This is a genomic window from Mariniphaga sp., from assembly GCF_041687215.1.
Lineage (GTDB): Bacteria > Bacteroidota > Bacteroidia > Bacteroidales > Prolixibacteraceae > Mariniphaga.
This window is the reverse complement of the sequence record NZ_JAWLCI010000028.1, coordinates 1-57,671: the sequence shown is the minus strand read 5'-3', so window position 1 is coordinate 57,671 and position 57,671 is coordinate 1. Positions and strand designations below refer to the sequence as shown.

The following is a 57,671-nucleotide window of genomic DNA, read 5'->3' as shown; positions in this document are numbered from 1 at the left end:
AAGCCCTTTGCTCCACCCCCATTACAGAGGCTTCATCACTACTACGGCTTCATCCGCCACCTCAACAGTCATTGGTAATCGTCTTGCAGGTATTTCCTGCTTGGGTTTTCCCTTTTGCATACTGTTAAGGTTTCCTGCGTTCCGCATTAAAGCCTGAATAGGGTTCATGCCCCCTTTATGACGGTTGCCGTGCAGACAGTAATTAGGTTGTCTCTGCACTCATCCCTGACACCTCGATATTTATCAGGTTTTGACAACGACTTGGCATTTCGTCACTTCATCGGAAGGTTCGCTTTCGCTCATCTCCCCTATTCACACCTGACTGTTTGTACAGCCTTTTCTTCTATCGCTTCATGCGTCTTTGTTTCCTCAAACACATCATAGAAGTGGTTTGGTTGGTACTCCTAAAAATCCCAACCGGAAGGCCTGCTTCCATCTTTATTGCAGTTGCGTTGCTTGCGCAACTCGCAGCACACATCGAGTAGCCCGCCCCACCAGCAAACGCTGGCAGGGGGAGGCTCTCACACCATCCCGATTGCTCGGGGCGGTTCGTTAAGTCGTCAGGAATACCCAGGGGACAATTTTCCGTCCCATTTAACGGGATTAATTTGATTGCAGAGTTCCAGCAAAGGAATATACCCAACTTTGTAGTTCATGTGTAATGTAACACCGGCAGGGTTTTGTCCGGTAGCTGCAGATATACGCTCGTAAGGATTTTTCGTAAAGCAATTTCTGGGGAAGCAGGCTTTTTGTAAATATTTCATACACCCTCTGGTTTTTAGAGCCAAAAGTTTGTATATTTTCAACATAAAATCTAACGCATGAAACCCGAAGATTTAGGATACAATCCCACGCTGGAAAAATTCAGAGAAGAACAGAATCTCAAAGATTTTGAGACAGGAAGAGTTATCGCAGAACACAAAGAAAGGTACATTGTAAAAACCTCAACAGGAGAGTACGAAGCCGAAATTACCGGTAACATACGTTTTACAGCCCAAAGTCGCGAAGATTTTCCTGCAGTTGGCGACTGGGTGGCACTTAATGTTTATGACTCTGAATTTGCCATTATCCACAAACTGTTTCCGCGATATTCGGTGATTAAAAGACAGGGTGCCGGACATACAGGAGAAGTGCAAATTATTGCAACAAATGTTGATGTGGCTTTCTTGGTTCAGGCTGTTGACCGCGATTTCAATCTCAACCGGCTGGAACGCTACCTCACTATATGTCATGCATCGAAAGTAAGCCCGGTAATTCTACTCACAAAAACCGATCTTGCCAACAAACATCGTGTTGCAGAAATACTGGAAAGTATAGAACAGCGGATAAAAAATATTCCGGTAATTGCTGTAAGCAGCGAAACCCAGGATGGGTACAAGGAGTTAAAACAAGTTATAGAAAAAGGAAAAACCTATTGTCTCCTTGGTTCTTCTGGAGTTGGCAAATCAACACTATTGAACAATCTCTCTGGAAAATTTTTAATGAGAACAGATTCAATTAGCCAAAGTACAAATAAAGGAAGACACGTTACAAGTCACAGGGAATTAATTGTTCTTGAAAGTGGTGGTATTCTTGTTGATAATCCGGGAATGAGAGAAGTAGGAATAGCAGATAATTCAAGCGGATTAGAAACAACCTTTGACAAAATTATCCGTCATTCTCAAAATTGTAAATTTAAAGATTGCACCCATAAAAATGAGGTAGGTTGTTCGGTTATTAATGCAGTTGAAAACGGAGAAATTGACAAAAAATCCTATGAAAACTATCTTAAATTGGAGCGAGAAAAAGCACATTATGAATCAACAATTGAAGAGAGACGGAAAAAAGAAAAAGAGTTTGGAAAAGTGTTTAAAAACTACAAAAAAGATATGAAGAAAAACAAGTTCTAAACCCGAAATGGAACACAACAAAATTGAGAAAGACAGATGCACAAACAACACCGAACCGGTATTAAAGGCTCAATGCAAAAAGGTTTTGAGGGTAATTTATGCATTCTACCCTACACCAAGTTTTGAAATGGTGGATAATGTTGCAGCCTGCAAACCGCTTCCGGCCATATTGCCAAACGACAACTACAACCCTAAAAGAGCCGCTGCCGGCCACGTGAAGTTTTAACACGCTTTTGCCGGATAGTGCTAATTTCAAGAATGATAAACTTAAAATACGGGAAATCCACTCTTAAACAATAATGCACAGAGTTGTACTGAAAAGTCCCTGAAAATAAAATGGTTCCGGCTTTTTCTAACAGTTTTTTTTGTAACTTGTGTTATCATTAAATCTGTTTAAAATGGAAAAGGCAAAAAAAACTCCATTACCCCACGATTCAACTTACGAGTGGCAAAACAAACTTTTGCCATGGTTTATTATTGTTCCCACAGTTTTAATTTCAGTATTTATCATTCTTGCAACCCGTCAGGTTACCCAAATAAACAAAAGGATGCAAACCACACAGGATACAACCTTTGTGAACAGTTTAATGGACCGGGGAGATGTTAAACTTTCGGGCGATTTGGAATATTACAAATGGCTTGTTCTTGTTAAAATGGAGCAGGAAAGCTTTTACCGGCGGTACAACCAGGCCGAACTGCTGCTTATGTCGAGGATTTTTACCAAGTATCTTGGTTTTTTTACCGGAATGATTCTGGCTATTGTAGGTTCGGTTTTTATTATTGGCCGTATAAAGGAAGACACAACCGACTTTGAAGGAAGCATCTCAGAAAAAGCCCGGTTTAAACTTATAACTTCCTCTCCCGGAATAATTTTCGGGATAATGGGAACTGCCCTGATGATGACCACGATACTGCATCATCGCGACATTGAGGTGAGAGACAAGGCTTTGTATCTGAAATCTGCCTATGAAATTGTACTTCCGCAGAATTATCCTGCCCAGAAAAAGGACTCCATTCAAATTGATCCTGACGCTTTCCAACAGTTATTTGATGACAATTAAAAACTACAGAGATGGAAGGGCCAATTAATTCACTTAAAAAGAATGTCATAAAGAGTGCACATATCCAGAACCGCTTAAACAGGCTAAAAAATTTTATCTGTGCAAAAGAACTGATTACTATTGTATATCTCCTGCTGTTGGCTATTTGTCAGTCTGTTAACAGCCAGACCCTGCAGGATTATGAGCATTTGAAAAACCTTTATAACCAGAAAAAATTTAGTGAATTATATGAAAAAGCCGTTTCCCTAAGAAAAAAGCAATACGGAAAAAACTGGAAAACAGACTATTTTATTTCAAAGGCTCTATGTGCGGCAAGCGACAATAACCTGGCTATGCGAGCATTCGATTATACATTAACGGTGTATAAAAGAGATTTGAATAACAACCAGTTTGAATTTCTGCTAAGCGAGCGGGACAAATGTTCCGAAACGCAGTCAGTTGGAAGTATTCCTGCACATTATGCCGGTCTGCATATCAGTATTATTGATAATGAAACATCAGGTGTAAGCGGAAAAATGGGATATATTGTAAACTGCAATACCGATCCCAACACCTTTTCGGTCGATTCGTCATTCGATTATCAAAGCCTGAACCAGCGAATTTTCAGTGTGGATGAAATACAAACTGCTGCAAATTATTACCGCAATTTATTGGGAACCGGATATTCCTGTATTCCACGAGGACGTTACCTGTTTATTGTACCGGCAGCAACCGGAGCAAACGATGAAACCTTCAACCGCATTGCCGGTTACCTGGAAAATGCGTACAACTTTTACGCAGAATTTTTCGAACTGCGAAAACCCGAAAATATTATTGCGGTTTACCTGATGAATACCAGGGAAAATCTCCGGAAAATGGCAAAAAAAACACATGGTTTAACCATTCCCGACAGCAACATCGGATATTCGTGTCTGGCCGACCTCAGCCTCCTCGGTACTTCAACCACCGAAAGTATTGGAACCATTGTTCATGAGCTGTTTCATCTGATGATTCGGGCCGACGTGGGCGATATTCCAACTTGGCTTGATGAAGCTGTTGCCTGCTTATATGAAACCTCGCGCTGGACCGGAGGCCTGTTGAAGGGTGAAATCAGCCAGTGGAGAACCGAAATACTGCTTAATCTTGTTGTTCCGCGATTGGATGGCCTTTTTGCGACTAACTTTAACGAGTTTACCTCACACGAGCATGTGCGCAATTATGATCAATTTGCTTTTCACGAAGGCAACAACAATTGCGAAATAGCCCTGAATTACGCCCTGGTGAAACACTTTGCCATATTTTTGCAGGAAACCGGAAAACTAAAACCAACCATAAATGGCTTCAAAGAGCGCAAAAATGTATTGGTGGACACCTTGTACCACGACGAAACAGATGTTGAAGTTTTGGAAAGGGTGTTTAACAAACCCTTTGACGAAATCCAGGCTGAATTTGACTCCTGGTTAAGTTATATGTACCCCCTGAATCCTGATCGGTCTGTTCACTATATTCTGTCACATGTCCGTTACATTGATTATTGCGGGGATGAAGCACTAAGGCAAACAAAGGCAAATTTACTGCAAAAATTAGGTGCTGCAAGTGGTCAGCTAACCGATGAACAAATAAAGGAGATAAACCGGTTTATTATGGAAGCCAGGTATTATTGCACAAAATAATGAATCAATTAAATCAGCATTATTCCTGTAACTTTATCGATCCAGTTTTTAACCCGAATAATTCATGGATAGTTCAGGTTAAAGTAATAATTTCCTGTTTTCGTAAATTTTTGTGATGGCATTTACAATGTCGTCCATGTCATTTTTTGTTCCAAGCAAAATGCTCTGGTAAAACGTAACGGCTTCGCGGGCAAGCTGGTCGTTGCCCGGGAGTTGGTTTTCTTCGCGCCATTGGTTCAATCGTTTTTCTGAAAAAAGTCGCTTATAACCTTTGGAATTCAGCGCATCTTCAATCAGACCGTCATTATTTTGTTGCCCGTAACCGGTTGAACAGGGAATGCCTTCAGCCCGAAGCGCTTCCAAAAATTTTGCCCTTGGCACCTGGTCAAATTCTTCTGAAACAAACCTGAACGGGTACATGTGATAAGCCGACCGGTTGTTTCCTTCCACCAATTTAGCCGGATAAATTCCCGGAATTTCCCTCAGTTTTTTATCGAGGTAGGTGGCATTTTCCAGACGAATATCAGCATCTTTTTGAATGCGTTTCATTTGCGAAAGTAAGGTCAATGCTTGTATTTGCTGCATGCGACGGTTGCTGCCCCGAACAGGGTAATCAGAAGTACGCTTCACTCTGCCAAATGGCCTCCCACAGTTATGAAAAGAATAACAGCGATCCATCAATTCATCGTCGTTTCCCAATACAGCACCGCCCTCGCCGGCAGGTAAATTTTTTGAATTCTGAAAACTGAAACAGCCCAAGTCGCCCAGCGTTCCCAGCTTTTTACCTTTGTATTCGCCCAACCAGGCCTGACAGGCATCTTCCACCACTTTCAGATTTTGCTTTTTAGCTACAGCGTTTACTTTGTCCATATCAACCGGCAGCCCGTAAATATGAACCGGAAGAATCGCAGTGGTCCGATCGGTAATTCGTTCTTCCATTTTTGCCGAATTGATTAAAAAAGTTTCCGGGTTGGTATCCACAAAAACCGGCAGGGCTTTGTTCATAAAAATTACATTGTAGGTGGCAATAAATGTGTAGGGCGAAACCAGCACCTCATCGCCGGCATCAACTCCTAAAACATGCAATGCCACAAGAAGTGCAGTTGTTCCACTGGCGGTTGCCAGGCAGCGTTTGGCTCCCATCAGGCGGGCATATTCCTCTTCAAATTCAGAAACATGCTCTCCCCCGCCCCGCCACCAGCGGCCACTGCGGAGCATATCAAGCACCCCGTCTTCAGCCGATTTGTCCCAAACCGGCCATGGTGGCCAGGGTGCTGTTCTCACCTTTTCGCCACCCAGCAAAGCAAGTTTTGAAGCTTTTGCAAAACTAAACGGAGTTAACGGATGAATGGCCATGGTTCCCAGAACTCCTGCAGAAGCTGTTGATATGGCCTGCCGACGAGAAATATGACGTTGTGCCATGATATTCGTTTTTTGGTTTAGAATATGAAATTCCAACTATTCCGCCAAATTACTGAATCTCGTATAAAAAAAGCTTGTTTTTTCTAAAAAATAATTGAAAAGAAAAAACACCCTAAATAAAATCTGTTCAAATTCAAATTTGATTGAAAATGATTTATTTTTGCCCCTTGAAATCAGATGTTAGGTACATTTATCCATATAAGTTTTGACACCATACCAAAGGTAAGTATTATTGAATTTTTGGCGGTGATTGTGGCTTTGGGCACTGTTTCCATTTTATGGAGGTATAAAAAATCGAAGGAAGTGATGTACCTCATTTATATTGAAATTTTTGCTGCAATCTGGGCATTGGCTTGTGGTTTGGAATTTTTAGCGGATGATTTGGAAACAAAAAAATTCTGGTCGCAACTTTCTTACCTTGGATTTTCATTTCTACCGTTATTCTATTTTTTATTTACCACTGCCTTCAGTCAAAAATACCATATTATTACACCCCGGAATCTGGCGTTACTTTCAGTTATTCCTTTTGTAACTGTTCCACTTGCACTTACCAACGAATATCATAATCTGGTTTGGAAAAATGTATATTTAAATTCAGAATCTAACATGACTATTATTGAACATGGAATCTGGTTCTGGATTTTCTGGTCCTATTCCATAACATTAATTTTTGCCGGATTATACAACCTGTTTCGCTCAATTTATGAATTTACAGCCTATTACCGTTCACAGGTAAGTACTTTACTTATTGCCACGCTTATTCCGCTTGTTGGAAATTTGATGTACATAACAGGCTTGAACCCAATCCCAGGATTTGACTGGACACCCGTCCTTTTCGTTTTCACCGGACTTGTAATAACATTTGGAATTGTTAAGTATCGCATGTTCGATTTAGTCCCTTTTGCCCGAAACAAACTGATTGATACCATGAGCGATGGGGTGATTGTGATCAATTCCGAAGGATTTATTGAAGACTATAATCCTGCTGTTGCCCGTATTTTCAAATTTCAATCAAAATCCATGGTCAGAAAACGTTTTGCTGCGGTGTTTGCCCCTTACGCAAAACTGATTGAGGCCAGCAATGAAAAGAAAGCAAATCTGATTGAAATTGAAACCATTGAAAATGATTTAAAAAATTATTACCAGATCAGAATTACTCCGGTTTATGATCGGAATCAGAAGTTTTCGGGTCAATTGTTGCAAATAAATGAAATAACTTCGCTGAAAGAAACAGAGCAGAAACTAAAGGACGAAATTGAAGAACGTGGCCGGTTAATTGACGACCTTGATTCATTTGCCCACACCGTTGCACACGACTTGCGAAACTCGCTGGGTTCGGTGTATTCATCGAGTGAAATTATTGAAGCCAGTATTGCTGAAGGAAATACTGAAACTATTCACGAATTTGCAGAAATGATTAAAACTGCCTCGCAGAAAGCGATGCAAATCACTCATGAACTTTTAATTCTGGCCACGGTCAGTCATCATGAAATTGAACGAAAACCGCTGGACATGAAGCAGATTTTTAACGGGGCAAAAAAGCAGATTAAAGATTTAATCTTAAATAAGAATGCTCAAATTTCTGTTCCTGAAAAATGGCCTGTTGCAACTGGTTATGCTTCCTGGGTAGAAGAAATTTGGGTGAATTACCTTACCAATGCCATCAAATACGGAGGTTCGCCTCCAAAACTGGAGATTAGGGCTGAAAATAGCGCGAGCGATTCTGTTCGCTTCTGGATTAAGGATAACGGCAACGGAATTGCGCCCGAAAACCAATCTAAACTTTTTCGGAAATACGTCCGTTTAGTTCCCGAAAAAGCGGATGGATACGGTCTTGGGCTTTCTATTGTTAAACGCATAGTAGAAAAGCTCGGAGGTTCGGTTGGAGTTGAAAGTTCTGGTATAAAAGGCGAAGGAGCGCTGTTTTGGTTCGAATTACCCAGGAACTGAACACCTTTTCTAATTATTCACCGAAGTCATATTTCACATGCTCAGGTAAAGGTTCAACTGCCAGTTTCATCCAGGTTCCATTTATTTTTACAACCACCAGGTTGTTGTCCTTATCGTAAAAAATGGTTCCATCCTCGCCTTCTTTTAGCGCTTTAAAATTGACATGCTTTGCGCTTTCTTCAAAATTCTGTTCATCGTCACCTTTTGGTTTTTCCCTTCTCAGATTATCCTCTCCAATCCGGCCAAGTGTCAGCGCGTTAGATAATTTCAGCGAACCATAAAAAATGGCTTTATCCCGACTAAACAAAAATGAATGTTGCCTCACATCGGAACCGATTCGGAACCAGTTGTATGCGTCCGCTGAATGATTGTAAACTGTTCCGTAATAATACAATTCTGCAACGGCCTTTTCCTCCTCTACATGTTTATTAACCAGCATGGTAATCCGCGATTTATCATCTGAGGCATACCCCTCAAAAACATGATATCCCCGACGTTTGAGGTTTTTTTCGTTCGCATTGCCGCGAACCTGAATCATATAAGGCGTGCTCAAAATCCCGTTCACTGTTGTGTACATGGGAGTAATCTGCGGGTCGAACCCAAAATTGTACCCACGGTCATTCCATTTCTCCCATTTTGCATCAACATCAGAAAAAATCTCAGTTCTCCATTTTCCTGAATTTTCGGAACCAGCCAGTAACCGGTAATAATCGTTTCTAACAGAATTCTTTACACGCTGTGCAATAGAAGAAACAGCAATCAATCCTATCAAAAGGGTAATAATTAGCTTTTTCATTGTTTTGTAATTTAATTTCGGTTGAATATTTTTAGATGAAATGACTCAGCAATACGTTAAAACCTTGTGTTCACAATATTTGTAAATTTTGAACCAAATGTATAAGTAATGGCCACAGAAGTAGAGAAATTATAATCGGTGGCCAGTTCGCGTTGCCTGAGCAAAATTTCTTCCAGGGTTGCTTCTCCTTTAGGTAATGAAAGCTGATCGCGAACCACATCGTACTGAGCCTGAAAATTTAATGAAAAACCTTCGAAGAGCCTGACTGATGTTTGTCCAAAAAATTCGATACTACGACGTTTTATATCATGCAAGTATTGGGAACCTTCCAAACCCATTTCAATGCTGCCCCAGGGTTGCTGTATATTTACAACTCCTTCAAATTCATGATTAAACAAATTTTCCTGGTTTTTACCGAAAATGGTTTCTTTGTAATAATCATAATAACCGTAACCTATTTGATAGGTAAAAGTGATCGACTTCCTTGTAGCAACTTCATAGGGGAAAATGGAATATTCAATTCCAGGACTCAAAATGAACTCATGTCTGATATTTCGTCCGTTGTATGTAAGATACGTACCAAACAGGCCGGCTGACCAGTGCTGGCTAATACTTTTTATCGCATAAGAATCCAGTCCGTGGCGGTGCTGACTGCTGATAACCGGTTCGTCGCGCTCAGCGGTTTCTATTTTTACCCGGTCATAGTTGAAATATGGCCTGATTCGCAGTTTCCAGTCCTCGGTAACCCGGTCGGCAAAAACGCCCCACCGGGAATCAAATTCGCTTTGATTCGTTTCCAGTTCCAGTTCCACACTTCCAACATAAATCTGAAAAACCCAGTAATCCCAGGGATCATTATTTTCCTGAAAGTTGTAATGTTCTCCATTGCCATCGTATTCAATTTTAAAACTGGTAGCCATGGGTGTTTGCAAAACAAAAGAGGTAAGTCCCAATTTCAAATATTCAGTCAACCTGATGCGTCTTTCTTCAGATGTAGCGTTATGATCAATATGATACTTTAACGTGTATCCTGTACCTTCAAAATTCTGGCGTCCAATAAATGAAAACTGGTATTCATAGCCTCCGCCCGAAGTTCTTTCATCCGTAACAAAAACATGAATATCAGCCAGTTCAGGGTCGCGAACATAATTTACAAAAGTTAATTCTGTTCTTATGTAATCGAAATCGCACCTCCTGCAATCGAGGTAAACGTAAGGAGCACCAACAGGAAGCGGTAAAGAATCATTCACGGTAGCCTGCCCGGAAAGATCATAAAAAGAACCAGTTAAGAAAAAAACTACAAAAATGAATTTGAGGTATTTTTTCCATTCCTTAATTTGACTGCTTTTTATGACTGATTTTTGGTTCATTTCCGTGTTTTTTCGTAAAAAAGCAAAAGTAACATACCTTGTTTGAAATACAATATTTATGAAATTGCCAAACGGAATTCTTCACATTTTCTTTATTGTTTCATATTGAAACAGATCGGTGTTCCAAACATTTCAGTGGAAAGAATGTTTTAATACAAATGAACAAAATCTGATTGATATGAAACGTCGTCATTTTCTGAAAGCAGGAGCAGCAGCAGCCGGAACACTTTTGTTTGAGGCATTTCCGTACCATGCATTTGCAGGAACAACTAAAAAGTATGCGTCAGACAGAGTAATGCTGGGGAATACCGGCATTGAAGTTTCGCGGCTGGCGATGGGCACCGGAACCAGTGGCTATGGCGGCAGTTCAAACCAGTCGAGAAAACTGGGATTGAAAGGACTTTCGAACCTGCTTCGCACCGGTTATGACAACGGTGTTTTCTTTTGGGAATCGGCTGACCAATATGGAACACATCCCCATTTTAAAGAAGCTTTAAATGGTGTTGACCGTGATAAAGTGGTGCTTTTAACCAAAACCCATGCCCGCACGGCAGATGAAATGAAAGCCGACCTCGACCGTTACAGGAAAGAAATGGGCACCGACCACATTGAAATTGTTCTGTTGCACGCACTTACCGACCCCGACTGGAACAAAAACCGCCGGGGCGCCATGGATTACCTGGAACGGGCACGCGAAGATGGAATAATTAAAGCGCACGGCGTTTCGTGCCATTCGTTGGGAGCTTTGCAAACCGCCGCCAACGAACCGTGGGTGCAGGTTGATTTAGCCCGCATGAATCCTGCCGGTGTGCGCATGGATGCCGAAGTGCCGGTGGTTTTAAAGGTGTTGCAGGACATGAAAGCCAAAGGCAAAGGAATTATTGGGATGAAAATTCTGGGTGCCGGCCATTTCCGTAACAAAGTGGACGAAGCATTGCAGTACGCTTTGGCCCAGGATTATATGGACTGTTTCACCATCGGTTCTGAAAACATCGACGAATTTAAGGATTTAACCAAACGTATCCCCGCTGCCAGTGTCCGAGGGTAATTTTTCATGTTATCCTTGTATTTTATCCGAAAAAAGGGAAAGGTATCCTTGTATTTTGTCAGATTTTTACACGATACAACCTTTCATTTTGTCCGAAGATTGTTATAAAACTCAGATTTTTAGCCCCCAACCTCAACTTTAATTCCGTATGCTCTAAAAACCTGAACAGCGTGTTCGATTTCCTTTTCAGATAACTCTTCCATTCCGTAAGAATCGTAAGCAACTCCCATTTTTTTGTACTTCCCGCGGCCAATGGGATGATACGGCAACAAATTCACAAATGGCTTATTTCCATTTAATCCTGAAATAAAATGTGCGGTTTCTTTTAGGTTGCGCTCATCGGCATTTACATTTTTAATCAGCGGAACACGAATGTTTACCGGATATTTTTTGTCCACCAGAACTTTCAGATTTTCCAGGATGAGTTTGTTTTCAACACCCGTCCATTTTTTGTGCTGAACAGGATCCGTTAGTTTGAGATCGTAAAGAAACAAATCGGTAAACTCTGCAACTCGCAACAACGTTTCTTTCTTGGCAAAACCAGAAGTATCAACTGCCGTATGAATACCGGCCTGTTTACATAAAACCAGCAATTCCATCAAATATTCAGAAAACATGAGCGGTTCGCCCCCCGAAATGGTGACACCCCCACCCGACTGTTCAAAATGCGCTCGTTCCTTTTCAATGATTTTCAGCAATTCATCGGTACTGTAAAACCTGCCCGACATTTCAATGGCTTTGGTTGGGCAGGCGTCTGCACATTTTCCGCACAGATTGCAAAGGTCCCAATCGGTAACAATTCCTTCAAGAGTCAGCGTCAACGCATCATTAGGACAAATTTCAATACAATCACGGGCACCGATACAGCGGCTGGCCGTATAAAATTTTTGCTGCGCCGGCGACTGGCTTTCCGGGTTGTGGCACCACCGGCACGAAAGCGGGCAACCCTTAAAAAAGATGGTTATCCGAATCCCCGGACCGTCGTTAATGGCGTAGCGTTTTATGTCGAAAATGAGTGGTTGATTCATCTACAAGTATTTAGAATTGAGTACAAAGTAGTGAGACTTTTATTTCATTTCGAATCTGAGGTTCGCTTTTCTTTTTCCCTGCAACTTTATATTCATTCTTGTACTCATTTCTTTGTACTCACTACTCTGTACTAATTGTCTAATTTAAAATCCTTCATTCTCCGTTCGTGCAATTATTTCCTCCTGCAAATCTTCGTTCATGTGGTTGAAATAATCGCTGTACCCAGCCATGCGCACCATCAAATCGCGGTATTCTTCCGGATTTTGCTGTGCAGCCCGCAAGGTAGCTGTATCCACAATATTAAACTGAACATGGTGACCACCCAGCGTAAAATAGCTGCGAATGAGGTGCCCCAGTTTTTCTACGTCTTTTTCCCGTTTCAGCAAAGCCGGTACAAAACGAAGGTTCAACAATGTCCCGCCCGATTTGGTCTGGTCGAATTTGGCCAGCGAACGCACCACAGCAGTTGGTCCATGCGTATCGGCTCCATGCGACGGCGAAGTTCCGTCGGAAATGGGTTTTCCGGCCAGCCGCCCGTTTGGCGATGCACCCAAAACCTTCCCAAAATAAACATGGCACGTGGTGGAAAGCATGTTTACATGGTACGTTTCCCCTTTGATGTTCGGTTTTCCGTCGATGGCGGCCAGCAAATCATTGTAAACACGAAGTGCAATTTCATCGGCGTACTCGTCATCGTTCCCGAAAAACGGTGTTCGGTTCAGCACAAATTGTCGCAACCGCTCGTTGCCTTCGAAATTATTATTCAATGCTCCCAGCAGAGTTTCCATTTCAAAATTCTGTTCTTCAAAAATGTGCTTTTTTAAAACAGACAGACTATCGGTTACGGTGCCCAGGCCGGTGCACTGAATGTAGCTGGTATTGTATCGCGGTCCGCCGTTGTAATAATCTTTTCCTTTTGAAATGCAGTCGTCGATTACCACCGAAAGAAAAGGCGCAGGAGCGTATCTGGCAAACATCCGGTCGATGTAATTGCTCACCCTGATTTTCTGATCAACCACAAAATTCAGTTGTTTTAGAAACGCGTCGTAGAGTTCTTGGAAATTCTTAAAATCAGTAGGATTGCCGGTTTCAATGCCGGCTTTTTTCCCGGTGAGCGGGTCAATGCCGTTGTTCAGGGTAATTTCCAGAATTTTGGGCACATTTAGATAACCGGTCAGCAAAAAAGCTTCTTTCCCAAAAGCGCCTACTTCAATGCAGCCGGAACACCCGCCTTCCCGGGCATCCTGTAACGATTTTCCCTGCCGGAGCAACTCTTTCACATACACATCCGGATTAAAAACTGAGGGGAAACCATGCCCGCGGCGAATTACCTTAACGGCCTCATTCAAAAACCTGTTGGGCGTTTTGGCGCTGATGTGAACCGAATTACCGGGCTGCAAAATATGCAGTTCTTCAGCCACTTCAAGTAAAATAAAGGAAACTTCATTCACCGCATTGGAACCATCGGATTTAATGCCGCCAAGGTTGATGTTGGTAAAATCGTTGTACGTGCCGCTTTCGCGGGCCGTAATGCCCACTTTGGGAGGCGCCGGATGATTGTTTACTTTTATCCAAAAGCAGCTAATCAGTTCCTTTGCTTGGTCGCGGGTGAGTTTTCCTTCCGCCACATCGTTTTCGAAAAACGGCTGAAGGTGCTGGTCGAAATGGCCTGGATTCATGGCATCCCAGCCGTTCAACTCGGTAATGGTTCCCAGATGCACAAACCAGTACATCTGAATAGCTTCCCAAAAGTTTCGGGGCGCATGGGCAGGAACATGGCGACAGACCTCTGCAATCTTTTTTAATTCTGCCACACGCTGCGGATTGTTTTCTGTAACAGCCATTTGTTCAGCCAGTTCCGCATGGCGTTCGGCAAAAACAATGGCAGCATCGCACGAAATAGCCATGGCCTGCAATTCTTCCAGTTTATCAGTAGCTTCCGGGTCGTTCAAAAAATCGAGTTTATCGATTTGTTCCTGTATCTCCCGCTTAAAATCGAGCATCCCTTTCCGGTAAATTTTCCCGTCGAGCGCAGTATGCCCTGGCGCCCGTTGTTCCATAAACTCGGTAAAAAGTCCGGCTTCGTATGCCGATTTCCATTCCTGCGGCACATGGCTAAAAATCCGTTCGCGCATGGTGCGGCCTTTCCAGTAGGGAATCACTTCGCGTTCATACGTGTCGATATCTTCCTGAGCAATAAAATAACTCTGCTGCTCCCGGGTGTTCAGCACATGAAAATCTTCCACGCTGTGACAAGTCAATTCAGGAAAAGTTGGAACTGATTTGGGAAACGGACCACGTTCACCCACAATCAGTTCATCGTTGCCAATATAAATGGTTTTTTGTTTGCACAGCTCCATAAAATTGAGCGCACGCATCATGGGCACGGAATATTTTCCTTCGTTTTCCCTGAAAAATTTGGTGGTAATCAAAGCCCGCTCAATGGAAAGCGATTCTTTTGTTTCAACGCTCAACCGTCGCAAAAGGCGGATTCGGTCATTCATGCCGGGATATGAAGAACTTTCATCAGCCGAAATGGCGGATTCGGATTCTTTTTCGATTATTTGGTTTTTTGTGCGCATCGCAAAAAGCTAAAAGTCAGTAATAAAATGAATACGGGAATAAGTTTGGTTTGAGGGGGGATTTTCAGGCATAAAAGATACGACATTCAAACAGGCACCTGTAAGAAACCAGAAGGTTCGAATGATAAGATTTTGCCTTCATTTTGAATTGAATTTGGGATAAAATTATAAAATTGAGCTGATTTATTTCAAATCATCCGGAAAAATAATTTCGTCAACCAACTGCCCGTCGCGCAAGCGCATCCAGGTTTTAAACTGCCGTTTGCCTTTTTCCAGCACCACAATTCGTGAGCCGTGCTGCAAATCGCCGTAGGTGGTTTTTCCACCCGACCAGCGGCCGTATGCCAAACCAATTCCGTGATGGTTCACAATGTAGTCGTTCACATGATCGTGCCCAACGAAAGTTCCCATCACATCTCCCTCAAAAAGCATTGCGGTAAACATGCCGGTGTTTATGTCAGGCGAACACTCATCTTCATTTCGTTGTCCTTTTTTCTTCGCCTCGCTGTCGAAGGCTGTTTTGTATTCCGGCAGCGGAATATGAAAATAAGCCAGTGCAGGAAGTTTTTCGCCACTTTTTTGTGCATTTTTCCGGCTTTGTTTCCGGTACCAGTTCACCTGGTCGTGCGAAAACCAACCATACCCTTTCACACTGTCGAGGGTGCTGTAAGCGTTTGAATCGAGAAACCAAAGCAGTGCACTTTTCTCTTTATTTTCTGCATTCACTTTCACCAGGTAGTCGCCAAAATCAGATTTTGCATCCGGTTTTTTCCCAACATATCCTGGGAATGTTTTCAGCAATTCCCGAATTTGCTGCCGCGATAAATCGTGCTCGTCGTCGTGGTTTCCCAGCGTAAGGGCAAACGGAACACCGGCTTCAACAACCGGCGCCAAAACAGCTTTCCATCCGTCGGCTGACGGACGTCCGGTAACGATATCGCCAGTAAAAACAGCCAAATCGGGTTTTTCTGTTTCCAGGATGTATTTTATCAACTCCAGCGATGGCTCAGACTCAGCCACACCCGGTTTGTAATGAATATCGGTAAACTGGGCAATTTTGAACGTGCCGTCTGCATTAAAATGCAGTTTGTTTTTTGGCTGTGCGCCGGCAGAAAAAATTAAAGACACGAAGAAAACAAAAGTTAAATAGTTTTTGATTGGATTCATTTTGCTGAATTTAAAAGCTCCGAAGATAAAAGAAGAATTTAAAAATTTCTGCAATCCTCCAAATTATATTGAACAGGAAAGCTAATCAAAACAAAAACAGCCATGATTTTCTTTCGAATGAATTATGGCTGTTTCTGGAAGACCGGCAGGAATCTGCTACTTTTGATATACCCTCACATAGTCAATTTGAAAATGATGTGGAAATTTGGAATCATCTATTCCTTTTTTGCCGCCCAGACCGCCACCTATGGCCAGGTTAAGTATCAGATGAAACTGCTGGTCGAACGGCCAGGCCTCAAAACCTTCGCCGTTGTTGGTAAATGTGAAATAATGTTCTCCGTCCACATAACTCTTAATTTCATTTTCATTCCATTCTGTAGTGTAAACATGGAATTTGGTAGTAGCTGTTGGCAAACCAATTTTTTTACCCACCTGTGTGCCAATGGTATGGTTGAAAGCGCCCGTGTGAACAGTTGAAAAAACGGTATCGGGATTAAAACCCACATGTTCCATAATGTCAATTTCGCCGCTTTTTGGCCAGCCGCCGTAATTATTTTCAGTTGGCAACATCCAGATAGCGGGCCATGTGCCACGACCTGAAGGCACTTTTGCACGAACTTCTACTTTACAATATTTCCAATCGCCCTTTCCTTTGGTTGTTAAACGGGCCGAGCTGTATTCTTTGCCAAAAGTGGGCTCTTTAATGGCTGTGATGGTAAGAATTCCATCGCGAATGTACACATTGTCAGGGTCGGCAACCGGATACCATTGTTTTTCATTGTTTCCCCAGCCGTATTCATTTCCGCGGGTGTCGTAGTTCCACTTTGTGGTATCAGGCAAACCGTCGGTATCAAACTCGTCGGACCAAACCAATTGCCAATTATCTTTTTCGGAATTATTATCCGATGAATTCGCATTCCGCTTATTTGTGCAATTAAAAAAACAGATTGTTGAAAATAATATAATCGATAAATATTTCACTTTTATACAATTAGTTTTATAATTTAAACTCGCTATTTAAGAAAGGAATGAGTACAAACCCATTCCTTTCTCGTAAAATTAAAATCAAAATAAATATTTGCTTACTGCAAATACCACGGAACCTGATTGATTCCATCGTAACCACCAAACTGCTCGTCGATGGCTTTTTGGTAGTTTTCCGGATTTTTTGTCAATTCGTCGGTTGGGTACATCCAGCGTTTTGGATATACTGTCGGGTCATCCGGATTCAGGCTGGTTGAAGGATTTAACGGATACTCAGGATAGCCGGTACGAAGAAACTGCGAATAGTTTCCGCCGTTACCCTGGAAGAAATCTATCAACCAACGTTGCAGCCAAATTTGCTTCAATCGTTCTTCTTTAGTGCCGTTTGTGGCGTAAGCTGCCGCCCCGGTAAAATAGTTATTGATATAATCCTGGTCAATTTCCATTCCATGCACCCAACCTGAAGTGTGATTCAGGTTCATGTAATATTCCAGCATGGCTTTTACTCCATTTTCATAATATTCCTGTGCATTTCCTGAAACCCATCCTTCTTCAATGGCTTCAGCAATAATAAAACACTGTTCAGAATAAGTGAAGTAAAGCATCGGATCCCCATCCCTGAATTCAACATAACGTCTGTTCAGCAGCGAATAACTGCCACTTGCATTGTTAAGTGCGAGCTGTTCAGCCGAAATTTCGGTGGGAGCTCCTACATACGCTTCAAAATCAGATTCTTCCAGGCCTTCGTCAGTTTTAACCTGAGCCGGTTCAGCAAAATAGAAAAGCCTACGGTCATTTAATTCTTTGAGTGAATTTACAACCAGTTCTGAAACACCGGTATATTTCCTGCGTTCTTCGCCGTTCCACATGGGGTAGGTTGCATTCGGATTATCCGTATATACCAATTTAAAGTTGTCTTCATTGCTTTCCAACAGGTTTCCTGAATTCACAATGGCTGCAAAATGAGCTTTTTGTTCCTCTGTAACTTTTTTACTCATGGTTTGAATAACTTTCAACTGCATGGCATTGCTCAATTTTCGCCATTTTGAAACGCTGCCACCATACATAATATCACCGTCGAAATTAACACCCTGTGCAAAATAAGATTCTGCCTGTTGTAAATCGCTGAGAATTCCGGCAAATACATCAGCCTGTTTGTCGTACTTTGGCTGCGTAATGCCTTCAGTTGCTTTTCCTGCTTCGGAATATGGAATATCTCCCATATCCAGCGTGTTATTAAAACCAAACCTTGCCTTTAAAAACAGCTCCAAACCTTTGTAAGACGATTCGAACTGGGATCCTTCCGCGTATTCAGACATGAACTTAAGGTCAGTTAATCTTGTAAAAGCACCAAAACTACCATAAGGGTAATAGGAATAGTAATACTGACCAGGATTTGGATTGGTTTCAAGCATGGCAATGTGCTTGTTAAACAGGTTTCCTGAAGTAAAATCAGATGGATTTGGATTCCAAAAACGATAGGTATCTTTTAATGTTTGCGTTGCCAGCATAGCAGGCGTTACCCTGTTCGTTTTATTCGGATCGGTATTTATCTCCTCAAAATTGTCGCAGGATACTGCTATCGCAAAAGTGATTATTGCTGTAATTATATATTTCAGATTTTTCATCGTTATATTTTTTAAAATGTAACTTTAATATTACCACCAAGATATCTCACTGAAGGGTCGGCAAAATCTTCATTGCCACCATCCGGGTCAGAATATTTCCAGTCTTTTGACCAGAATAACACGTTTTGCCCAACAAAGCTAAGGGAAGCGCCTTTAATAAATCCGCCGCCCAAATTGCTCAGGAAGTTATTCGGAACAGAATAAGTTAAAGAGAGTTCGCGTAATTTCAGAAATGTTCTGGCATACACATCATTGGGATTGGCGCTGCCACCCCAGGCACTTGTACTGTGTAAATCCTGTGCAGCTTGTTTATAAGTTGTAGAAATATCATTTGGTGCATATTCGCGGGTATCGCTGGTAATGTTTCCATTTGTATCGTAAGTAACTGAACCGGAAACAACCTTAACTCCTTGACCGGTATAATTCAGACTGCCGGGATTCGATACATCCTGGAACCTTTCTTCAGTTACCGATTCCGGATGCACTCCAGCCTGCCACATGTAACTCTCTGTCCGGGTACTCAATAAACCACCCACTACGCCATCGAGCGAAGCAAACAAACTGAAATTTTTATAACGAAACGTGTTGGAAACACCCCAAATCCAGTCAGGATCCCTAAAACCATAAAGAGAATCGTAACCGCTGCGCATAATCCTACCACTTGAATTGTAAATGTGTTGACCGGCATATTCACCTTCAGGAACACGCAGGTAATCTCTTAAAACAAACGCATCAGTGCGTTGTCCTACTTCAATCCATGGTTTACCAAAGTTTGATGTATAAAGTGAATCCAGTTGAGTATATACCTGTTTGTAGGTTGACCAGTTAAGGTTTACATCCCATTGAAAATCATTGGTTTTAACAGGTGTGCCAGTAAGTGCCACTTCCCAACCACGGTTTGCACGCTCCTCCTCTGTGTTCAGGTAAATTCCGGTATAACCTGAGGCCGAAGTAAGTGGTCCTCTTTTCAGGATGTCGAAAATTTGTTTGGAATAGTAAGTTACATCAACAGTCAGCCGTCTTTTAAACATAATGCTTTGCAACCCAATTTCGGTGGTTGTATATGCATTCGGGCTATACGAGTTTAAATAAAGTGTTTCGGTTGCCGAAGCTCCGTTCTGGTCATTCCAGGTTCCGGGACTTACAGTAAAAACACTGTTAATAGCAAAAGGATCAGGAGCTGTTTTCGCCTGGGTCCATGATCCACGAAACTTTAACAGGTCTAACCAACCAGCGGTGGATTCAGGTAAAAGTTCAGATGCAACAAAGCTACCTGAAATGGATGGATAGAAATAAGACCGGTCTGATTTTGGCACTTCAGGATTAGCCAGCATGGAAACCCAATCATTTCGTCCGGTAAAGTCCACAAAAAACATCTTATTCCACGAAATTGCCATACGCCCGTAGAGAGAATTTACCTGCCGCGAAACAGTACCTTCGGCCACAGAAGCAGGATTTACCGATGCATTTAGCGAAAAATAACCCGGGATAGAAATACCTCCAACGGTTTGCGCATTAATGTTATCATTCCTGTCGTAAAATATGGTTCCACCGGCAAGGTATTCCAAATCGAAGTTATCCAAAAACGTTTTGTCTCCGGTAAATAATACATCACTGTTAATACTAAACCCCTGGGTTTTACCGGTCAGGTAGGCTCCTGTGAGCGTACCGTTCCATGTGTAAGGATTTCCGGGAATACCGGTGTTGCCGGAAGATGTGTATGATCCACGGGAAATTCTCAATTGCCCGCGATCGATAAAAAAGTCGAGTCCGGAACGTACAGTAGCTGTAAGCCAGTCTGCAATTTCATACCCCATATTAATGTCGGCATTAAAAATATCACGCGATGTTTCGTTGGTTCTTTCCCAGCGGTCGAAATAGGGATTGTTTTGATTTTTTCCACTGTATCTTTCGTTTTCAAGGTCATAGCCAAAATGGTTGTTTTGCAACTCACCGGGTTTCAACCAGTAATTGTCTTTATAATCGAGTACGTTAAAATCGGCTGATGACCATATAAGCAATGTGTACATGGGATCGTAAGAAGTATATCCGTTGGAACCCATATTTGGAGATTCTCTTTTGGTGTAAGACATATTCGAGGTTAGAGAAAATTTATCCAAATTAATATCTCCTCCTATTGTGTATGAATATTTGTCCAGCATAGAGTTTGGATACTGCCCTTTATTTTGGGTCCAGTTTAACGACGTTCTCAGTGAAACCTGATTTCCGTTAAAAGCAACACTGGCATTGTTGTTTGTTATGTAACCCGGTTCCAGAAAGTTTTTGAAGTTATCTTGACCAACAGGCAGGTATTCAAAATCCCTGAATTCTTTTGCAATGGGGTCCCATTGTCTTTTAATCGATCCGTCCATAAAAGTTCCCCACGATTGGTCGGAATTAATGTCATACAAATATGCAGTACCGCGTCCATAAACGTTCTGTTTTTCAGGAATAGCCAAAAAACCAGAGTTGAACATGGTATTTGTGGTAAGATCTACCGTTACACCGGTTTCGTTTGTACTTCCGTTTTTGGTTGTTATTAAAATTGCCCCTCTTTCTCCGCGAAAACCATAAAGTGCAGATGCTGTTGCTCCTTTTAAAACAGTCATTGATTCGATGTCCTCCGCAGCAATGTCGTTCAGTTTTTTGTTGGAGTAGGCCACGTTGTCAATCACAATTAACGGATTGGTTTCACCTCGAATGGTAAATGTTGGTTCAACGTTAAAATCGGTTGAATTTTGAACCAAAACCCCGGCCACTTTCCCGGTTAATGAGGTACCAACATCAACGCCGGACACTTTTCTCAGGCTTTCGCCTCCTACTGTCTGAACAGAATAACCCAGCGCCTTTTGTTCCCTTTTAATACCCAAAGCGGTTACAACCACCTCATCAATTCCAATCGTTTCTTCAAGCAGGGTAACATTAACCGTGCTGCTTTCCACCAGAATTTCCTGCGTTTGCATTCCCACAAACGAAAATACGAGCGTAGCATTTTCCGGAACACTGGATACCGAATAGTTCCCCTCTGCATTGGTAACTGTTCCCTGTGTTGTACCTTTTATTACAACGGTTACTCCCGGGAGCGGCAGTCCTGAAGAATCAGTTACTTTTCCCGAAACAGAATTTTGTTGTTGCAAAATGTCTTCCCGACCAGAATTTCCCGTATCGTTAAATTGGTTGGATAATACAATCTGCCTGTCGAAAACGTAATAGCGGATATCTTTCCCTGCAAGAAGAACATCGAGAATTTCGGTGATATTCTTTTCGGCCAGATCAACTTCCACTTTCTGTTCAACATCAATCAGGTCTTTGTTGTAAAGGAAAAAGAATTCCGATTTTTTTTCAATTTCCTTTAAGACCTTCCCGAGCTCAGTATCACTGTATTTCAGGGTTAACTTTGTTGACTGGGAATATGAATCCAGGGCAAAAACCTGTGCCATTCCCAACAAAACCAGAAAAACGGTTAATCGTGCCATCCTTAAAATTTTTAACATGGTGTGACTTCGAATTCCGCAACCACACCAAAACATTAAATTTCTAAACTTTTTCATACATTTACAATCTTTTGTAGAGTTAATAAATAGATTTATTGATCGCTCTGCAAGTTTTGCAGGGAGGTGGTGCGAACATCTTCCTGCTTTGCATTTTTATTGTTTCAGCTTTATTCTCACTCTCTTCTTTTTATAAATTCCATCCGAATCTTCCTGCCTTTTTTCAAAAGTATAGTTCATTGGGGTTGAAACTGAAAGCAACTTTAACACTTCTTCGAGCGGTTCATCCTCAAAAGTGGCTTTAAACCGGTAACTTTTCAGCAATTCATCCTCAATAATTATTTCCACATTATACCATCTTTCCATTCTTTTTACGGCAAGCTCCAGGGGTTCATGGTCAAGCAGAAGCAATCCGTCTTTCCAGGCTGTGAGGCTTTCGGTATCTACATTACTTACATTAAATTTATTTTCGGCAGGATACACCAACAATCTTTCACCGGGTGAAAGCGTTTTGTCAAAAATCTGATTGTTTCCGGTAACATTCACTTTTCCATCTACGAGTGCTACCTGCGAAAAAGAATCATCTTTATAAGCAGTTACATTGAATGTTGTGCCCAACACGTTCACATCGAAATCAGAAGTTTTCACATTGAAAAAAATATCCGAAGCTTTTACTTCAAAATAAGCCTCGCCGGATAGCTGCACCTGGCGTTTTTTTGTAAACTGCGGATTGTATCTCAACAACGAACCGCTGTTTAGCCAGCCGGACGAGCCGTCGGGTAAAGAAAACTGAATGCGCGAACTGTGCGGGGCCTGAATTTCTACCCAGGCTAAATCAGCATCTGACGCGGTTTTTTCATAAAAAAAATACCAGGCTGAAAAAACCAAAACCGGAATTAAAAAAATTGCTGCTGCCTGACGATAAATCCGCCACAGATTTATTTTTTTCGATTCCTTTTTTTCTTCGAGCAAAATATGGTATTCTATCTGCCTGTAAATATGATTCAATGATTTGCCGTCGGGTGAAACTGATTCACTAAGATTATTCCAGTGCACTTTCAAAAAAGACTTTGCTTCGTTAAAACTGTGTATGTTTTCAAACCAGGTTTTAACCATCTGGTAATCGTTCCAGGAGTATTTTCCTTCGGAAAACTTTTCAAGGGTTTTGTATGTGGTGTTCTTCTCCATTTTTTTCAGTTTGAAAAAGAGAAGCGTAAAAAACACTCCCCTTTTCTCTGCTAAACCAATATTAAACTATGCGAAAAAACGAATTGTTTTTTTTATGCTTGTTATATCCTGAAAATTGGAAAATCCCTAGTGGAAAAAAAGAAATTTTTTAAAATACAGGTGAATTCAAATAGGTTCTTAATTGAAAATGAGAATCATAATATTAATAGCTAAAGCTTTTCTCCTCTGTCTCTTTGTTCTGTTCACCGGGCTAAAGCGCCGGTGTAAAAAGCTCTCATTTTTTGCGCCATGCTTTAGTTTGGCGAACAAAATATTGATTTTATTTCAACGGCTTTAGCGTTTAATTCTTTTTTGTAATAAACAAATAAAAAAATACCATTCCACCCAGCCGAAGTTTTTCAAACTCTTCCTTCAGGAACTTCATGGCTTCGGTAATATGATACTCCACCGTTTTAGTTGTAATCCCAAATTCTTCGGCCAGTTCTTTTTGTGATTTTCCATCCAGCTTTTTCCCGATAAAAATTTCTTTTCGTTTTTCCGGCATCCGGTTGATCAATGTATCCAGATGACGCAAATAATCTTCAAAATCATCCTGCTCATCCAACTTTGCGGAATTTTCAGAAAAAGAAGCAATAATATCGTGTTTTAGCTGATTGGCTGCTGCCAGCTTATTAAAATATTTTCGAACCGAATTCAGAGCAATGGTGAACACGTATGATTGAAAGGATTTGCCAGTATCGATATCTTTTCTTTTATCCCAGATTTTGATAAAAACCTCCTGCACAACATCTTCTGCCCCTTCATTCGATTTTAAATAACTTAATGAAAACCTGTACAATGGTTTACTGTACTGCTCGAAAAGCTTCCTGAAACTTTCGTGGTCGCTCTTTTTCAGGCCGTTCAGAAGCCGGGTCTCAGTATTTAATTTTTTTCCAAACAAAAGATTAGTTTTTATCTGACTTTTTGCAAAGTAAATAAAAATAAACGCAATCGGTTGAAATTTTAACTTTTCCAGATGGAGGAAAACAACAAACAATTTTGTCTGGAAATTCAGATGTTCAATCTAAAAAATAAGTGTCATTTCATAAGACTCAAACATTTACCTTCAAGACTATAATCATTTTTCATGCTAAACAATAATTTGAATAAGAGTAATTATTTTTGTGGTTTAAATAGTATTAGAAATTTTAATACAAAGCTTACAGATAATGAACGAACAGGCCATCCATATTACTATCGACAATTTCCATAAACTCTGTCGATACATCGCAGATAATAACCCGGTGCTGACGAAAACGAAAACCCAACTGGGGAAAAAGGATCTTTTTGAAATCAATGGCTTGCTGCATTTCCGCAAGGAAGTTGCCGCGCCAAACTACCAGCAGGAATCCTATCCGGTGATTGATTTATTGTTCCAACTGTGCACCAGTGGAAAATTGTTCAGGAAAACGGCCGATGCGAAAGGCAATATCTTGCTGACCGGCACTCCGGCAAAAGCCGAATTCGACCAATTGAATAACTTTGAGCAGTATGCCTTTCTCTTTGAAACGTTTTGGTGTACCTTCAATTTTCTTGAAATCCTGCGGTTTGGCCAACAGCCCATCGAAGAAATTATAGAAGCTTTTGCACGCTCAACACCGGGAAAGCAGTTAAAAAAAGGCGCATTCTCCGGCCGGCGCGACTACGATCCCCTGTTTTCATACTCATCTTCCCTCATTCACTATTTCAATTATTTTGGTTTGTGCGATTTTATACCGATTACCGACAGCGACAAGAAAATCACCCGCTACGATGATTCAATAGCCGCTGTTATCCCAACTGAATTGGGAGTTAGTTTATCCAAAATCCTTTCGGGGCAGGAAATTGTTCGATGGAACATTCCCTGTTTAAAAGAATTGGGGTTCTATAAAGGGGATGTCCGGGATGATCCGGATTTTGTGCCACTTTATAAAATGATGGCGCCGATTTTCCCCGTGGGTACGATTAAAAATACGGTTTCGATAGCACCAGTTATTAAGAAAGGGTGTTATCTTTTTAAAGTAAGCGTTTCGCCAGGCGTATGGCGCAAAATCCAGCTTTCGCACCTGCACACGTTGTTGGATCTGCACAATGCAATCCAGGATGCTTTTGATTTTGATGACGACCATTTGTATTCGTTTTTCATGGATGCCAAAAGGTATTCGAGGAATTCCTATGAATCACCCTTCAATGAAAACGGACCTTATGTTGACGAAGTGAAAATTGATGAACTGGAACTTTACGAAGGCCAGCGGATTTTATATCTTTTCGATTATGGCGACTCCTGGGAATTCAACATAGTGCTTGAGAATATCGACAGCAGCAGTCCGGTCCCCTTGAATCCAAAAATCGTTGAAAAGAAGGGGAAGGCACCGGAACAATACAGGTATTTCTGATACTTTTTTTATGAAACTTGCTGCCGATCGATTATAATCAAGGGTGCCAAAGCCGATCCCAACGAATCGAAAATCATCCGCGACAAGGCTTACACCTATTTAAAAGCACTGGTTGATGAAATCCGTGAAGCCGGGAAATATGTATTCCGAAACAATAAAAACCGGCTGAAAGGCTATTCCAGCAGTTATTGGAAAAAACAAAACCGGAAAAAGAAAGATGATAACAGTGAAATTGCTGAATAACAGCATCCTGTTACGTTTTGGGGCGCCCTGTTAACTTGCGTGGCGCCCTGTTTGTTTTTACCATTCCCTGCATTGATTTTATGCTTCCCTGCACTGCAGGAATCCAAAAAAGTGCCGCAGGAAGGGTAAAAACGCTGCAGGGATCTGAAAAAGACCGCAGGGAGCGATAAAAGTACTACAGGGCAACAAAAAAGCTTACTGGAGAACAAAAAAATGCAGCAGTCTTTAAAATCTTTCTTTTTTGAAAATTAAACCTGATTTGAACAAGCCGGAAATGACAACAAACAAAAAACAAATCCCAAACCCGCCTGCCGGACGGGCAGGTAATTTCCAAATATCAATCAATTAAATTCCAATTTGTTTAACCTTTTGATGATTTTGCATATTTGAATTTGGAGTTTATTTGTTTTTTGATGGTTAATATTTGAATATTTCGGCATAAAAGACCTAATTATTTTGAATATATCAAACTCCTCCTGCCGAAATTTCCCTTGCAAAGCAGGCAGCACCCACTGCTCCGGCCAGGTCGCCGAAACCGGCCTTTACAATTTCTGTTTTGTTGCCGCCTGTGCGCCATTCATACAAACTCATAAATTCTTCAAGCGGCTCAAACAATTCCTTGCCGGCTTCTGTAATGCCTCCTCCAAGGATGATCATTTCAGGTGAAAGTATATTGGTTAAGGCAGCCAGTCCAATGGCTAATTTCTTTACAGATTTCAGCCAAACCTCCGTAGCAAACAGGTCACCATTCCGGTATGCTTCCAGTAGCTGTTGAGTATCCGAATATTTTCCCAAAGACCGTTTTTTGATGGTACAGTTCCCAATGGCATCTTCCAAACTGCCGGGTATTCCAATAATATCAGGTTCGCCTTCGCTGTCGATAACCATGTGTCCGATGTGGCCCGCTTTATTGAATGCGCCCTGGTAAGGTTTTCCATCAATGAGAATGGCGCCGCCAACACCAGTTCCCAAAGTCAGCATGACGACGTTTTTTTTGTTTTTTGCAGCGCCAAAACGTGATTCAGCCATCATAGCCGAAATGGCATCGTTCAATACAAAAGTTTTACTCTTCAAAAAGTCGGTCCAAATAAAGTTTTCCAGGCCCTGCAACCGGCCGGGCATAAAAGCGATGGCTGAATTGTTGGTATTGGGCAACCCGGGTGCAGAAATTCCAATAACGGAATCTGTAATCCCGTTTTTCACCCGTAATTCCAATACGGCCTCAGCAACACCCATTTTCCAATTCGTATCAAGTTCGTCGTTTGTGGGATGGTAATAGCTGTTTAATATTTTTCCTGTTTCATCAATGGCCGCTGCTTTAATCCTTGAACCACCCAGGTCTATTCCAATTGCATTTTTATTCATCTGTTTATAATTGTTTATTTTTTATGGTAACAGATGGAACTCGCATGAATTTTAATCATACTCGTTTGTGTTAAAAATTATCATGCTCGTTTCATCTTTACGTTGTATTGAATTCTTTTATTGCATCCACCATCGCCACAACATTTTCAACCGGAACATTGGCCTGAATGTTATGAACCGTGTTAAATACAAACCCTCCGTCCTTTGCAAAAATATCGCATAACCGGAGCACTTCTTCCCTTATTTTTTCAGGTGAAGAATAAGGTAAGGTTTTTTGGGTATCGATTCCACCGCCCCAAAAAACGAGGTCTTTTCCGTATGTTTTTTTCAGATGATCAGGGTCCATTCCTTTGGCATTCACCTGCACCGGATTAATAATATCGAAACCTGCCTCAATAAACCGAGACAGAAATGGTTCAACGGCGCCGCAGGAATGTTTGAAAGTTTTCCAGTTTGTGTTGGCATGAACCCAATCGTTAATTTTCCGGTAATAAGGCAACCACAAATCATCGAATTGTTCCGGCGAACAAAAAGTGGAATCCTGTGTACCGAAGTCAGTTCCGCATATATAAACAGCATCAATATTATCGCCAATGACTTTGAATAAACGCCTGAAATTTTCAAGTGCAATTTCGGTCTGCCGGTCAAAAATTGCTTTTATATATTCGGGCCTGATTAAAATACTCATGTACCATTCAGTAATATCGCGAATTCCTTTCGGATTCTTCAGTTTAATTCCGGGAACATGTGCAATGTCGCCCAGAGCAGTGCCTCCAAGTCCGGCAATAACCGCCTTGCCGGTGGCTCTCGCTTTTTGTGTGGTTTTTTCCCAGTATTCCAAATCGCTTTCCGAAACCAAACCATATTCTTCCAGATTATCGTTTGGGTCCAGATTTTCCTCAGTTATGGGTTGCTGACGTATTATGGCATCAAAAAAATAACCTGTTGCCGGCATTCGTCCCGATGGCTGCGCAGAAATATCGCCCCCAGGATATATAAGAAAATCCCCCTTTTCATCTTTGGTTGTATTAAAATCCTCTGGTACCAGCACAATCTGACCCCAGGGAGTTTTGAATTCTTTAAATGGTTCGTGGTTAAAAAAGCCGAAGGAATTTTTTTGGCCTTTTGCCCCCACCACATCAACCTCCAAAACTTCTGCCAGCTCCTGGTCAACCTCGCCCAGCATCTGCAATGGGTCAGTTACACGAACCGGTTTATAATCCAGTCCGTAAAATTTCCGGAGTTTTTCAATGGACAGAACATGAATTCCGGTTACTGGTGTAGAACCAAAATCAACCACCATTCTGTCTGGCTGTTTATGATTTACTGTTAAATCGAACCGTTCTTTCGATGTCATTCTGTTTTAATTTGATTATCAATTCTGCTATTCTTTTCATGCAGGCATTGCAGGCAAATCCCAACTCGTCCGGTAAGTATGTTTTATGTATTCGCCGGCAGCTTCATGGGCGTTAAATTTTGCATACTGAGTGTTGAAATGAGGGTGGCCGTCAATTACCTGGAATTCATCAGAAGTTACAATACGCAATTCATCGGTTGTTGTAATGTTGCTCACCTGCATTTTTTCAGCATCCCACTCCAGCGTTTTATTCAGACTTTGTAACCGGATGGCCAGCACCCCGAGTAAAACCATTTCGTTGAACGGACCAGAATACCCAAAATGTGAAGTCCCTTCAACCCGGTTTTCCGGCGATTCTTTGCAGGCACGAATCCAGTCCTGCTCATGTGGCCCGTCAACATACCCCACTGCGCCGGGAATTCTCCGCAAATACGGAGTTACTTTGGGAACCCGACCCGAAAGAAGCCGTGCGTTAAACCCGCCGCAACCGGTAATCATTTTATCTTTTGTGCCAACGAAAATACAGCCGCCCAAACCATCTTCCATCAGATTTACACCTTCGGGCACCAGGTCGGCGCGCACAGGCAACAAACCTCCGTCGTACCAATATACTTTTACCTCTGGCATATTAACCTTTGGCATCTTTTCTCTCTCCGGAAATGAAAATTCTACGGTTTCTGCCTGTGGTGCAGATTCGGTATTCATCTGCGTTGAACTTCCCCTGACTTTATCGGGGTAACCCAATTTTAACGCCTGGTAAACCGGATCGAGCACGTGGCAGGCCATGTCGCCAAAGGCTCCGGTTCCGAAATCCCACCAGCCCCGCCAGTTCCATGGAGTGTAAATTTCATGGTAGGGACGTTCCGGTGCCGGACCGATAAACAAGTCCCAGTTCAGTGTATCGGGCGAAGTCATTTTTTCGGCAGGACGTTCCAGACCCTGCGGCCAAATCGGGCGGTCGGTCCAGGCATGAACTTCTGTTATCTCTCCAATTTCTCCGTTCCAAATCCATTCACACACCTGCCGCACTCCGTCACCGGAATTTCCCTGATTACCCATTTGTGTGGCTACTTTGTGTTTTGCAGCCAGTCTGGTTAGTAATCTGGATTCATATACCGAATGGGTAAGCGGTTTCTGGCAGTAAACGTGTTTGCCCATGGCCAGTGCATGAGCGGCAATAGTTGCATGGGTATGGTCGGCAGTGGCAACCATCACGGCATCAATGGAATTTCCCATTTCATCAAACATTTTCCGCCAGTCCCAAAACCGTTTTGCGTTGGGAAATTCCTTAAAACATTTTTCGGAGTATTTCCAGTCCACATCGCAAAGGGCCACAATATTTTCAGTATTCATGGCCACCAGGTTCGGATGGCCTTTCCCGCCAATTCCAACGCCAGCAATGTTCAGTTTGTCACTTGGGGCACGATGGCCCAATCCGCTAACAACGTGGCTGGGAACTATTGAAATTCCTGCTGCTGCAACAGAACTTTTTCGGATAAATTCGCGTCTTGATTTGTTCATTTTATATGGTTTTTGAAATTTTAGTCATTGGTTTCACAAGTTATGCTTGTACAAATTAAAAGAAATAAAAGCTGTAAAACAATTACCAGTGTTCACTTTCTTTCAACAACTCTTCAATACAAAAAACCAAACAGCCAGAGCAATATATGGTTAATATACTTTTTTGTAACCGGATACAAAAAATAATAAAATAATTTGTAATCCATTACAAAATACCAATTCCCGGTTATTCATCTTAATTAGGGCACATCGTTTTTGTTTCGTAATTTAGCCTCACTATTTTTTCAATAAAAAATGACGTGTAAAATTACAGCCAACGATATTGTTGTGAAATCCTGGAACCAGTTGGTTGAGGAGGTTTACCACGATGCATGGAAACAACAACTTGGCCGGTATCGCAGCGATTATGCTTTTCGCGGCTTGTCGGATTGCAGCTACCAGTTGAAAAACAGCTTTTTAAGAAATTGCGGGAACCACCCCGAACTGGAATACCATCTTTTACGAAATTTCCGGAAATATGCACGAACCAGCGAACCCCAGCTTACCAACACCCAGTTGCGATCTTTGGTTTTGGCACAACACCACGGACTTACAACACGGCTGCTCGACTGGACCTACTCCCCTTTTGTGGCCATGCACTTTGCTACGGCAAACACAGAAAAATTCGACATTGACGGGGTGATATGGAAAGTGGATTTTGTAAAAGTAAATCAACTGATTCCAAAACCGCTGAATGCGCTGCTCAGCCTCGAAAAATGTAATGCTTTTACTGTAGAGATGCTGGAATCGGAATTCCTGACACTTCAAAAGTTCGATGAAAAAATCGGCCCCGGTCATGTTCTTTTTTTTGAACCGCCGTCGCTCGATGAAAGAATTGTCAACCAGTTTGCCTTTTTTTCCATTACAACCAATGCTACGGCAATCCTCGACGACTGGCTGTTAGAGCATCCAAATCTTTACAGAAGAATCATAATACCGGCTGAGTTGAAATGGGAAGTCCGCGACAAACTCGACCAGGCCAACATCACCGAACGTGTTTTATTCCCTGGGCTCGATGGACTGGCAAGCTGGCTGAAACGCCATTATCAGCCAAAATTTATCGAAGAATAATTTTTAAAATGAAGAACGATCTTATTGGACGGGCTATTGCCGATTATTTTGAACATGGTGAAACGCCCGATATTGAAATTCAAACCAATTATACAGAAGGAGAACTTCTGTCACCCGCATATTTTTTCAGAACAGTGAATGAAATGCCCGAGATTGAAAAAACAGCGCTGAACCTTTGCCGGGGAAAAGTGCTGGATGTTGGTGCAGCCGCAGGTTGCCATGCAATTGTTTTACAGGAAAAAGGCCTGGATGTAACAGCGCTGGAAAAATCGGAACTGGCTGCCAGTGTAATGAAAAAACGAGGGGTAGAAAATGTTATTTGTTCAAACGTTTTTCATTTTCACGAAAAAGGGTTCCAAACCATTCTCCTTTTAATGAACGGCACCGGAATTGGAGGTACCCTCAAAGGATTGAAAAAATTATTGCTCCACCTGAAAAACCTGCTCACCCCAAACGGACAGATTATTATTGACTCGTCTGATATCAGCTACCTGTTTGAAGAAGAAGACGGTTCGGTTTGGGTTGATTTAACCAGGGAGGGCTATTTTGGCGAAATGAATTACGAACTGAAGTATAAAAATGAATTCATGAAGTTTAACTGGCTGTTTACCGATTTTGAAACGCTTACTCAAATTTGTAAAAAAATAGGTTTGAATAGCAAAAAAATAATGGAAGGGAAAAACTTCGATTACCTGGCACAACTAACGATTTCTGAAAAATAGTTTTCCTCTAAATTTTTAGTTGCTTTAAAAACAAAATTTTCAAATAAAAATTAAAAAGTAGTTTTCCCGGTTTTCGAATAAAAATTTAAACCGTTCACCGAAAAAACCAGGGTGTTTACAGATAATTTTTCTCAGTTCATTCTAAAATTCATAAATTGCCAGTGATTTTATAATTCATTTTTCAGAAAACCAGAAAATGTAAAAGCATGAAAACAATTGTCTTTTTTTCATCTATTTTTTTTCTTTTGGGACTAAAGTTGAGTAATATTATTAATCTTCCCGCGAAGGTTGAAGCTGTGGACACAATTATTACCAACAAAATTATCCAGTCAAAACCTGCAAAAGCTCTTCCATTGTTTAAAGATTCGGAAACAGAATTACAGGAAAAGGAAGGAACAGAAAATGAGAAAACCAACAGTCAGCCCAAACCCGAAGAAGTAAACTGAATTCAATTTTGATTTACACTGAAGTTGGAATTCGTTTTAAACCAACCGCTTGTTTGGCATTTGAATAGTATTTTGGTTCCTCATGATACTTTTAACAAAATTTCCTCCCTTCAATTCCATTAATTGCTATTTTTAGAGGCAGAAATAAAAAGCAGCTTCCGGCTAAAAAGAAAAAAGTAATTTTCAAACTTTACGCCCGGCTTTGTTGTTTGTCTTTAAAATAGATGGTTATGGAAGAGAAAAAAATAAATATGCACCGCCGGAATTTTGTCCGTGCACTATCTTTGGGAACAGCTCATTTGTTATTTTCCAATTCGCTTTATGCCGGGCAATCCAGGTATGCAAGTTCCAATCCCATTCAAAAAGTGAAACTGGGAAAATCAGGATTGGAAACCACGCTTCTCGGAATTGGAACCGGTGTTCATGCAGGAAACCGGACATCCTTTTTAACCCGGCAGGACAAAAACAAAAGCATCGATTTGCTCTACCACGCATACGATAAAGGTATCCGGTTTTTCGATTGTGCCGATTCGTATGGTACACATGGGTTGGTGGCAGAAGCCATAAAAAAAATGGACCGATCCGATATTGCTCTTTCATCGAAAATATGGGTACGCGGAGGCGGAATTCCTGAACCGGAACGTCCCGATGCCGATATTGTGGTCGATCGGTTTAGAAAAGAACTAAACACCGATTATATTGATTTAGTGCAGATTCATTGTATGGTGGAAGAAAACTGGACAGAAACCCAGAAAAAACAAATGGATATTCTTGAAAATCTTAAGGCAAAAGGAATTATCAGGGCACATGGGGTTTCTGTTCATTCGATCGATGCCATGGAAGATGCCGCCAACAGTCCGTGGGTTGATGTTATTCATGTAAGAATAAACCCATACGGAATTGCCATGGACAAGCCTGAGCCCGAACAAGTAGTGAAAGTCATTAATAAATTGCACAAATCAGGTAAGGGAGTTATTGGAATGAAGCTGGTTGGCAACGGCGAATTACGCGACCAAAGCGAAAAAATTGACCATGCCCTTCGATTTGTTCTGGGCCTTGAATCGGTTGATATGATGATTATTGGTTTCGAAGAAAATGCACAAATTGATAACTACCTGGCTCGCACCGAAACGGCATTAACTGAGCTTCGTGGATAAATAAAATCTTACATCCACAATTCCATCTTTGATTTATTGCGCAGTTTTTGTACTTTTCGGCTGCTAATTTAAAAGTTGCCAAAATGAAGAAAATTGCGTTATTAAACTTTCTGTTTTTGTTCTCCATTTGTGTATTTGCACAAGATCGTATAACCGGCCTAACTTTTGCAACCCGCAGCGAAGTAATTGCACAAAACGGTATGGCGTGCACCAGTCAGCCGCTGGCCACGCAGGTTGCACTCGACATTTTAAAATCGGGTGGAAATGCCATTGATGCTGCCATTGCAGCCAATGCAGCGCTTGGATTGATGGAACCGACCGGCAACGGAATTGGCGGTGATCTTTTCGCTATTGTTTGGGACGCCAAAACCCAAAAACTTTTTGGGTTGAATGCAAGCGGAAGATCACCATACGAACTCACTCTCGATTATTTCAAAGAAAACGGATATGAAAAAATTCCGTCGCACGGTGCCCTTTCGGTTTCAGTACCTGGGTGCGTTGACGGCTGGTTCGAATTGCACAGTAAATTCGGCAAACTTTCCATGGCAGATATTCTGGAGCCGGCAATTAATTATGCACGAAACGGATTTCCGGTTTCCGAACTGATTGCACATTACTGGCAAAGCAATTCAAGAATTTTGCAAAAATACCCCGGTTTCGAAGAAATTTTTATGCCGGGAGGAAAAACACCGGCAAAGGGCGAAATTTTTAAAAATCCATTTCTGGCAAACACTCTCGAAGAAATTGCAAACAAAGGCCGAGACGTTTTCTACAAAGGTGAAATGGCGCAAAAAATGGTAAATTATCTTCGCGAACAGGGCGGCTTTTTTACCCTTAAAGATTTTGAAGATCATACATCAGAATGGGTTGAACCTGTTTCAACGAATTACCGTGGTTACGATGTGTGGGAGCTTCCTCCCAACGGTCAGGGAATTGCCGCTTTGCAGATGCTGAATATTTTGGAAAATTTCGATATTGGCAGCATGGGATTTGGATCTCCGGAATACATGCACCTGTTCATTGAAGCTAAAAAGCTGGCATTTGAAGACCGTGCCAAATTCTATTCTGACCCCGACTTTAATGAACTTCCAACAGAACATCTTGTTTCAAAAAGCTACGGAAAAGAACGGGCAAAATTGATTGATCCAAACCGGGCTGGCCGGAACTATCCCGCTGGTGAACCAGATACCGACAATACCATCTATTTAACTACGGCTGACAGCGAGGGAAATATGGTTTCGCTTATTCAAAGCAATTTCAGGGGCATGGGGTCGGGAATGACGCCCGGAAAACTCGGATTTGTTTTGCAGGATCGTGGTGAATTATTTTCCCTCGAAGAAGGGCACATGAATGTATATGAACCACACAAAAGACCTTTCCATACTATAATTCCTGCTTTTATTACAAAAGAGGGAAAACCATGGATCAGTTTTGGTGTAATGGGAGGCGATATGCAGCCACAGGGGCATGTGCAGATTGTCTGTAACATAGTAGATTTTGGCATGAACCTGCAGGAAGCTGGTGATGCCCCGCGTATTGAACATTCAGGCTCAAGCCAGCCAACCGGCGAAAAAATGACCGATGGCGGTTTAGTTTCCATAGAAACAGGGTTTTCGTACCAAACCATTCGCAGCCTAATGGAAAAAGGCCATAAAATAAGCTATGCCAACGGTCCGTATGGTGGTTACCAGGCCATTATGTGGGATGAGAAGAACAACGTATTTTACGGTGCTTCGGAATCGAGAAAAGACGGGCAGGCAGCAGGTTTTTAACCAAAACCGGAACCTGCTTCTTTTGTTCCCTTATTTGTTCATTTCTCTGTCGTATAAACATTTTATATGATGATTCGTTAGGGAATCAACCTGGTCTTCAGGTAATTCGGAAATATATTTCCAGCGCTCTGTTACCGTCTTATTCCGAATGTCTGTAAATGGACAGTTACCACACGGAGAATTAAGCGGGCAGGCGTTGGCAACTCCAAATAGCCAGATTCTTTTTTCTTCTAAATTCACGCAAATATTTTAATAAAAGAAAGAATTACAAACGTATCCCTTTATGTAATTTATACAAATAACAAAGTTACTGATAGATTTGGAATAAAAACCTGATAAATCAGGTATAAAATTACCAAAAATGAGGTAATAAATGCTTATATTATAAAAACCTGAAAAAAATCAATATAAAATTACATTTCATTTCATTTTTACTATTCCTTAGGAGAAAACCTTAAAACCTGTTTCTTTTGGGGTTCAAGTGATTGAAGATAAGCATAAATAGCTTTTAAATCATAATCGTTTATTTTGGCATACATAGTCCAGGGCATTACCGTATTAAATCCTTCATGAACAACAGGCGGCGTAAAAAGTGAATCGGAGTAAACTTTAAATCTGTTAACAAACATTTCTTCGGTCCAGTTTCCAATACCAGTTTCTTTGTCGGGGGTAATATTTGACGACCTTACAATTCCTGTTGGTAAAACAAACTCAAGACCACCGCTATAGGCTTCATCCAGAAAAAGTTTCCCCTTTTCCATGGGTGTATGGCAATCGATACATGCAGCCAAGGTTATCATATATTTTCCATATTCCACCAGGTTTTCTTTTGGAGGAATTTCACCATGAACACCTTCTTTGGGCATGGTATTTAATAGTAAACTTACCGGAAACTTTGCTTTTGATTTTGGAACAGTTTTCTCGTGCGGTTTCAAAGTGCGAAGATAGGCAATAACAGAATAAATATCTTCCTCAGAAGCCTGTGCATACATGTGGTATGGCATAACCGGAAAAAGCGCCCGACCATCTTTTGTAACTCCTGTTGTAATTGCACGGTAAATTTCTCCGTCAGTCCAGTTTCCCAGGTAATAGGGAGTAAGGTTTTGCGCATAAAAATTCCCCGGCAATCCATTCTCTTCGGTAAACTCATCCAAACTTCCTCCGGAAAAAGGAAAACCGGAAATTGGTGCAGTGAGTTTGGTAAAATCGCGTTGGGTGTGGCAATCAATGCAACCCATAACACTTGTAGCTAAATATTCGCCACGTTTCAGTCTTTCTTGAGTTATTTCGACCTGAATATCAGGAGCCGGTCCTACTGAAGGTAAAACAAACCGTAAATACATAACCAACAAAATAATCACTGTTAATACTAATCCCAAAATAATCCAAAGTATCCGTTTCATTTGATATAATTTTAAAACTGTCATACAATTTATAAAAAAAAGATAAATTAGTATTTATTTCAGGTGATATTTTTTAAACTATAAACAGAAAATTCTGTAAAAAACAATTTGAATTACTTCCTGAACAATATTACTTTGTTTATTATTATAACTTTTCGTAATTTGGAATCTTAACTTTAATGACCATTCAATGAAAAATCTGTATCGGAGATTCGAAAAAAAATTTTCTGCAATAAAAATTCCGTCTCTTTTATTTGGAATTCTTTTTGCCCTCTCGTGTTCCTTTGAACAACCTCAAATAATAACCGTCAACGGCCCCATTTCAAGTGGAAAAATGGGAAAAACACTGCATCATGAACACTTACTGGTAGATTTTATTGGTGCCGACAGCACAGGTTATCATCGCTGGAACAAAGACAGTGTTGTTGCAAAAGTACTTCCTTACCTTCTGGAGATTAAAAAATCAGGATATAATACGCTTGTTGAATGCACCCCGGCTTATCTTGGCCGCGATCCGGAACTTTTAAAAATGCTTTCTGAAAAATCAGGAATCCAGCTCATTACCAATACCGGATATTACAGCGCTGTTGATGCCAAATATCTTCCGCCACATGCATTTTCTGAAACTACTGAAGAATTGGCTCAACGATGGATTGAAGAATCAGAAAGCGGGATTGAAGGATCGGGTGTACATCCGGGTTTTATAAAAATTGCAGTGGAAAGAAAATCGCTGGAGCCCATTAATAAAAAAATTGTGGAGGCCGCCTGCTTAACACACAAAGCTACCGGACTTACCATAATGTCGCACACAGGACCTGCCATAGCGGCATTCGAACAACTTGAATTACTGGAAAAAAACGGAATTCATTCTTCCGCATTTATATGGACTCACGCGCAAAATGAATCAGACTTCAAAAATCATATTGAGGCAGCCCGTAAAGGTGCCTGGGTTGCTTTCGATAATTTTTCTGAAAAACAATTGGACAGGTATATAGAAATTGCACTGAATATGAAAAAGGAAGGGTTACTTCATAAAGTCCTTTTTTCTCACGATGCCGGCTGGTACAGGCCCGGTGAACCAGGTGGAGGAGAATTCCGTGGATTTACTGACATTGAGAAAATTCTTATTCCTGCACTTGGGGATAACGGCCTTAGCCAGCAAGATATCCATCAACTTTTTGTTCTTAATCCGTCAGAAGCATTCCAGGTAAAAAAAAGACTTTTTTAAATCCTGATTTTTATATCATGCAGGAAAATTAATTCCTGCAATTTTTATGTTTTACAATATTTCTTCAAACAAGCACAACCCAATTTTCGTATATTGTAGCGGATAGAAAAAAATATAAAATCAGCTTTTAAAAAATGAGATACAGGTCAAATAACATTTTAGCACTGGTACCTCCCACAAAAGAAGGAGAAAACATCTTAAATCAGGCCTTATTTTTCAGGCAGTGGCTTGGCATGCGCCTTTTTGTTTACCATATTATTGACAAACCTGCATTGTTCAAAAAGTTAATTCGCCCCAAACAAACCCAACTTCAAAAAAATGATGCCTTAAATTCACTTAAAAATTTTGTAAAAAACATTGCCCCACCTGAAGATTTGGAGCATTTAACATACAGAATAAAAGCCGGTTCTCAACTTCCTGTTCTGCTTAAACAATCGAAAAACGGAGGTTACGAATTTTTGATGATTGACAAAAGTAAAAATGAAAAAGGAATGGACACTGATGAATTTGATAAACTCATCAGTCGTTCCAACAGCCCGGTAATGGCACTCAATAATGGTCATCAGATGAGTGAAATAAAAAAAATTGTAATTCCTGTTGATATTTCACAATCTACACAGAAAAAATTGCTGTGGGCTACCTATTTTGCAAAAAAGTTCAGTGCAAAAATTACTATTGTCTCAGCTCTGGGAATTAACATTGAAACAAAACATAGTCTGGCCTGGCGAAATGCTGAAAAGTTAAAGCATATGCTAACACAACGAGGAATTGAATGCGATGTGGAAATTTTAAAATCTACTGGTCATGAAAAACAAAACATGATTTTGGAATACATTGAAAAAGAAAAGCCGGGGATGGTAATAATCAGAACCCACCAGGACTCAAAATTATCCGGATTACAGATTGGGAAATTTGTTTCAGAAATAATCCATGGCTGTTCCATGCCGGTTTTTGCGGTAACACAATTTATGCATCCTATGCCGGTTGATTTTGAATTGTAAAAAAGTCTGTTAAAATCCTTTTTCCTTCATCAGTTTGTCCAGTTCAGTCCATTTTTTTCCTTTACTGAAAATGGCAGCTTTTTCAGGTTCAATATTTTCAACCAAAACCTGGTACATTCCCAACCGTTTTATTCTCTTTTTCAAAATGGCATGTTCTTTATTTTCTTCAGCCACCATGCCGGCATACAATACGTTAAACCAAATTTCAATTTCAAGCATATCATTTTTGTAATGCCGGCTGAGAATGGTAATCAGTTTCAGAATTTCTTCATTAATTTCTGCATTTGTGCGATTGTATATGGTTAAAAAATCAGTGTAAATTAGTGAGGCGCCATAAAATTCACTCAGCTTTTTCAATCGGGAAAAATACTGAACATCTGCAGGAGCAAAGCGTTCCCCATTGGCGCGTGTAACAAATACGCACCAGTCATCAAATTTTCCTCTGTCAAATTCAATAAATCCACCGTGGCTAAACTGGTTAATTTTTTTTGGCATGTCAGTGCTTTTGAATGACGAAATATAGTAAATTAAAATTTTCTGAAAAACGAAAAATTCCTATACCGCTATTTGATGTTTAAACTTTTATTCTGCCGGCCTAAGTATTGTTTTCTTTCTGTTAGAAAAATTCAACATTCAGGTTAACCCTATATGAAATATCCTCTAACTTATTTAGAGGCAACATAATGGGAACGGAACATTTTTCGTATCTTTGAGCTGCATTTGGCAAATCAGTTTAACAAGCTGATTTTCTGACTAAAACAAGTAGAAGTTAAACAATAAAAAACAACTTATCATGTTAATTAGCGACATTAAAGCAAGGGAAATTCTCGACTCACGCGGAAACCCGACTATTGAAGTTGAAGTACTCCTCGAAAGCGGTGCATTTGGCCGTGCTGCGGTTCCTTCCGGTGCCTCAACAGGCGAAAACGAAGCACTTGAACTGCGCGACGGCGACAAAAACCGTTACCTCGGAAAAGGCGTTCTGAAAGCCGTTGACAACGTAAATAACGTAATTGCCAAAGAATTGGTTGGCATGGATGGAACCGACCAGGTAGCCATTGACAACAAGTTACTGGAACTGGACGGCACTAAAACCAAATCGAAACTTGGTGCCAACGCCATGCTTGGTGTTTCGCTGGCATGTGCCAAAGCTGCCGCCGAATTTGCCGGTCTGCCGCTTTATCGTTATATTGGAGGGGCAAACGCAAAAACTTTACCAGTTCCCATGATGAACATCATCAACGGGGGTTCACACTCCGACGCTCCCATTGCTTTTCAGGAATTTATGATTCGCCCCATCGGTGCTACTTCGTTCCGTGAAGGCTTGCGTATGGGCGCTGAAGTTTTCCACAGCCTGAAAAAAGTACTTAAAAGCCGTAATCTGAGCACTGCCGTTGGCGACGAAGGTGGATTCGCTCCTGAGCTGGAAGGCACTGAAGATGCGCTGAACAGCATCATCGAAGCAATTAAAAATGCCGGGTACAAACCTGGCCGTGCAGAAGATGGAGGTGATGTTTCCATTGCACTTGACAGTGCTGCATCAGAATTCTATGCTGATGGTGTTTACAATTATGCCAAATTTGAAGGAGAAAAAGGAGCTAAACGTAATCGCGAAGAACAGGTAGCTTACCTGGCCGAACTGGTGGAAAAATTTCCGATTGACTCCATTGAAGACGGTATGGCAGAAGACGACTGGGATGGTTGGGTAATGCTGACTGAAAAACTGGGTGATAAAATCCAATTGGTTGGCGACGACAATTTTGTTACAAACATTGAATACCTGAAAAAAGGTATCGAAATGGGTGCCTGTAACTCAATTCTTATCAAAGTAAACCAGATTGGTACGCTTACCGAAACGCTGGATGCCATTGAAATGGCTCACCGTGCCGGTTATACTTCAGTTACTTCGCACCGCTCGGGCGAAACCGAAGATTCAACTATTGCTGACATTGCCGTTGCTACCAACAGCGGACAAATAAAAACCGGTTCACTTAGCCGTTCAGACCGTATGGCCAAATACAATCAGTTGCTTCGAATTGAAGAAGAACTGGGCGAAAGCGCCATTTATGGGTATAAAAAAGTTTACAGGAAATAATTTCAATTAAATAGACTAAAGGCCGTCTTTCGAAAGGAAGACGGCCTTTTTTGTTCCACCAGAATTAATATCAGGTTCTTCCTTGCAAACCCGCAATTTCAATATAGTTTTGCAGGTAAATGTTCAACAGAAAATTTTAAGTATTATGATTTCGTCGATTATTGAATTTTTGGTTATGCTCAATCCATTTGCACTTTTTCTTTACCTGGAACCGGTAAGAAAAGACCTCACATTTAAAAACTTTACCAGGGTAATATTAAAAGCATCGCTTATTTCATTTATTATCAGCCTGGTTTTTTTCTTTACCGGTGACCTGATTTTCAGAAAAGTTTTTCATATCGATTTTGAATCATTCCGGATTTTTGGTGGAATCATCATATTTTCATTCGCCTACTTTTTTATTGTCCGCGGACAAAAAGCACTCATCATCATTAAGGAAAACCTCGACGATTTGGCCTCTGAAATAGCATTGCCATTTATGGTGGGAGCAGGTACGATTTCACTGAGCATATTGCTTTCACAAAATCATTCGTTTTTAATTGGTTCAGTATTACTTGTAATCATTTTTGGTATGAATCTTTTGATACTTATTGTATTAACTAAATTCAGAAACTCCATTGAAACCAAAAGGCTGAAAACTGCATTCGATAAAAATATGGAAGTTTTATTGCGTTTAAATGGTTTTTTTATTGGTGCAATTGGAATTAACATGGTGCTCACGGGTATAAACAATATGTTTGTCCTTTAAAAAAGAAGCCCTGCTGATTGAAATATCGGCAGGGCTTCTTGAACCTCAATTTTTTGATTTCTATTCTTCAGAGTGATCCATTTCATCAATTACCCTGATTTTATCTTTCATCAACTCAATTTTCTCCTTGGTTTGCTCAATCTGGCGTTTTACATCCTTAATTAAGGTTTCTGCATTTTTCGATTTGGCAAAAAAGCCGATGTTATTATCCAGCAGCACAAGGTCATTCTCCAGTTGTTTTAGTTTGGTCATATATTTATCGCGTTCCAGTCGCATTTTGTTCTGGCCACGCGACGACTCGGAGAATGATGCCATTTTTGTTCTGAATTTAAGCAGATTACGCTTCGATTCGTCGAGATTTAAATCGTCGAATAATTTATTAATGGCATCCCGAAATCGTTTCTGAATTTCATCTTTCTTCCTGATTGGCACATGCCCTATTTCGGTCCACCGACGCTGGAAATCTTTTAAAATTTTCAGGTTTTTATCTACATCGCCTGTCGATTTAAAGTTTTCAACATCTTTAATCAGTTGTTCTTTTTCTTTCAGATTATCTCCCTGTTCAGAGTCGATACTTGAAAAATGTTCCGATTTTTTGTCGAAGAAATAATCGCAGGCCGCCCTGAAACGTTTCCAGAGAATATCTGAATGTTTACGGGGCACCGGCCCTATTTCCTTCCATTGTTTTTGAATGTTGATGAGATCCTGAGTTGTTTTCCGCCAGTCGTCGCTGTCTTTTAACGCTTCAGCCTGCATACACAAATCAATTTTTAGCTGAAGGTTATTTTGCTGAAGTTCTTTGTTTTTAGCGTAAAACTCGCGCTTATTATCGAAAAATTTATCGCAGCCTTCCCTGAAACGTCTGTAAATTTTATTATTATCCTTTCGCGGTGCAAAACCAATGGTTCGCCACAACCTTTGCAGATTTACCACTTCCTTCGATTTTTCACCCCATTCTTTGTGGGTGGCCAAATCCAGTTCGTTTATCTCCTCCACCTGTTCGCAGAGCGCACGTTTTGCTTCAAGGTTTTTCTTTTGCTCGCCCTTTCGGCTTTCAAAATATTCCTGATGCTTTTTATTTATTTTGGCAGTAGCTGCTTTAAAACGTTCCCAAATATCATCCTTGTTTTCCCGCGGCACAGGACCAATCTCGCGCCAGCGCTCATGCAACTTTTGCAAATTGTTAAAAGCCTTTACCGTATTGGGTTCCAGCAATAATTCCTCGGCCTGTTCACAGAGCCTGATTTTCATTTCCAGGTTCTTCTTCAAATCAAGGTCGCGCAGCTCTTTATTGATTTTGATGTAATCGTAAAAATTTTCAACATGAAAATGGTAGGTATCCCACAAATCCTTCATTTTTGCCTGCGGAACTAATCCAATCTCCCGCCAACGCTGCTGCAAATCCCTGAAATCCTGAAATGTTTTATTAATTGACTCTTCTTTATGAATTAAACCTTTTATTTCCTCAATGATATCGTATTTTACCTGAAGGTTTATCTCCTTTTCCTGTTCCAACTTTTTATTAAACTCGTGCCTGATTTGTCTGTACTGTTTCAGTAAATCTTTGATATCCTGTTCATATGGGTTTTCCTCAGCTTCAAATTCTTCTTCTTCGCCACCCTCCTCAATAAATTGTTTTTTCTGCGCTTCATTCTCCTCTTTTACCGTTTTGTAAAATGCAGCTTTAATGTTTTCAACTTCATCTCTGATATCGTGGTCGCCACTGTTTTCAAGAACATCGCGCAAAGCATTAACCAATTCAATCTGACTAAAAGTAGAATAATCTGGTTTTTCTTTTTTGACAGGTGCAGGTTCCGGCTTTTTCTTTTCTTTTTTCTCTGCTTTTTCTTTATCAGAAACCGGTGCAGCTTCTACTGTTTCTTCTTTTTTGGGCTCGTCCTCAGTGATTTCATTTCCCTGATCCTTTTCAGGTTCACTTTCTTCAGGTTTATTTTCCGGTACAGATTCCCCTTCAGTAGCAATTTCCCCATCATTTGCTGCTCTAACTGATTTAGAATCTACTTCCCTTACAGCTTCATTTTCAGCACTTTCAACTTCCTCATCTTCTGAAACTGCAGCTTCATCTTCCCCCAAAATTTCTGAAGTTTCTGGTTGCTCGTCTGATTCAACCTGCCCGGATTGCTTTTCTGATTCTGAACTTGTCTCAGTATTTTCCTCCTGCTTCCCTGTTTCTCCAGCTTTAGCAGCAATTTCTGCCTGTTTTTCTTCAGTCTCCGGATCCTCTTTTTCTGGTGGAACATAAGTTGAAGTTTCGTCGGTTGTTTCAGCCTGCTTTTCTGTTTCGTCAACAATTGCAGCAGTTTCTTCCTGTGTTTCTTCAGTTACCGGTTCCTCTTTTTCCGGTGGAACATCAGTTGAAATTTCGTTGGTTGTTTCAGCCTGCTTTTCTGTTTCGTCAACAAGTGCAGCAGTTTCTTCCTGTGTTTCTTCAGTTACCAATTCCTCTTTTTCCGGTGAAACATTTGCAGAAACTTTTTCTTCTGTATCAACACTTTCAGTCTTCTTTTCCTGCTCACTAAAAGTAGTTTCCGGTTCAACAGGCTTGTTTTCTTCTACAGATTCCACAGCCTTTTCCTTGTTCTCAATTTGCTCATTCGAAGCAGCAGTTTTGCCAGGTTTTTTCACCTTTGCATCTTTTCTGCTTTTTAACCCTTCCGGGTTTTTCAGATCTTTAGGTTCCATTTACAAAATTTTAAATACCATACATCATGGTGTGCGTAAAATAATCAGACTACGAAAATAGGTAATTACGCCTTAATACTCAAAGATTTTAAAATCAATTTAAAAGACAGGAGTTTGATATTTCAGGTCTGGTAATTCTTTTGCCAGGCGCGGGTTAAAACAGAGATTTACAACTTAATTTCGGAATTTATGTTTAAAAACATCTGTAAAAGTTTAATTTTCAACAAAATCAGTTGAATTGAAATTTTGAGAAATGTCATTTAAGTATTATTTTATCGGCAAATTTAAAATCTGATAAACCATAGATTTAAAAACTTAAAACCGCTTGTTTGATGAAGATATTTTTTTTAAGTAACCAAAACTCGTGCAGAAGCCAGATGGCTGAAGCAATATTGAGAAGCTACGACAAAAATCTGGAAATTTACTCCGCCGGAATAGACCCGGTTGACCATGTAAGTCCGGTAGCCATTCAGGTAATGGCCGAAATTGGAATCAGCCTGAATCCACAGGTTCCCCAGCATTATTCCAAATTCGATGATATAGAGTTCGATTACCTGATTACTGTTGGTGACGGAACAGTTGAACAATTAAAAGTTCCTCCAATCAAATGCAAACGCAAAATGCATCTGGGTTTTCACAATCCTTATAAAAACGCTAAAAACAAGGAAGAAATCAGGCAAAAATGCCGCGAAATCAGGGATGAAATTAAAACCGAAATGGATTATTTTTACCACCGCATTTTAAAAAAGCAGATAGAAAAATCGGTTTAACCTGCAACAATTTTTTCCACTTCATCCGCTTCAACCGGAACACGTTTTCCAATAATTTCACTTCCGGTTTCTGTTACCAGAATGTCGTCTTCGAGCCTGATGCCGCCAAATTGGCGATACTCGTTAACCTTGTCGAAATTTATAAAATCCGCGTTGGTTTTATCGCGTTGCCACTGATCGATTAGTGCCGGAATGAAATAAATTCCCGGTTCGTTGGTCACAACAAAACCTGGTTGCAACCTGCGGCCCAAACGAAGTGCGGCAATTCCAAACTGTTCAGAAGGACGAATTTCATCGTCGTAGCCCACGTAAATCTGGCCGAGGTCTTCCATGTCATGCACATCGAGGCCCATCATGTGTCCAAGTCCGTGTGGAAAAAACAATGCATGAGCACCATTTGCTACTGCTTCCTTAACATCTCCTTTCATAATACCAAGGTCTTTCAATCCCGCTGCAATTACCTCACTTGCTGCCAAATGCACCGATTTGTAGGTAACGCCCGGTTTTGTTAATTCTGTTGCTTTATTATTGGCCGCAAGTACAATTTCATAAATATCACGTTGTTTTTGGGTGAATTTTCCTCCAACCGGCACGGTGCGCGTAAAATCGGATGCATAATGAAGCAACGATTCTGCACCTGCGTCAGTTAACATCAATCGTCCTTCCTTTAAAATTTGCGAATGATCGTGGTTGTGGAGGGTTTCACCATTTTGCGAAAGTATTATCGGGAAGGAAATCATACCACCTCCTGCGGCAGCAATTCCTTCAATGGTTCCGGCAATTTGTTGTTCCCGCACACCTGGTTTGGCGAGCTTCATCGCCGCTACATGCATTTCGTAACCGGTTGCACATGCTTTTTTTATCTCCTCAATTTCTTCGGGCTCTTTAACCGAACGCAAATCAACAACTGCTTTTATCAGTTCAACAGAGGCATATTCGCCAATTCGCAATGCAGAAATACCGAGCAACTGTTCCAGCCAAATTTTGTTTTCTCCCCGGTAGGGAGGCAAAAAATGTATTTTCCTACCCTGTTTAATTGCGTTTGAAAGGAAATCATTCAGTTTTGCAAGAGGAGCCGTTTTGGCAACTCCTACTTTTGTGGCATTTTCCTGAATGGTAACCTGCGGCCCCATCCAGATAATATCATCCAAATCCACATCATTTCCGAAAATATAATCCTCGCCGTTGTCAAAATCAATCACCCCGGCAAGTCCCGGAAAATCGAGCCCGAAAAAATACAGAAACGAACTGTCTTGCCTGTAATGAAATGTGTTGGCTGGGTAGTTCATGGGCGATTCCATATTACCTAAAAAAAGTGCAATTCCGTTGGAAACTTTGTTTTTAAGTTTATTCCTGCGATGGGTATAAATCTCTTTTTCAAACATATTCTTATTTTTATTTTTTTCGATTAGTCCACGAATATATAATTTTTCGCGTGTTTATTTTTAAATTGCAGCACGAATTGTTTAGGTATTCACCATTTATAAAACCGAAATTTAATGCATAAAACAATGAAAAAGATTAGCTTAGCCATTTCTTTATTATTCTTTTTAATTTCCATTCAGGCACAACAAAATCAACAGGAAAATTTTTTAAACCTGAATAAACCCGACCGGCTGGAATGGTTTCGCGACCTGGGATTTGGCATGTTTATTCATTTTAGTTTCGACAGCCAGTTGGGAGTTGTTATCAGCCATTCCATGGCCGGAGCTTCAGAAGATTATCTGAACCGGTTTGTAAATGAGTTGCCCAAAACGTTCAATCCAAAAGAGTTTTCGCCCGATGATATTGCCACACTTGCCAAACTTGCGGGTATGAAATATATCGTTTTCACCACAAAACACCATTCCGGTTTTTGTATGTGGGATACGCAAACCACAGAGTTCAATATAATGAATACGCCTTACGGAAAAGATTTACTGGCTGAATATGTTGATGCTACAAGAAAAGCAGGGCTGGCTGTGGGATTTTACTTTTCGCCCGAAGATTTTAACTTTTTGTATGAAAACGGAATGCAGGTACGACGCCGATTTACTGAACCCATTCCAGAAAAAATTATGGGAAAATATCTGGAGTTGGTTGAACTGCAATGCATGGAACTAATGGCACAGTATGGTGATATTGACATCATATTTTTTGATGGTGGAGAAGGTCCGTTACAGGAAAAATGCAAAGAGGTGGTTTGGGAACTTCAGCCCGAAATTGTAGTTACGCGGGGCGCCATAAAAACTCCGGAACAAATGGTTTTGGGAATTGCGTCCGACGAGCCATGGGAATCGTGCATTACCATGGGTACCCAATGGGCTTACAAACCAACCAATGAAGAATATAAAACCGGTGCCCGGCTTATTGAAATTTTGATTGAAACACGAGCAAAAGGAGGAAATTTACTTTTGAATGTTGGACCAAAACCTAACGGTGAACTACCGGAAGAACAAGATGCCAATCTGCGTGAAATGGCTGCCTGGAATTTTATCAATTACGAGGCGGTTGAAAAAGTAAGCCCGTGGATTTTACCCAACGAAGAAAACATTTGGTTTACCTGGAAACCGGAAGAAAAAACACTTTATGCTTTCCTAACTAAAATCCCTGACTGGACAAGGGGCGCCCGAAAAGAATTTTTGTTAAAATCGGTGCTGACCTCTGAAAAAAGCGAAGTAAGTGTTTTGGGTCAATCTGGAGAATTAGTAGAATACCAACCTGAAACAGATGCCAAAACTTATTTTGAACAGAAAGAAGACGGGCTTCACATTTCATGTGTCAGAGCACAACGCATTTACAATAATAACAAATGGCATAATCCACTTGTACTTAAAATCACCAATGCAGCGCCATCACTCGAACCGCCGGCAGTGGTAACAAACCGGCCGGTAATTTCAGGTTCGGCAAATAATCTGATAACTTTTAATGGCGAAATAATAAATAAAGGTGATGCTGAAAAATTAAAGGCTGGATTTCAGTTTCGTGAATATGCCGGTTTTGTTGAAGAGTTATATTCCGATGAATGGCAGGAATCAGAAACCGTTGAAATTTCAGGTACCGGTAATTTTTCCATCAGTCCGCAATTTAAAAAAGCAGGTAAAGAATACCAGGTAAGAGCATTTGTCGATCATCCGAAACTTAGGATTTACGGCGATATTGTAAGAATCAGATTTTGATTAAAATTTGTCATATCTCCTAAAAAAACTAATTTAGCAACCCTTTACAAAAACCAGTTAAAACCGGAAATGTGAATATTTTAAAAATCAAATTGCACTGGCAAATTCTAATTGCCTTTATTCTTGCTGTACTGTTTGGATACTTCATCCCTGACGGGGTAAAATATGTTTCCTGGATTGGCGACATTTTCCTCAGGGCTTTAAAAATGGTAATTATTCCACTGGTATTCAGCTCAATAATTAGCGGCGTAACCAGCATGGGCGACGGCAAAAACCTGGGACGCCTCGGATTTAAAACCATGACGTATTACCTGGGGACCAGCACCCTGGCCATTTTAACAGGCCTCACCATGGTAAACCTTATTAAACCCGGAGTTGGTGTTGACCTGGGATTTTCGAAATCGGTAGAAGGATTAACAGAAAATACGGGCTCGGTGCGAGATATTTTTTTCAGGTTAATTCCTGAAAACATTATAGATTCCATGGCACAGGGAGATATTTTACCCGTAATATTTTTTGCTATTCTTTTTGGATTTTTTATAACAAAAACAGCAACAAAATACCGGGAAACCCTAACCAATTTTTTCGATTCAGTGTTTGAAGTAATGATGAAAGTTACCCTGTTCATCATAAAATTCACACCACTTGGTATATTCGGAATAGTGGCCACTGAAGTAAAACGCAACTCGGGCGAACTGGCAAGTATAGCCGGAAGCCTTGCCATTTACAGCCTCACTGTTGTGGTCGCCCTTTTAATTCATGCGCTGATTACACTGCCTGTTATTGTAAGGTTTATTGGCAAAGCAAAACCCTATGCCCACCTAAAAAATATGACAGCTCCACTACTTACTGCATTTTCAACATCATCTTCAAGTGCTACGTTGCCTCTTACCATGCAGGCGCTGGAGAATAACAGCGGAGTTTCAAATAAAGTATCAAGTTTTACCCTGCCTCTTGGAGCAACCATTAACATGGACGGAACCGCATTATATGAATGTGTTGCAGCTATGTTCATTGCTCAGGCTTATGGCGTTGAACTGACATTTATCCAGCAAATGCTGGTTGTGGTAACTGCTCTTCTGGCTTCCATTGGTGCTGCCGGAATTCCTATGGCCGGACTGGTAATGATGACTGTTGTTCTAACCGCAGTTGGTCTTCCGCTCGAAGGCATAGGTTTAGTGCTGGCAGTTGACCGGATTCTGGATATGCTGCGTACATCTGTAAACGTGTGGAGCGACAGTTGCGGGGCAGTCACCATAGCAAGGTCTGAAAATGAAGAAACCAGTGTAGCTATTGACTGATTTTTTTACATTTTTTAAGAATTCATATTTGCTGAAATCCCTATTTTTGCGGCAATTTTTATGCAATTCAGAAAAACTAAAAAATATGGAGGTGAAAAATTTTTTACGATTTTCAGTTTTACTTATCATTTTATTTAGCCTTTCAAACTGCAAAAAAAACAAAACCGATGTGCTTTATGATAGAAAGTACGTTAAGGAAATTAAAGCTGCACGAAAGGATGCCGTTTTTTATCTGGCTCAAAACTTTGCCCCAGGTGGCACTTTTGCCATTGCCAAAGAGGGAAAAATCATTTATTCTGAAGGAATTGGACTTGCCTCAGAAGACCTGGAAGTTCCGGTAACCAGAAATACCAAATTCAGGATTGGCCAGGTTTCTGAATTATTTACCAACCTGATTTACCAAAAAATGGTTGAAAACGGAACACTTCACCCCGACTCTGTTGTTCAGCATTATTATCCTGATTTTCCGGAGAAACAATTCAGCCTGCCAGTTCATCATTTGGTTGATCACACTTCAGGAATAAGAGAACCTCAGGGTGAAGAAAGTGACTGGAGAGGATTGAATGTTACCATGCAGGCCGGAATTGAAAATTTCAAAGCCGATTCGCTCGAATTTCCGCCGGGAATGTATCTTGTACCCAACATGTACAATTACAATTTGTTAGGTGTAATTATGGAAAAGGTTACCGAAAAGAAATTTCCTGTCCTGTTAAAAGATTATATTACCGACACTTTAAATCTTGAAAATACCCTGATTGACAATCCGTTCGCTTACATAAAAGGACGGTCTGATTTTTATGACCATAATTTTATTGCACAGGTTGTTCATGCCACCACCCGCGATATGCGTTTCAGAGCGCCTTCAGAAGGATTGCTTTCCAATGCTGAAGACCTTGTAAAGTTTGGCAATGCTCTGCTATATTCCGATTTTTTTTCGGAAGAAATTAAAGCACGGCTTTTTGAGTCGGTGCTGCTCTTTAATGACATTCCATCCAACATGGCTAACGGATGGATATTGATGGAAGATCGTGAAGGAAGAAAAATTTATGGAAGAAGCGGCACTGTTACCGGCGGGGGCGCTGCCTTGCTGGTTTATCCTGAAGAAAAGCTTGTAGTTGCTTGCGCAATAAACCTGGGGTCTTTTTCAAACGATTATCCGATTTTTAACATGGCCCGGCATTTTTTGCCACAAGCTGAAGAACAACCCAAAGATGAAAAGGCAAAAGATTCCGTAACGCCCGATGAAAATTAGGTTTTGAATTCAGGGTTTCCATAAAAATTGGCACTGCCAACGCCAGAAGAACCCAAAAAACTTAAAAACGAATGATCGGCATTTTCAGGATTCAGAAAAAAGGGATTCTACAAATTCCCGTCTTCTGAAAATTTGCAAATGTTCCATTTTTTCACCAATACCAATATATTTTACAGGAATTTTGAACTGGTCGGAAATGCCAATAACTACGCCACCTTTTGCCGTACCATCAAGTTTGGTGAGGGCCAAAGCTGTAACTTCAGTGGCCTTGGTAAATTGTTTAGCCTGTTCAAAAGCATTTTGTCCGGTTGAGCCGTCGAGAATTAACAACACTTCATGTGGAGCACCCGGAACAATGCGCGACATCACTTTTTTAATTTTCGAAAGCTCGTTCATCAGATTTACCTTGTTGTGCAATCGTCCGGCTGTGTCAATAATTACCACATCGGCATTGTTGGCTTTTGCCGACGAAAGTGCATCGTAGGCAACTGAGGCAGGATCTGAACCCATTTTTTGTTTTACGATGGGAACATCAACACGCTGTGCCCAGATTTCAAGCTGTTCAATGGCTGCAGCCCTGAACGTATCGGCAGCGCCCAGGTAAACTTGTTTGCCAGCCTCCTTAAACTGGTAGGCCAATTTGCCAATGGTTGTAGTTTTACCCACTCCGTTTACGCCAACCACCATAATAACATAAGGTTTTTCGGTTTCCGGAAGATCAAAATCAGAAACATCCTCCGAGTTGTTTTCCTCCAGAAGGGCAGCAATTTCTTCTTTTAAAATATGGTTGAGTTCTTCAACTCCCATGTATTTGTCGCGGCCAACCCGTTCTTCAATGCGTTTAATAATTTTAAGGGTAGTATCCACACCAACGTCTGAAGAAATCAACACCTCTTCCAGATTATCAAGCACTTCATCGTCAACTTTTGATTTGCCAACAACAGCGCGGCTCAGTTTTTTAAAAACACTCTCTTTGGTTTTAGACAAGCCTTTGTCCAGATTTTCTTTTTTGCTTCTGGTAAAACTTCCAAATATTCCCATTGATTAAAAATTTGTGGTGGCTAAAAATAGCAATATTTTCTGTGAACGATTAAAGAGATTAGGCTCAAACAAAAAAAGCTTCCACCGGGTGATGAAAGCTTTTTCTGCTCAAACGTCAAATTCCTATTGTTTTTGAAAATAATCTTTTACCTCTTCGTTGGTAACTACTTCTTCTCTAAACATATATGCTCCGCTTTGAGGAGACTTAACCATTTTAATCACTTTGGCATGTCCCCTACCCGATCCTTTTTGTAATGTTGCAACCGTCTTCTTTGCCATAACTTATTATTTAATTTCTTTATGAACAGTAACTTTTTTCAAAATGGGGTTGTACTTTTTCTTTTCCAACCGGTCAGGTGTATTTTTTCTGTTCTTGGTGGTAATATACCGCGAAGTTCCCGGCATACCGCTGTCCTTGTGCTCGGTACACTCTAAAATAACCTGAATTCTGTTGCCTTTACCTTTTTTAGCCATTGCTCAGTCCTTTAAATTTTTTCGATTAATCCTTTTTCTTTCGCTTCCTGAATGGCGGCTACAACACCTTTTTTATTAATGGTACGCAACCCATGCGCCGAAACAGTTAATACAACCCAGCGATTTTCATTCGGAAGGTAAAACTTTTTCCTGAACAGGTTAACGTTAAACTTCCTTTTAACCCTGCGTTTCGAGTGGGAAACATTGTTGCCCACCATAGCTCTTTTCCCTGTTATTTGACAAACTTGTGACATTTTTATATAATTTCTTGATGTACAAACTAACACGTTATTTTAACGGCTTGCAAAGAAAATACTTTTTTAATAAATAATCAAGCTGTTGTGCAAGTTTTTCAGTAAACAATTAACATTGGGGTGTTAGTTCGTCTCAATAAACTCCTCATCACTGGTATTCAATACTTAGCAGAAAAGAAAGTATTTTAATTGGATAAAAATACTTTCGGGTATAAATTTCTACAATTATTTTAAATAATTCCACACATTTATAAATGATAAAAAAAATTAAGCATTTAAATATCAAATACTTAAATGACGAAATAAACTTTTGGCATTAATTTTTCCTAAACCAAAGAGAAACAATTTATTACACATTTTAAAATTTACAGTTATGAATAAATTATTGATAAAAGGAAACTGGAACGAACTAAAAGGAAAACTAAAACAGAAATATGCTGAGCTTTCTGACGATGATCTGGCTTATGTTGAGGGAAAAGAGGATGAATTATTGGGGCGTATTCAAAAGGCTACCGGCAAAACAAAAGAGGAATTATTAAACGTAATCAATAAATTTTAAGGTCATGAGAGGATTATTGTACATTATTGCAGTTATTTTGGTAATAGGTTGGCTGATAGGCTATTTTGCATTTTCGTTAGGTCACCTGATTCATATTTTGCTAATTTTTGCCTTAATTTCAATTCTTATCTCAATTATTAGGGGAAGAAGGCCTTAGCCTGAAAGAATTAATCTTCTTGTACAGCATTCAACTTGTTAATTTCAAACGGAATGGCAAAACTTGCCGGAGAATTATCATGGTCATGGTATTTGGAAAATTGATAGGTTAATTCCACACCAAAATAAAAAATTAGTGAAGCAAAATAAATCCAGATTAATATTACCACTATTGAGCTGGCAGCACCATAAACCTGCCCCAAATTGCTGTTACCAATGAAAAATCCAATTCCCAGCTTTCCGGTGGCAAATAAAACTGCAGTAAAAACGGCTCCAAACCAACTGGCACTCCATTTTACCTTTACATCAGGTAAATATTTATAAATTAAAGCAATAACAAAAGAAACTATAGCAAGCGAAACCACAAAGTTTGCTACCTGGGCTATAATTATAAAATCGGGGCTAATTTGCGTGGCCAGAAATTCTTTAATAATTGCAATGATGGCATCAATAATTAGCGAAACCAACAAAACAAATCCCAAACTCAGAATAACACCAAAAGAAAGAATTCTTGACCTTAGCAAACTCAAAACATTCATTTTCAAATTAGAACGTGTTTTTACCCGCCAAAAAAAATTGATTGAACTTTGCATAGAACTGAATAACGTAGTTGCCGAAACCAAAAAAAAACCAACCCCTATAATTGTTCCAATCAGGCTGTTCTCCGAAAGTTCGTAATTATTAATAGCCTTTTCCAGCACAACAGAATTTTCCTGCCCCACCAGTAAACTCAACTCTTCAAATAACTTTTCACTAATGGCTTTATCGCCTGTCACTATTCCAAAAACTGCAACAATAATTATTATGATTGGCACCATGGAAAAAATAGCAAAATAAGCTGTTGTTCCAGCCATCTCAACCGGTCGGTTTGTCATAAAATGTGCAAGCGATTTACGTGTTATTTTATACCAGTCGGTTATTTTTCCTACAAGACTTTTATTATTCATTTCAAATCATTTTTATCTGTTTGCAATCAGAAATTCAAAGATAAACCAGTTCCATTATAAAGCTATTAATATAACTAAAAGGAATGAAGCCTGAATAAAAATTCTGTGTTTATTTGCATTCAATTTTAATTCTTGCAAAATGGATTACGTTTTAATCGTATTGGGTGCATTTTTTATAGTTGGTGGAATTTTGGGAGGAGTTTTACCCGTTTTACCTGGTCCGCCGTTAAGTTACATCGGCTTGTTATTTCTGCATTTTACTGATAAATACCAATTTTCAACCCGTTTTCTGATTATCTGGCTGATTGTAGCGGCTGTGGTAACTATCATCGATTATTTTATTCCAATTTGGGGAACCAAACGTTTTGGTGGCAGTAAGCGGGGAATTTGGGGAAGTATTATCGGGCTTATCATTGGCCTTTTCTTTTTCCCGCCATTTGGAATTATCATCGGACCATTTGCCGGAGCAGTAATTGGTGAACTTTCGGCAGGAAAAGATTCGGGCGCTGCATTAAAATCCGGGTTTGGTTCTTTTATAGGATTTTTAGTGGGCACACTCATGAAACTCGTTGTCTCCGGATTAATGGCGTGGCATTTTGGGAAAGAACTTTTTTTAAGTTGAAAACAGATTAAGAATAACAAGCTTAGAAGCCCTAAACAAAATTTATTTTGGTCAAAAATTCATTATTTTTTCATTAAAATATTACCCGACAACTTTAAATAAATGACTGAAATATTATGCTTTACCAGTATTTTTGAGTAAATTGCCAGGTTATTTTAAAAATGTAAAATTATGGCAGTATTAAAAGTTATTGAAATTATGGCGTCTTCTGAAAAAGGATGGGAAGATGCAGTAAAAGAAGCTGTGAAAACAGCAAGCAAATCTGTTAAAGGCATCCGATCTGTTTATGTACAGGACCAAAGTGCGGTTGTAAATGACAACCAGGTAATCGAATACAGAATTAACTGCAAGATTACTTTTGAAGTATTTTTGTAGTAATCCTCTGAAAATTAACTAAAATGGGATTAATTTCATTTATTAAAGGTGCGGGGTCAAAGCTTTTTAAAAAGTCTGAAGCAGAAAAAGAACCCGATAAAGGTGCTGTTATTCTTAATCACATCAAAAGTTTTGGCTTCCAAACCGAGAACCTGCAGGCCATTGTAAAAGATGAAACCGTAATTTTAACCGGCAAGGTTGAAACGGTAGCCAACAAAAATAGGATTGTTGTTGCCGCCGGAAATGTGGAAGGAATTTCGGAAGTAGAAGACATGATGAGTGTGATGGAATCGAAAACGGAAAAACAGGCAAAACCACAGGAACCCGAAAAACAGTTTTATACGGTAGTTTCGGGTGATTCACTTTCGAAAATTGCCTTGCGGGTATATGGCAATGCCAATAAATACCCGGTGATTTTTGATGCCAACACGCCCATGCTCAAACACCCTGATAAAATTTATCCGGGACAAGTACTGGTTATTCCCCCACTCGATTGAGTGCGGAAAAATTATGAAAAATAAACGCCGGAATATTGGGAAATCCCAAATATATTTCGGCGTTTATTTATAGTTTTGGAGAGTAAAAAATGAATAAGAAATGAATGGTTTTAAAACGTTTGGATTGATGGCCATTTTAACCTTTCTGTTCCTCCTGATTGGCGGAGCTATTGGTGGCCAGAGCGGGATGATTATTGCCCTTATATTTGCTGGAATAACCAATTTTATAAGCTATTATTTTAGCGACAAAATGGTATTAAAAGTCTATAAGGCACAAGAGCTGCCAAAAGATCACCGCGTTACGGTTATGGTTGAAAAGCTTGCCCGCAATGCCGAACTGCCTATGCCAAAAGTTTATATGGTTAACCAGAATCAACCCAATGCATTTGCTACCGGTCGAAACCCAAGCCATGCTGCCGTTGCAGTAACCAAAGGGTTGGCCGACAGTATGAACGACAACGAGTTATCCGGGGTTTTGGCTCACGAACTGGGACATATTGCCAATCGCGACATTCTGATAGGAACCGTTGCGGCTACATTGGCCGGCGCTATTTCGTACCTGGGCTACGCCTCACGATTTGGAATGGGAAACCGAAATAACCGCGGCGGAAATGTTATTTTTATGCTGCTGGCCATGATCCTGGCTCCATTGGCAGCATCCCTCATCCGAATGGCTATATCCAGAGCCCGGGAATACAAAGCCGATAGTTTTGGCGCCAAAGTTAGCGGCAATCCGTTATACCTGAGCAATGCATTGTCAAAACTTGAAACGTACAGCAAACAAATTCCCATGTCGGGCAACCAGGCTACCTCGCACATGTTCATTGTTTATCCTTTTTCGGGAAAATCGTTTTCGGCTTTGTTCAGCACCCATCCACCCACTTCAGAACGAATTAAACGCCTGAAACAGATGGCAGTTACTGTGTAACTATTTCGTAATTATTTTCTTCTTTTCAGAAAAGACATTCCCATGCGGGCAATGTCGTCAATTATGCTTCCGTCGTTATTCTGATCGAGTAATTGATTGATTACACTTTGTGATTTCGGCGCCTGTTTTTTCTCTGAATTCAGGTAAGAATTAATCACACTGCCCAAAGCATTTCCATCGCCACCTCCGCTTTTCTTACCCAAATATCCCATCACCAGTGGAGCAGCCATTTCCAGAATTTTGCTCACAGAATCTCCACTCAGGCCGGAATCCTTGCTGATGTATTGTTCAACGTTTTGTCGTTTGTTTCCCAGCACGTGTTTCAAAATTCCGGCACCATTGGCCGATTCGGGATTGTTCAGAAAACCTCCGAGATTATCAAGCAGGCTTCCGTCGTGGTCTCGTTTAATGGCATTTTGCAACGATTGGGATCCCTGAGGCGAATTACTGTTTCGTGCCAAAGCATTCATTAAAATGGGAATGGCTGCGGCCATGGCACTTTTTGCTTTATCAGGAGAAGCATTCGTTTTTTGACTTATGGCCTGCAACGAATTATCGTCGAGTTTCGATAGAATTGAATTTAATATGTCTTCCATTTTTGTATGGTTTTTGATTAATATTAAAAGTAATATTTCAGGTTCGATTATGCATTATTTGTCGGCGGAGGAGTATCTTTCTTTTTTCCTTTAATATTTTCAGACAGATCATCAAAAAAATCATCTGTTTTATCTGCAATTTTTTTTCCTTTCACTTTCGCTTTTTCTAAAAACTCGTCGGCTTTGTCGTCCATCTTTT

50 protein-coding genes are annotated in these 57,671 nt (G+C 40.5%); 26 read left to right on the top strand and 24 right to left on the bottom strand.

Features of this window, described 5'->3' with window-relative positions; genetic code table 11:
• Nucleotides 1-821 precede the first annotated feature (821 nt).
• The 4 genes from rsgA (at nt 822) to ACESMA_RS11490 (ending at nt 4,602) form a co-directional block, all read left to right on the top strand.
• Entirely contained in the window at nt 822-1,889 is a 1,068-nt protein-coding gene (rsgA, locus tag ACESMA_RS11505) for a ribosome small subunit-dependent GTPase A (protein WP_372948964.1), read from the top strand.
• A gap of 7 nt (nt 1,890-1,896) precedes the next feature.
• The gene (locus ACESMA_RS11500) at nt 1,897-2,115 is read left to right on the top strand and encodes a hypothetical protein (protein WP_372948963.1); all 219 of its coding nucleotides are present in this window, start codon (nt 1,897-1,899) and stop codon (nt 2,113-2,115) included.
• A gap of 172 nt (nt 2,116-2,287) precedes the next feature.
• On the top strand, nt 2,288-2,950 hold the full coding sequence (locus ACESMA_RS11495) for a hypothetical protein (RefSeq protein ID WP_372948962.1): 663 nt from the start codon (nt 2,288-2,290) through the stop codon (nt 2,948-2,950).
• An 11-nt stretch (nt 2,951-2,961) separates the two neighbouring features.
• Complete coding sequence (locus ACESMA_RS11490) at nt 2,962-4,602, top strand: hypothetical protein (protein ID WP_372948961.1); 1,641 nt, start codon at nt 2,962-2,964, stop codon at nt 4,600-4,602.
• A gap of 78 nt (nt 4,603-4,680) precedes the next feature.
• On the opposite strand, the gene ACESMA_RS11485 is transcribed toward ACESMA_RS11490, so the two are convergent.
• Entirely contained in the window at nt 4,681-6,024 is a 1,344-nt protein-coding gene (locus tag ACESMA_RS11485; protein WP_372948960.1) for a DegT/DnrJ/EryC1/StrS family aminotransferase, read from the bottom strand.
• A 177-nt stretch (nt 6,025-6,201) separates the two neighbouring features.
• On the opposite strand from ACESMA_RS11485, the gene ACESMA_RS11480 reads away from it, so the two are divergent.
• Complete coding sequence (locus ACESMA_RS11480; protein ID WP_372948959.1) at nt 6,202-7,974, top strand: histidine kinase N-terminal 7TM domain-containing protein; 1,773 nt, start codon at nt 6,202-6,204, stop codon at nt 7,972-7,974.
• Between the two features lie 13 nt (nt 7,975-7,987).
• Here ACESMA_RS11480 and ACESMA_RS11475 read toward each other — a convergent pair whose 3' ends face one another.
• Nucleotides 7,988-8,770 (bottom strand): hypothetical protein, encoded by a 783-nt coding sequence (locus tag ACESMA_RS11475; protein ID WP_372948958.1) that lies wholly within the window; start codon nt 8,768-8,770, stop codon nt 7,988-7,990.
• A 56-nt stretch (nt 8,771-8,826) separates the two neighbouring features.
• Nucleotides 8,827-10,140 carry a hypothetical protein gene (locus ACESMA_RS11470; RefSeq protein ID WP_372948957.1) on the bottom strand — a complete coding sequence of 438 codons (1,314 nt, stop codon included), beginning with the start codon at nt 10,138-10,140 and terminating at the stop codon, nt 8,827-8,829.
• A gap of 178 nt (nt 10,141-10,318) precedes the next feature.
• Here ACESMA_RS11470 and ACESMA_RS11465 point away from each other — a divergent pair, with 178 nt between their 5' ends.
• Nucleotides 10,319-11,188 (top strand): aldo/keto reductase, encoded by an 870-nt coding sequence (locus ACESMA_RS11465; RefSeq protein WP_372948956.1) that lies wholly within the window; start codon nt 10,319-10,321, stop codon nt 11,186-11,188.
• 119 nt (nt 11,189-11,307) lie between these two features.
• Here ACESMA_RS11465 and ACESMA_RS11460 read toward each other — a convergent pair whose 3' ends face one another.
• From ACESMA_RS11460 to ACESMA_RS11425, 8 genes are all read right to left on the bottom strand, one after another.
• A complete protein-coding gene (locus ACESMA_RS11460; protein WP_372948955.1) occupies nt 11,308-12,216 on the bottom strand; it encodes a glycyl-radical enzyme activating protein in 909 nt (302 codons plus the stop codon).
• A 144-nt stretch (nt 12,217-12,360) separates the two neighbouring features.
• Nucleotides 12,361-14,799 (bottom strand): trans-4-hydroxy-L-proline dehydratase, encoded by a 2,439-nt coding sequence (gene hypD / locus ACESMA_RS11455; RefSeq protein WP_372948954.1) that lies wholly within the window; start codon nt 14,797-14,799, stop codon nt 12,361-12,363.
• Nucleotides 14,800-14,982: 183 nt separating this feature from the next.
• Entirely contained in the window at nt 14,983-15,966 is a 984-nt protein-coding gene (locus ACESMA_RS11450; protein WP_372948953.1) for a metallophosphoesterase family protein, read from the bottom strand.
• Nucleotides 15,967-16,122: 156 nt separating this feature from the next.
• On the bottom strand, nt 16,123-16,947 hold the full coding sequence (locus tag ACESMA_RS11445) for a family 16 glycosylhydrolase (RefSeq protein WP_372948952.1): 825 nt from the start codon (nt 16,945-16,947) through the stop codon (nt 16,123-16,125).
• A 101-nt stretch (nt 16,948-17,048) separates the two neighbouring features.
• On the bottom strand, nt 17,049-18,578 hold the full coding sequence (locus ACESMA_RS11440) for a SusD/RagB family nutrient-binding outer membrane lipoprotein (RefSeq protein WP_372948951.1): 1,530 nt from the start codon (nt 18,576-18,578) through the stop codon (nt 17,049-17,051).
• An 11-nt stretch (nt 18,579-18,589) separates the two neighbouring features.
• A complete protein-coding gene (locus ACESMA_RS11435) occupies nt 18,590-22,054 on the bottom strand; it encodes a SusC/RagA family TonB-linked outer membrane protein (protein ID WP_372948950.1) in 3,465 nt (1,154 codons plus the stop codon).
• Between the two features lie 171 nt (nt 22,055-22,225).
• On the bottom strand, nt 22,226-23,257 hold the full coding sequence (locus tag ACESMA_RS11430; protein ID WP_372948949.1) for a FecR family protein: 1,032 nt from the start codon (nt 23,255-23,257) through the stop codon (nt 22,226-22,228).
• A gap of 340 nt (nt 23,258-23,597) precedes the next feature.
• Nucleotides 23,598-24,197, bottom strand: a complete 600-nt coding sequence (locus ACESMA_RS11425; protein WP_372948948.1) for an RNA polymerase sigma factor — start codon at nt 24,195-24,197, stop codon at nt 23,598-23,600.
• Nucleotides 24,198-24,465: 268 nt separating this feature from the next.
• On the opposite strand from ACESMA_RS11425, the gene ACESMA_RS11420 reads away from it, so the two are divergent.
• Complete coding sequence (locus ACESMA_RS11420; protein ID WP_372948947.1) at nt 24,466-25,671, top strand: plasmid pRiA4b ORF-3 family protein; 1,206 nt, start codon at nt 24,466-24,468, stop codon at nt 25,669-25,671.
• Between the two features lie 708 nt (nt 25,672-26,379).
• Here the strand turns inward: ACESMA_RS11420 and ACESMA_RS11415 are convergent.
• From ACESMA_RS11415 to ACESMA_RS11405, 3 genes are all read right to left on the bottom strand, one after another.
• The gene (locus ACESMA_RS11415; RefSeq protein ID WP_372948946.1) at nt 26,380-27,279 is read right to left on the bottom strand and encodes an ROK family protein; all 900 of its coding nucleotides are present in this window, start codon (nt 27,277-27,279) and stop codon (nt 26,380-26,382) included.
• 97 nt (nt 27,280-27,376) lie between these two features.
• Complete coding sequence (locus ACESMA_RS11410; RefSeq protein WP_372948945.1) at nt 27,377-28,636, bottom strand: uroporphyrinogen decarboxylase family protein; 1,260 nt, start codon at nt 28,634-28,636, stop codon at nt 27,377-27,379.
• 36 nt (nt 28,637-28,672) lie between these two features.
• Nucleotides 28,673-30,157, bottom strand: coding sequence for a Gfo/Idh/MocA family protein (locus tag ACESMA_RS11405; protein WP_372948944.1), 1,485 nt, complete (start codon nt 30,155-30,157; stop codon nt 28,673-28,675).
• A 294-nt stretch (nt 30,158-30,451) separates the two neighbouring features.
• Here ACESMA_RS11405 and ACESMA_RS11400 point away from each other — a divergent pair, with 294 nt between their 5' ends.
• The 5 genes from ACESMA_RS11400 to ggt all read left to right on the top strand — a co-directional run bounded on the left by ACESMA_RS11400 (nt 30,452) and on the right by ggt (nt 35,364).
• Nucleotides 30,452-31,267, top strand: coding sequence for an FRG domain-containing protein (locus ACESMA_RS11400; RefSeq protein WP_372948943.1), 816 nt, complete (start codon nt 30,452-30,454; stop codon nt 31,265-31,267).
• 8 nt (nt 31,268-31,275) lie between these two features.
• On the top strand, nt 31,276-31,989 hold the full coding sequence (locus ACESMA_RS11395) for an SAM-dependent methyltransferase (RefSeq protein ID WP_372948942.1): 714 nt from the start codon (nt 31,276-31,278) through the stop codon (nt 31,987-31,989).
• Nucleotides 31,990-32,195: 206 nt separating this feature from the next.
• Entirely contained in the window at nt 32,196-32,435 is a 240-nt protein-coding gene (locus ACESMA_RS11390) for a hypothetical protein (protein WP_372948941.1), read from the top strand.
• A gap of 230 nt (nt 32,436-32,665) precedes the next feature.
• Nucleotides 32,666-33,592, top strand: coding sequence for an aldo/keto reductase (locus ACESMA_RS11385; protein WP_372948940.1), 927 nt, complete (start codon nt 32,666-32,668; stop codon nt 33,590-33,592).
• An 83-nt stretch (nt 33,593-33,675) separates the two neighbouring features.
• Nucleotides 33,676-35,364, top strand: coding sequence for a gamma-glutamyltransferase (ggt, locus tag ACESMA_RS11380; RefSeq protein ID WP_372948939.1), 1,689 nt, complete (start codon nt 33,676-33,678; stop codon nt 35,362-35,364).
• 434 nt (nt 35,365-35,798) lie between these two features.
• Here ggt and ACESMA_RS11375 read toward each other — a convergent pair whose 3' ends face one another.
• The gene (locus tag ACESMA_RS11375) at nt 35,799-36,767 is read right to left on the bottom strand and encodes a c-type cytochrome (protein WP_372948938.1); all 969 of its coding nucleotides are present in this window, start codon (nt 36,765-36,767) and stop codon (nt 35,799-35,801) included.
• 334 nt (nt 36,768-37,101) lie between these two features.
• Here ACESMA_RS11375 and ACESMA_RS11370 point away from each other — a divergent pair, with 334 nt between their 5' ends.
• Together ACESMA_RS11370 and ACESMA_RS11365 are read left to right on the top strand one after the other, a co-directional pair.
• Nucleotides 37,102-37,995, top strand: coding sequence for a phosphotriesterase (locus ACESMA_RS11370; protein ID WP_372948937.1), 894 nt, complete (start codon nt 37,102-37,104; stop codon nt 37,993-37,995).
• A 134-nt stretch (nt 37,996-38,129) separates the two neighbouring features.
• The gene (locus tag ACESMA_RS11365; RefSeq protein WP_372948936.1) at nt 38,130-38,996 is read left to right on the top strand and encodes a universal stress protein; all 867 of its coding nucleotides are present in this window, start codon (nt 38,130-38,132) and stop codon (nt 38,994-38,996) included.
• Between the two features lie 9 nt (nt 38,997-39,005).
• On the opposite strand, the gene ACESMA_RS11360 is transcribed toward ACESMA_RS11365, so the two are convergent.
• Complete coding sequence (locus ACESMA_RS11360) at nt 39,006-39,491, bottom strand: DUF7004 family protein (RefSeq protein ID WP_372948935.1); 486 nt, start codon at nt 39,489-39,491, stop codon at nt 39,006-39,008.
• A gap of 295 nt (nt 39,492-39,786) precedes the next feature.
• Between ACESMA_RS11360 and eno the strand changes: the two genes are divergently transcribed.
• Complete coding sequence (gene eno / locus ACESMA_RS11355; protein WP_372948967.1) at nt 39,787-41,091, top strand: phosphopyruvate hydratase; 1,305 nt, start codon at nt 39,787-39,789, stop codon at nt 41,089-41,091.
• 145 nt (nt 41,092-41,236) lie between these two features.
• Complete coding sequence (locus ACESMA_RS11350) at nt 41,237-41,839, top strand: MarC family protein (RefSeq protein ID WP_372948934.1); 603 nt, start codon at nt 41,237-41,239, stop codon at nt 41,837-41,839.
• Between the two features lie 60 nt (nt 41,840-41,899).
• Here ACESMA_RS11350 and ACESMA_RS11345 read toward each other — a convergent pair whose 3' ends face one another.
• Nucleotides 41,900-44,542, bottom strand: a complete 2,643-nt coding sequence (locus tag ACESMA_RS11345; RefSeq protein WP_372948933.1) for a DUF349 domain-containing protein — start codon at nt 44,540-44,542, stop codon at nt 41,900-41,902.
• Nucleotides 44,543-44,874: 332 nt separating this feature from the next.
• Between ACESMA_RS11345 and ACESMA_RS11340 the strand changes: the two genes are divergently transcribed.
• Entirely contained in the window at nt 44,875-45,312 is a 438-nt protein-coding gene (locus tag ACESMA_RS11340; protein WP_372948932.1) for an arsenate reductase ArsC, read from the top strand.
• Here the strand turns inward: ACESMA_RS11340 and ACESMA_RS11335 are convergent.
• Nucleotides 45,309-46,697 (bottom strand): aminopeptidase P family protein, encoded by a 1,389-nt coding sequence (locus tag ACESMA_RS11335; protein WP_372948931.1) that lies wholly within the window; start codon nt 46,695-46,697, stop codon nt 45,309-45,311. The genes ACESMA_RS11340 and ACESMA_RS11335 overlap by 4 nt on opposite strands.
• Nucleotides 46,698-46,823: 126 nt before the next feature.
• Between ACESMA_RS11335 and ACESMA_RS11330 the strand changes: the two genes are divergently transcribed.
• The 3 genes from ACESMA_RS11330 to ACESMA_RS11320 all read left to right on the top strand — a co-directional run bounded on the left by ACESMA_RS11330 (nt 46,824) and on the right by ACESMA_RS11320 (nt 51,023).
• Entirely contained in the window at nt 46,824-48,470 is a 1,647-nt protein-coding gene (locus ACESMA_RS11330; protein ID WP_372948930.1) for an alpha-L-fucosidase, read from the top strand.
• A 71-nt stretch (nt 48,471-48,541) separates the two neighbouring features.
• A complete protein-coding gene (locus tag ACESMA_RS11325) occupies nt 48,542-49,771 on the top strand; it encodes a dicarboxylate/amino acid:cation symporter (RefSeq protein WP_372948929.1) in 1,230 nt (409 codons plus the stop codon).
• 91 nt (nt 49,772-49,862) lie between these two features.
• On the top strand, nt 49,863-51,023 hold the full coding sequence (locus ACESMA_RS11320; protein ID WP_372948928.1) for a serine hydrolase domain-containing protein: 1,161 nt from the start codon (nt 49,863-49,865) through the stop codon (nt 51,021-51,023).
• A gap of 84 nt (nt 51,024-51,107) precedes the next feature.
• On the opposite strand, the gene ftsY is transcribed toward ACESMA_RS11320, so the two are convergent.
• The 4 genes from ftsY to rpmB all read right to left on the bottom strand — a co-directional run bounded on the left by ftsY (nt 51,108) and on the right by rpmB (nt 52,792).
• Nucleotides 51,108-52,064: a signal recognition particle-docking protein FtsY gene (gene ftsY / locus ACESMA_RS11315; protein WP_372948927.1), complete on the bottom strand. Its 957-nt coding sequence runs from the start codon at nt 52,062-52,064 to the stop codon at nt 51,108-51,110.
• A gap of 123 nt (nt 52,065-52,187) precedes the next feature.
• On the bottom strand, nt 52,188-52,343 hold the full coding sequence (locus ACESMA_RS11310; RefSeq protein WP_372948926.1) for a DUF4295 domain-containing protein: 156 nt from the start codon (nt 52,341-52,343) through the stop codon (nt 52,188-52,190).
• A 6-nt stretch (nt 52,344-52,349) separates the two neighbouring features.
• Nucleotides 52,350-52,538 (bottom strand): 50S ribosomal protein L33, encoded by a 189-nt coding sequence (gene rpmG / locus ACESMA_RS11305; RefSeq protein WP_372948925.1) that lies wholly within the window; start codon nt 52,536-52,538, stop codon nt 52,350-52,352.
• Nucleotides 52,539-52,549: 11 nt separating this feature from the next.
• The gene (rpmB, locus tag ACESMA_RS11300; RefSeq protein ID WP_372948924.1) at nt 52,550-52,792 is read right to left on the bottom strand and encodes a 50S ribosomal protein L28; all 243 of its coding nucleotides are present in this window, start codon (nt 52,790-52,792) and stop codon (nt 52,550-52,552) included.
• Nucleotides 52,793-53,165: 373 nt separating this feature from the next.
• Here rpmB and ACESMA_RS11295 point away from each other — a divergent pair, with 373 nt between their 5' ends.
• Both ACESMA_RS11295 and ACESMA_RS11290 read left to right on the top strand, forming a co-directional pair.
• Nucleotides 53,166-53,351, top strand: a complete 186-nt coding sequence (locus ACESMA_RS11295) for a CsbD family protein (RefSeq protein WP_372948923.1) — start codon at nt 53,166-53,168, stop codon at nt 53,349-53,351.
• Nucleotides 53,352-53,355: 4 nt separating this feature from the next.
• On the top strand, nt 53,356-53,508 hold the full coding sequence (locus ACESMA_RS11290; protein WP_372948922.1) for a lmo0937 family membrane protein: 153 nt from the start codon (nt 53,356-53,358) through the stop codon (nt 53,506-53,508).
• 10 nt (nt 53,509-53,518) lie between these two features.
• Here the strand turns inward: ACESMA_RS11290 and ACESMA_RS11285 are convergent, their stop codons facing one another.
• Entirely contained in the window at nt 53,519-54,454 is a 936-nt protein-coding gene (locus tag ACESMA_RS11285; RefSeq protein WP_372948921.1) for a YihY/virulence factor BrkB family protein, read from the bottom strand.
• Nucleotides 54,455-54,593: 139 nt separating this feature from the next.
• On the opposite strand from ACESMA_RS11285, the gene ACESMA_RS11280 reads away from it, so the two are divergent.
• From ACESMA_RS11280 to htpX, 4 genes are all read left to right on the top strand, one after another.
• Nucleotides 54,594-55,076 (top strand): DUF456 domain-containing protein, encoded by a 483-nt coding sequence (locus tag ACESMA_RS11280; RefSeq protein WP_372948920.1) that lies wholly within the window; start codon nt 54,594-54,596, stop codon nt 55,074-55,076.
• A gap of 171 nt (nt 55,077-55,247) precedes the next feature.
• A complete protein-coding gene (locus tag ACESMA_RS11275) occupies nt 55,248-55,451 on the top strand; it encodes a dodecin family protein (RefSeq protein ID WP_372948919.1) in 204 nt (67 codons plus the stop codon).
• A gap of 23 nt (nt 55,452-55,474) precedes the next feature.
• Nucleotides 55,475-55,948 (top strand): peptidoglycan-binding protein LysM, encoded by a 474-nt coding sequence (lysM, locus tag ACESMA_RS11270; protein ID WP_372948918.1) that lies wholly within the window; start codon nt 55,475-55,477, stop codon nt 55,946-55,948.
• Nucleotides 55,949-56,048: 100 nt separating this feature from the next.
• On the top strand, nt 56,049-56,876 hold the full coding sequence (gene htpX, locus ACESMA_RS11265) for a zinc metalloprotease HtpX (RefSeq protein WP_372948917.1): 828 nt from the start codon (nt 56,049-56,051) through the stop codon (nt 56,874-56,876).
• An 11-nt stretch (nt 56,877-56,887) separates the two neighbouring features.
• Here the strand turns inward: htpX and ACESMA_RS11260 are convergent, their stop codons facing one another.
• The gene (locus ACESMA_RS11260; RefSeq protein WP_372948916.1) at nt 56,888-57,472 is read right to left on the bottom strand and encodes a DUF937 domain-containing protein; all 585 of its coding nucleotides are present in this window, start codon (nt 57,470-57,472) and stop codon (nt 56,888-56,890) included.
• Nucleotides 57,473-57,671 lie beyond the last annotated feature (199 nt).

Coding starts and splice junctions, on each gene's coding strand:
- rsgA (WP_372948964.1), top strand. CDS start 822: ATGAAACCCGAAGATTTAGGATACAATCCCACGCTGGAAAAATTCAGA.
- ACESMA_RS11500 (WP_372948963.1), top strand. CDS start 1,897: ATGGAACACAACAAAATTGAGAAAGACAGATGCACAAACAACACCGAA.
- ACESMA_RS11495 (WP_372948962.1), top strand. CDS start 2,288: ATGGAAAAGGCAAAAAAAACTCCATTACCCCACGATTCAACTTACGAG.
- ACESMA_RS11490 (WP_372948961.1), top strand. CDS start 2,962: ATGGAAGGGCCAATTAATTCACTTAAAAAGAATGTCATAAAGAGTGCA.
- ACESMA_RS11485 (WP_372948960.1), bottom strand. CDS start 6,024: ATGGCACAACGTCATATTTCTCGTCGGCAGGCCATATCAACAGCTTCT.
- ACESMA_RS11480 (WP_372948959.1), top strand. CDS start 6,202: ATGTTAGGTACATTTATCCATATAAGTTTTGACACCATACCAAAGGTA.
- ACESMA_RS11475 (WP_372948958.1), bottom strand. CDS start 8,770: ATGAAAAAGCTAATTATTACCCTTTTGATAGGATTGATTGCTGTTTCT.
- ACESMA_RS11470 (WP_372948957.1), bottom strand. CDS start 10,140: ATGAACCAAAAATCAGTCATAAAAAGCAGTCAAATTAAGGAATGGAAA.
- ACESMA_RS11465 (WP_372948956.1), top strand. CDS start 10,319: ATGAAACGTCGTCATTTTCTGAAAGCAGGAGCAGCAGCAGCCGGAACA.
- ACESMA_RS11460 (WP_372948955.1), bottom strand. CDS start 12,216: ATGAATCAACCACTCATTTTCGACATAAAACGCTACGCCATTAACGAC.
- hypD (WP_372948954.1), bottom strand. CDS start 14,799: ATGCGCACAAAAAACCAAATAATCGAAAAAGAATCCGAATCCGCCATT.
- ACESMA_RS11450 (WP_372948953.1), bottom strand. CDS start 15,966: ATGAATCCAATCAAAAACTATTTAACTTTTGTTTTCTTCGTGTCTTTA.
- ACESMA_RS11440 (WP_372948951.1), bottom strand. CDS start 18,578: ATGAAAAATCTGAAATATATAATTACAGCAATAATCACTTTTGCGATA.
- ACESMA_RS11435 (WP_372948950.1), bottom strand. CDS start 22,054: ATGGCACGATTAACCGTTTTTCTGGTTTTGTTGGGAATGGCACAGGTT.
- ACESMA_RS11430 (WP_372948949.1), bottom strand. CDS start 23,257: ATGGAGAAGAACACCACATACAAAACCCTTGAAAAGTTTTCCGAAGGA.
- ACESMA_RS11420 (WP_372948947.1), top strand. CDS start 24,466: ATGAACGAACAGGCCATCCATATTACTATCGACAATTTCCATAAACTC.
- ACESMA_RS11415 (WP_372948946.1), bottom strand. CDS start 27,279: ATGAATAAAAATGCAATTGGAATAGACCTGGGTGGTTCAAGGATTAAA.
- ACESMA_RS11410 (WP_372948945.1), bottom strand. CDS start 28,636: ATGACATCGAAAGAACGGTTCGATTTAACAGTAAATCATAAACAGCCA.
- ACESMA_RS11405 (WP_372948944.1), bottom strand. CDS start 30,157: ATGAACAAATCAAGACGCGAATTTATCCGAAAAAGTTCTGTTGCAGCA.
- ACESMA_RS11400 (WP_372948943.1), top strand. CDS start 30,452: ATGACGTGTAAAATTACAGCCAACGATATTGTTGTGAAATCCTGGAAC.
- ACESMA_RS11395 (WP_372948942.1), top strand. CDS start 31,276: ATGAAGAACGATCTTATTGGACGGGCTATTGCCGATTATTTTGAACAT.
- ACESMA_RS11390 (WP_372948941.1), top strand. CDS start 32,196: ATGAAAACAATTGTCTTTTTTTCATCTATTTTTTTTCTTTTGGGACTA.
- ACESMA_RS11385 (WP_372948940.1), top strand. CDS start 32,666: ATGGAAGAGAAAAAAATAAATATGCACCGCCGGAATTTTGTCCGTGCA.
- ggt (WP_372948939.1), top strand. CDS start 33,676: ATGAAGAAAATTGCGTTATTAAACTTTCTGTTTTTGTTCTCCATTTGT.
- ACESMA_RS11375 (WP_372948938.1), bottom strand. CDS start 36,767: ATGAAACGGATACTTTGGATTATTTTGGGATTAGTATTAACAGTGATT.
- ACESMA_RS11370 (WP_372948937.1), top strand. CDS start 37,102: ATGGGAAAAACACTGCATCATGAACACTTACTGGTAGATTTTATTGGT.
- ACESMA_RS11365 (WP_372948936.1), top strand. CDS start 38,130: ATGAGATACAGGTCAAATAACATTTTAGCACTGGTACCTCCCACAAAA.
- ACESMA_RS11360 (WP_372948935.1), bottom strand. CDS start 39,491: ATGCCAAAAAAAATTAACCAGTTTAGCCACGGTGGATTTATTGAATTT.
- ACESMA_RS11350 (WP_372948934.1), top strand. CDS start 41,237: ATGATTTCGTCGATTATTGAATTTTTGGTTATGCTCAATCCATTTGCA.
- ACESMA_RS11345 (WP_372948933.1), bottom strand. CDS start 44,542: ATGGAACCTAAAGATCTGAAAAACCCGGAAGGGTTAAAAAGCAGAAAA.
- ACESMA_RS11340 (WP_372948932.1), top strand. CDS start 44,875: ATGAAGATATTTTTTTTAAGTAACCAAAACTCGTGCAGAAGCCAGATG.
- ACESMA_RS11335 (WP_372948931.1), bottom strand. CDS start 46,697: ATGTTTGAAAAAGAGATTTATACCCATCGCAGGAATAAACTTAAAAAC.
- ACESMA_RS11330 (WP_372948930.1), top strand. CDS start 46,824: ATGAAAAAGATTAGCTTAGCCATTTCTTTATTATTCTTTTTAATTTCC.
- ftsY (WP_372948927.1), bottom strand. CDS start 52,064: ATGGGAATATTTGGAAGTTTTACCAGAAGCAAAAAAGAAAATCTGGAC.
- ACESMA_RS11310 (WP_372948926.1), bottom strand. CDS start 52,343: ATGGCAAAGAAGACGGTTGCAACATTACAAAAAGGATCGGGTAGGGGA.
- rpmG (WP_372948925.1), bottom strand. CDS start 52,538: ATGGCTAAAAAAGGTAAAGGCAACAGAATTCAGGTTATTTTAGAGTGT.
- rpmB (WP_372948924.1), bottom strand. CDS start 52,792: ATGTCACAAGTTTGTCAAATAACAGGGAAAAGAGCTATGGTGGGCAAC.
- ACESMA_RS11295 (WP_372948923.1), top strand. CDS start 53,166: ATGAATAAATTATTGATAAAAGGAAACTGGAACGAACTAAAAGGAAAA.
- ACESMA_RS11290 (WP_372948922.1), top strand. CDS start 53,356: ATGAGAGGATTATTGTACATTATTGCAGTTATTTTGGTAATAGGTTGG.
- ACESMA_RS11285 (WP_372948921.1), bottom strand. CDS start 54,454: ATGAATAATAAAAGTCTTGTAGGAAAAATAACCGACTGGTATAAAATA.
- ACESMA_RS11280 (WP_372948920.1), top strand. CDS start 54,594: ATGGATTACGTTTTAATCGTATTGGGTGCATTTTTTATAGTTGGTGGA.
- ACESMA_RS11275 (WP_372948919.1), top strand. CDS start 55,248: ATGGCAGTATTAAAAGTTATTGAAATTATGGCGTCTTCTGAAAAAGGA.
- lysM (WP_372948918.1), top strand. CDS start 55,475: ATGGGATTAATTTCATTTATTAAAGGTGCGGGGTCAAAGCTTTTTAAA.
- htpX (WP_372948917.1), top strand. CDS start 56,049: ATGAATGGTTTTAAAACGTTTGGATTGATGGCCATTTTAACCTTTCTG.
- ACESMA_RS11260 (WP_372948916.1), bottom strand. CDS start 57,472: ATGGAAGACATATTAAATTCAATTCTATCGAAACTCGACGATAATTCG.